The sequence below is a fragment of the Chryseobacterium sp. S90 genome (assembly GCF_047444895.1).
Taxonomy (GTDB): Bacteria; Bacteroidota; Bacteroidia; order Flavobacteriales; family Weeksellaceae; genus Chryseobacterium.
This window is the reverse complement of sequence record NZ_JBLGCX010000008.1, coordinates 57672-115342: the sequence shown is the minus strand read 5'-3', so window position 1 is coordinate 115342 and position 57671 is coordinate 57672. Positions and strand designations below refer to the sequence as shown.

The window sequence follows — 57671 nt, the reverse complement described above, 5'->3', positions numbered from 1 at the left end:
ATGAAGACATAAAGAGTTTATTAAGACTACAAAAACTCCATCAGAACAGTTTGGGCACCAATTTTATTATTTACAAAATCAACAGACAGTATATCATCCGCGGATGTTTAATGAAAGCGAATATCGACTGGAACAAATATGGAGATCTGAGAGCTAAAGTAGACGGCATCCTGAAAAAATACGGAGCCAAAGAACTTGGAACAGATTATTATGCCATTCAAAATAATCAGGTGGCCACTAATGTGGCATTGTTGACTCAGAAAGATATTGCATCTTTAGGTAAACTTACCATAAGAGGAGCTGAAGAATACACGATCTGTCCGCCAACTATGGGAAGAAAGAATCTTACCAATGTGATCATAAAATCTTATAAAGTCAATACAGCTATTGATCCAAGAATCAATGTTAAGCTTAATAATGTATTGGTTAACTACAAATAACCGTTAAAGGCTGTTTTTGTTCTGAAGGCAGCCTTTTTTTAAATCTTTTGTCATGAAAAAAAAGCTTCAGTTATCGGGAATTTTTATTGTTCTTTTGATCGTATTTACAATAGGCATGAAGGGAACATTTGATGGCTACTACGGTTTTTATTATGAAAACAAGAACTATGATAAACCTCTGGCGTATGTGATATCAGAGAATTTTGCCCAATCAAAACCTATCAATATGCTTACTTCTTATACCGGTTTTGATACAGGATATGGTTTTTATGCACCGAATGTTGCCAGTGATTTTGTGATGAGCTTTGAACTGAAAGATAAAAATGGAAATATCTTAGAACAAAAGAATATGCCTTATTTCAAAAGTAAGGAAAGCAGAGTGAGATATACTACCGTCTTCAATATGTTTCTGGATAAAATTTCCGACAAGAACACTTATGACCGCAAATATTATCAATATCTGGACATTATTATCAAACAGATTGCAGCACATGTGATGAAAGAAAATCCAAAAGCATCAAGTGTTACGACAAAACTTTATCTGTACGACTACCCCACCATTGCAGATTTCAAACAGGGAAGAACGAATGAAAATCTTATTCTTATTGATGAATTCAAAAATTAAAGTGATGAAAAAGCTAGATGTACTTTATACCAAAATTGAAAACTTCTTTTTCAAACAGGATAATCAAACGGAATTCTTAAGCTTCTTCCGCGTTGCTATAGGAAGTGTTATCCTTCTACAATTTATCGCAGTGATACCGGATTTTGACAAATTATTTTCAAGCAGCAGTATCATTCCACAGGACATTATGAGTGTTTTCACGCCTGACTGGCTGATTACTTTCTCAAAAATCGTCACCTTTTTACAGGGTTTCGGTATTGAAGAAAGCACAACAATTATGATGACCAAAATATCATTTATTACGTTGTGTATTTTGATTATTACCGGATTTTATTCCAGAGTTTCTGCACTTCTTTTACTTATACTGCAGATTGCATTACTCAAGGGTAGTTCTTTCTTTGCGTATGGTGCAGACTTTTTCACAAGCATGTCTTTATTTTATCTGATACTTTTCCCTTCAGATCAATATTTTTCACTCAGGAATTTTATTTTCAACAGAAAACCACGGGAAATAAATATCACACCTGCCAAAAGGTTATTTCAGATTCACATTTCTATTGCTTATTTCTTTTCAGGACTGGATAAAGCTTTAGGTTTCAACTGGTGGAACGGCGAATCTATCTGGAAAGCCATTCATCTGCCCTATTCCAACAGAGATCTGAATTTTGATTTCAGCTGGCTTATAGAACATTCTTATGTCTTAAGCTTTATTGGGTGGAGTACGATTATCATCGAGATGTGCTATCCGTTTTTCATCTGGTACAAACCGACTCAGAAGATATGGCTTTTCCTAACTGTTTTTATGCATCTGGGAATTGCACTCGTTCTCAATTTATATTACTTTTCAGCCATTATGATCGTATGGAATATCACCAATTTTTATTTTGAGCAAACCGCTAAAAAAGCAGTTTCTTCATCAAAGAAGAAAATATCAACTCAATATATTCCAAAACAGATTGACTTATAAAAAAATAAATCCCGAATTGCTTCGGGATTTATTATTATGTATGGTTGAGTGATTATTTCTTAGGAGCGATATCCATCAGTTTCATAAACTCATCCAGCTTAGGCATAATGATGATTTCCGTTCTTCTGTTTTCACTTCTACCTGAAACGCTCATGTTTGTCGCTTTAGGGTTATACTCAGAACGACCTCCAGCTGTAATTCTTGCAGGATCTACTCCAAACTGAGTCTGAAGAACTTTAGCTACAGAAGTACCTCTTAATGCAGAAAGATCCCAGTTGTCTCTTGGAAGATTTGGAGAATTCAATGGAGCGTTATCCGTATTACCTTCAATCAACACTGAATATTTATCATAATCATTGATTACTTTAGCCACTTTTCCCAACACTTCCTGAGCAGCAGGCAGAATATTGTAATCTCCCGTTTTATACAACATATTATCTGAAAGAGAGATCATTACAACTCCTTTCAATACCTTCACCTGTACATCCTGATCTGATACATTATCCAATGATCTTTTCAGCTTGTTAGATAATGCCAGATTCAAGCTGTCATTCTTAGCATTATTAGAGATCAATTGTTTGATATAAGAATTGGAAGCATTGATTTCTCCTACCAATTTATCAATGTTAGCAGAGCTTTTCCCAGTGTTGGAAAGACATGCATCAAGTGATGATTTTAAAGCATCATGCTGGCTTTTCAGCAAGTTGTTTTCACCGGACAATGCAGAGTTCTGAGACTTCAAATCCTGGATTTCTCTTTGTCTTTCTCCGATATTTTCAATACACTGCTTATAGTTTGTGCTCAAAGCATCATATTGCTTCTTGCTGACACAAGATGTCATTCCCAGCGCCATTGCAGAAACTGCTACAATTTTTAAAATCTTCATAAATAATCATTTTTAGACTACTCAAAGTTAGGAAAATTCAATTGAATTATATCGGTTATCTTTGCATAAAAGAAATTCTCAACATCTATGTTGGAAAAATCAAGCTTTATCAGTCAATTAAAAAATCTTGTTCACGAACCGGAAAATCATACGTATCTTCTGGCAGTAAGCGGAGGTGCAGACTCTATGGTTCTTGCCTCTTTGTTCAAGGATTTAGGGAACAAAATCAAAGGCTCAGAATTCAAATTTCAGGTTGCCCATATCAATTATAAACTCCGTGGTAATGATTCGGATCTGGATCAGAAAACGGTGCAGGATTTTTGTGAGAAAAATCATATAAAATTTCATTTGTATGAAGTTTCGGAAAAAGATCGAAAGCCTGACAATTCTATTCAGCTTTGGGCGAGGGAACTTCGGTATGCTTTTTTTAAAGAAATTCAGGAAAAGGAAAAACTGGAATTTCTGGTTACCGCTCATCATCTGAATGACCAGCTGGAAACTTTTATCATCAATCTTTCCAAAGCTGCGGGCATCAACGGACTAAGTGGAATTCCATCCAATGATAATTATATTCTCAGACCGCTTTTAAATTTTTCGAAAAAAGAAATTTATCAGTTTGCGAAGGAGAACACGATTGAGTTCAGGGAGGATCTGTCGAATAAAAAAAATGATTATCTGAGGAATAAGATTAGAAATGAGATTGTTCCGATGCTGATGGAAACCAACGATCATTTTCTGGAAAACTTCAAAAAAAGTTCTTTGTATCTGAATCAAACTAAAGATTTTGTTCAGAAACAGATTCAGGAGATAGAAAATCGTATTACAATATTTAACCAAAACAATAAAATCTTATCAAAGGAAAAGCTGGATCAGGAAAGCGATTTCGTAAAATTTGAAATTTTAAAAAAATACGGATTCAACCAGGAGGAAGAAATCCCCAAAATTTTTAAAGCCGAAAACAACAGTTCATTTTTTTCAAAAGAATATCAGTTGATTGTCAACCGTGATGAGCTAATTTTTATTGACAAAAGCAACGAAAAAGAAATTGAAGAAGAAATTGTACTGATCAGTCATTTTGATTTTTCCGAAAACCAAATCAACATCAACCTCGTAGATTATATTGAAAGCATTGATGGAATCAATAAGGGGTTTGAATGGGATTTTGATGCTGACAAACTTCATTTCCCACTACGTTTGAGAAAACAAAAAGAGGGTGACGAGTTGTATCCATCCGGTTTTTCCGGGAAAAAGAAAGTTTCTAAGTTTTTTAGGGACGAAAAATTATCTATTTTAGCGAGGCAAAAAATCTGGATACTGACGGACAGTAATGATTCTGTACTTGGGATCATCCCTTTCAGACAGGATAGAAGATATGCAAAGAATGAGAAGACAAAATGGAGTCTCAAAATTTTTAATGAAATGAACAATGAAATTTAGAAATTGGTTTTTATTAATTCTACTATTTTTAGCGACAGGGATTAATGCGCAGATAAAAAATCCCGTAAAGTTTAAATTCACCATCAATGACCTGGGAAACAATCAGTACGAAGCGGTATTGAATGCTACTATGGAAAGCGGATGGCATATTTACTCAAAAGATTTACCGGAAGACACCGGAATTCCTACTGAATATAAGGTTACAGGAAAGAATATTGAACTTATCGGGAAATTTACCGAAGTTGGTAAAAAACACGAAGAGTTTTCTGAAGCTTTTGGTGGAACAATTGTTTTTTACTCCAATTCAGCTGGATTTAAGCAGAAATTTAAATTAAAAGATCCTGCAAAACCTGCGGATGTCACTTCTGAAATTACGTATCAGACCTGTGATGACAGGGTTTGCCTGGCTCCCAATACATTAGAATTCAACCAAAAAGTTACCCCAAAAGGAGCAACGGAAGAAGTTGCAACTGAGGAAACCACAGGCCCTGTAAAAGATTCAGTGAAAATAACGGAGACTGTTACCGAAAACCCTGCAAAAACAGAAGCTACAGTCGCAGAAACGTCAAAACTGGATCCTAAGCAGCTGAAAATTGCAACGATAGATTTCAAAAACCCATTGACAGATTGCGGTACAGCATCTACTAAAGTGGATGAAAATTACTGGACCTATTTATTCCTAGGGTTTATTGGCGGTCTGATCGCTTTGCTTACACCTTGCGTTTTCCCAATGATTCCACTGACTGTTTCATTCTTTACAAAAGGAAGTAAAAACAAGGCGAAAGGAAAAAGAGATGCTCTTATTTATGGTTTTTTCATTCTTCTTATTTTTGTTTTATTAAGTATTCCTTTTCATGTTATTGACGGAATTGCAGGGAATATCTTTAACGAGATTTCTACAAGTGTATGGCTGAACATCGCGTTCTTCATCATATTTATCTTCTTTGCCGGAAGTTTCTTCGGGTATTATGATATCACGTTACCAAGTTCAATCGCTAATAAATCTTCTAAAGCGGAAGAAGCTGGAGGACTTATCGGTATTTTCTTCATGGCATTGACATTGGTTATTGTTTCTTTCTCTTGTACAGGACCTATTTTAGGAAGTTTACTGGGAAGTGCAGTAACCGGTTCTACCAATGTTCCGATGTTATTGACATTCGCATTGGCAGGTTTTGGTCTTGCATGGGCAATCGTTTTCGGATTATTGGCTCTATTCCCGCAAGCATTACAAAGTCTTCCGAAATCCGGAGGATGGATGAATACGGTAAAAGTAGTTTTAGGTTTCGTAGAATTGGCTTTAGCCTTGAAATTCTTATCTAAAGCAGATCTTGTTTCTAAGACATTCTTCTTAAAAAGAGAACTTTTCATCGCCATCTGGATCATCGTTGCATTAGGATTAGCATTATACTTATTAGGATTCATCAGATTCCCGCATGATGATAAAAAACCTAAAATATCCATTACAAGAAAGATATTAGGCGTATTGGGAATTGGTTTTGTAATCTACCTAATTCAGGGTTTAATACCATCTGACCGTCCGAAGCTTCAGTTATTAAGTGGAATTTTACCTCCGCTGAACGTAAGCTACTTCCATGATGAGAAAGACGGAATTTTGGGAATGCATCCGGAACACGACTTCTTTAAAGCAATAGAACTTGCTAAAAAAGAGGAGAAACCAATCCTTATTGACTTCACCGGATACGGTTGTGAAAACTGTAGAAAAATGGAGGAGTTTGTATGGAGCGAACCGGACATTTTACCTATCCTTCAGAATGATGTAGTATTAGCATCTTTGTATGTGGACGACAAAGAAGAGCTTCCAGAGGATCAAAAAACTAAAATTGACCTTGGTGAAGGACAGATCAAAAAGGTAAAAACAATTGGTGACAGATGGAGCTTATTCCAGCAGGTTAACTTTAACAATAACTCACAGCCTCATTACGTTTTGATAACTCCGGATGGAAAAGTAATCAACACGCCCGTTTCAGGATATATGCCCAAAGAGGATTTCAAGAAATTCTTAGAATGCGGGGTTAATTACTATAAAAAGAGTAAATAAACCATTTACATATTATTTTAAAAACTCACACTTTATCGTGTGAGTTTTTTTATTTTGAATTAAATAAACCATAAAACACCAAACGTAGTGTAAAATTAATTATATTTGAATAACTATCACCAATTCAAATAGATATGAGATATTATACATTTACTTTTTTATTTCTTACCTGTTCATTACTCACAGCTCAGACTGCTCCATCCATAGAGTGGCAAAAAGCATTGGGAGGAACCCAAAGCGACACTGCCTATTCTACCCAGCAAACTTCTGATGGGGGTTACATCATGGCCGGAGCTTCATCATCCAACGACGGAGATGTAAACGGAAATCATGGCGAAGGAGATGGATGGGTGGTAAAAATGAATGGCAATGGAAATATAGAATGGCAAAAAGCACTGGGAGGAAGTAATAATGATATAATCCAGTCTATCCGTCAGACTACAGATGGAGGATACATTGCCGCCGGATCTTCCAAGTCCAGTGACGGAGATACTACAGTTAACCATGGAAATTTTGATTTCTGGGTGATAAAACTTGATAGCTCCGGAAATATACAATGGCAGAAATCTTTGGGAGGAAGCGGTTCTGATGAAGCGCAATCTGTTCAGCAGACTAGTGAAGGAGGATATATTGTAGCCGGAATCTCCAGTTCTAACGATGGGGATGTGAGTGGAAATCAGGGAGCACAGGATTATTGGATCGTAAAACTGGATAACACCGGAAATATGCAATGGCAGAAGTCATTGGGAGGAAGTGACAGTGATCAGGCGCTTTCTGTTCAGCAAACTTTTGACGGCGGATATATTATTGCAGGAAATACAGTTTCTACAGACGGACATATTACCATAAGCTATGGAAACTACGATTATTGGGTTGTAAAACTTGATTACTCCGGAAATATGCAATGGCAAAAAACACTGGGTAATTTTGGTGACAATATGGGATATTCTGCACAACAGACTTTCGATGGCGGTTATATTGTGGTGGGTACTTCTTATGATCCTTCTAATATTGAAAATGGTCTTCCTGATTATTGGGTTGTTAAATTAAACAATAGCGGAGTCATCCAGTGGGATAAATATCTGGGCGGAAGTGCTCACGATAACGCCATCACAATACGGCAAACTCCTGAATGGGATTATATCGTTGGTGGCTGGACCTTTTCCAACAACGGACAGGTAACCGGAAATCATGGTTATCTGGATTACTGGATTGTAAAACTGAACAGTAATGGAAACCTGAAATGGGAAAAGACCTTAGGTGGACCAAATGCTGAATACTTTAGCTCTATTGAACCAACCAGTGATAATGGTTATATTGTTTCAGGAAATACGCTTTCTACAAGTGGAGATGTAACGGGAAATCATGGTAGTATTGATGCCTGGATTGTAAAACTAAGCCCGGAACAATTAGGAATCTCAGAAAACCAACCTATAAATAAACCTAATCTCTACCCTAATCCGGCAAAAGATTTCTTTTATGCAGATCACCTTCCAAAAGAAACTATTATCAGCATCACCGATATGTCAGGAAGAAAACTCTTCTCTCAAAAATATAACGAAGAAAAAATTAAGATCAGTACATCAGCATTCACTGAAGGAATTTATATTGTACAGATAAAAAACAAAGAAGAAATTATTGTTTCAAAGAAAATAACAATCAACCGATAAAACTTCTTGAAAATATTACAAAATCAATTCACAAACAATCAATAGATTCATGAATTTATAAAGTTTTTAATAATCGAGGCATATGTTTTGTATGAATTTTACAAAAAAAAATACCGTTTAACATTTAAAAACTTTAATCATGGCAGAAGTAATTGCACAAGAAAAACAGGGCAGCAAGCAAAAGAAAAAAATGATCAGAGTAGATATGACTCCTATGGTAGATCTGGGATTTTTACTCATCACATTCTTTATGTTCACCACCAATTTTACAAAACCTAATGTAATGGATTTAGGGCTACCCGCAAAAGATCCAAACCCTCATCCTATAGATAATCCTGTAATTGGAGATAAAAACCAGATTACATTTATCCTCGGAAAGGACAACCGCGTATTTTATCATCAAAGCAATGCTACAGATCTGAATTCCGCTAATCTTAAAGAAACCGATTTCAGTGGAATAAAAATTTCAAAAATCATTGCAGAAGCTTATAAAAATGCTCCGGCACCTAACAAATTCACAGTGATTGTAAAACCAACGGATGACGCAAATTATAAGAATTTTGTGGATATGCTGGACAACCTTGCGATTTCCAAAAAGGAACGATATGGCGTAACAGATATCAAGCCTTGGGAAACAAAGATTTACAAGGAATTAACTCAATAAAACACAAAGGGCATTTTTAAAATGCTCTTTTTTGTTTATTTTTGAAAGAAGAAATGGATCTGCAGCAGATAACCTGCTGTATTATTTTTAACCTTCTATAATTTTGGAATTATGCTGAACTTTGAAAGAACAGGAAACGGAAAAGAAACGTTGGTACTTCTTCACGGATTTATGGAGAATTTATCCATCTGGAGCGATATGGAACACCATCTTTCCAAAGATTTTTCACTGCTTAAAATTGACCTTCCCGGTCATGGACAGTCAGAAATTCTAGCTGAAGTTCATACCATGGAACTGATGGCTGAGGAAGTAAAAAAAGTTTTAGATCAGCAAAATTTAGAAAAAGTACATCTTCTGGGACATTCCATGGGAGGATATACTGCACTTGCCTTTGCTGAAAAATATCCCAATTCTTTAAAAAGTCTCACATTATTTTTCTCTACTTATTTTCCTGACGATGAAGAGAAAAAACAGCAGCGTATTAAAAGCTATAGAATCATAAAAGATGCATTTGCTCATTATGCGAGAGCCGGAGTTCCTAATTTATTCAATCCGAACGAAAGAGATATTCTGGAAGGAAAAATAGAAACCGCTCTTGAAACTGCACTATCTACCAACAATCTGGGAGCACTTGCCTGTGTGAAAGGCATGGTAGAAAGAACCGACAAAAAACATATCCTGGAAAATCTGGAGGCTAAAATTTTAGTATTGGCAGGGAAGCACGATAATGCTGTAAAAACAGATGTGATGATCAAACACCTTCCGGACAGAACCAATATTAAATCTTATATTCTGGACTGCGGGCACAACGGACATTGGGAAAAACCAGGCATCTGTGCAGAAATTATCAATACGGAACTTCTTCACAACCTTCCTAAAAAACTGGTTTTATAAAATAGATTACCTCACAAATTAAAACCACCCTTAATGAAAAATCCTGTATATTAGTAGAGGATAATTTTGGTAATGGCTTTATTTTCATTCAAAAAAAAGAAACCACCGGCACCACCGGTTATCGGGCTTACACTTTCAGGCGGAGGAATGCGTGGAATTGCGCATATTGCTGTATTGAAAGCGCTGGAAGAATATAATCTGAAACCGCACATTATCTCCGGAACCAGTGCAGGTTCTATCATTGGTGCTTTTTATTCTTTTGGAAAAACACCGGATGAAATGATGGAAATTGTAAGACAGACCTCTTTCTTTTCCCGATCAGCTTTAAAATTATCAAAAAACGGAATTTTCAGCTCCAATTTCATTTTAAAACTGCTTAAAGACTATTTACCGGAAGACAATTTTAATATTTTGGAAATTCCTGTATATGTTGCTGCAACAGAGATGACTCATGGTATTGTCGACTTCTTTTCTGAAGGAGAACTTTTCGGACCGTTGCTGGCCTCTTCCAGCGTTCCTTTTATTCTTCCTCCGGTAAGGATAGGGGAAAAAATCTATGTGGATGGTGGCGTTCTCGACAATCTTCCCATTGAACCTATCATGGATAAATGCAATTTTCTGATTGCCTCCCATGTGAACTCCATCAGCTACGATCAATTAAACAAAATGAGTCTGATGAAAGAATTTGACAGAATCCTTCACTTAGCCATTGCAAAATCCGTGTATTCAAAAGCCAAATACTGTAATATATTTTTAGATCCACCTAAGATGACGAAATACAGCCTTTTCAACAAACGGTATATGGATGAAATGTTTCAGCAGGTGTATGAATATACCTGTCAGGAACTCGAAGAGAAAGGATTTCGTAAAAGTGTCTAGAATTTGAGAACAGAGAATTTACAGATCTTCCCTCTCCTATAATCCTTCCTCTTTTACTTTCTCTTTAAAGTTGGCTATAGTTCCGGATAAAGAGTCTAAAGATTTTCCTCCGGCAGCATTGATGTGTCCTCCACCGCTAAAGTACTTTCTGGAGAATTGGTTTACATCAACATCATCTTTACTTCTGAACGAAATTTTAACAAAATCTTCATACAAATCTTCCATGAAGAATGCAGACATTTTTACACCACCAATACTTAAACCATAGTTTACAAAACCTTCTGTATCTCCTTTCTGGAAACCAAATTCTTTCAATTCGTTTCTTGTAAGGCTTAATACTGCCACTGTTCCATCGTTCACCACTTCTATTCTTCCCAGAACCAAAGCAAGCAAATGCAGACGGGAAACTGTGTTGGTATCCCAGGTATTGGATGTAATCATCGCCGGATCTGCACCATTTTCGATCAAATTGGCAATAATTCTATGTGTAGTCGCGCTGGTAGAACGAAAACGGAAACCACCTGTATCAGTCATAATTCCCGTATAAAGACATTCCGCCATATCCTGATTCACCAGCTTTTCATCATTCATTGCTTCAATGAAATGATAGATCATCTGTGAAGTTGCCGGAATTACGGTATCGGAATAAACAAAGTCAAATTTTTCCGGTTGTTGGTGGTGGTCAATAAGAATTTTTTTTCCCTGAGCTTTCACCAGCCAGTCTCCTAATAATCCAATTCGTGATGGAGAATTAAAATCCAGACAGAAAATAACATCCGCTCCTGCAATCATGTCAGAGGCCAGCTTTCTTTTATATTCTGCAATAATAACTTTTTTAGACTCCGGCATCCATTTCAGAAATTTAGGAAAATCATTAGGCACGATAACTTCCGCATGAATTCCTTTTGCTTTCAGATAATGTTTCAATCCCAGACTTGAACCAATAGCATCTCCATCCGGGTTGTAGTGGGTAAGGATAACTATTTTGCTCTCTTGGGTAAGTAATGTATTGATATCTAAAAGTTCTGCTGGTGTAAACATCTGGTGTTTATTTTCGTTAAAATTAAAGTTTTCAAAGATAGAGCTTTTATATAAATCATTTAAATATTATTTTTGCACAGAGAAATGGTATTCTTATCAGGGGTTTGCCATTGTCCGGTAAAAAAACATTGCATTTAATTTCAAAAAAAAATAATTAAAGTTTGTAACTTATAAAAATTTATATATCTTTGCAACCTGAAAATTAATAGATTAATTACGATTTAAACATATAGTAATGAGTAAAAGAACATTCCAGCCATCAGAAAGAAAAAGAAGAAACAAACACGGTTTCAGAGAAAGAATGTCTACGCCAAATGGAAGAAGAGTTTTGGCTGCGAGAAGAGCTAAAGGCAGAAAGAGTTTAACTGTAAGTGCTGCACGCGCTAAAAGATAATCTTTTTATTATCATATACAAAACATGCTTGAGAAGTTTCTTTTCAGGCATTTTTTGTTGTTAAAATTTACTAAAATTTAGGCTAAATCAACATCTTTTTCTATTTTTAAAAGTTGAAATATTTTTGCTAGAAACAGCCTTTAAAATTAAATTATGCCACATACAAATATCTCCGGAGACAATATTATAAGTTTACAAAACGCAAAGATTGCGCAAAAAAACTTTACTGTACTTTCTGATGTAAATCTTAACATTAAAAAAGGTAGATTCTGCTATCTTATCGGAAAAACAGGTTCCGGAAAAAGCTCCCTTCTGAAAACGCTTTACGGACACATTCCATTGGCATCAGGACACGGAGCTGTTGTAGGATTTGACCTGGCAAAGCTAAAACCTTCTGATATTCCTAACTTAAGAAGAAAATTAGGAATCGTATTCCAGGACTTCCAGTTACTTTCTGACAGAACGGTTGAAAAAAACCTGAAATTTGTTCTTGAAGCAACAGGCTGGAATGATAAAGTAAAAATAGAAGACCGTATCAATGAGGTTTTGGGAAGCGTGAACATGAAAAGCAAAAAGCACAAAATGCCACACGAGCTTTCCGGAGGTGAGCAGCAGCGTATTGCCATCGCAAGAGCCCTTCTTAACCACCCGGATCTTATCTTAGCGGATGAGCCTACGGGAAACCTGGACCCTGAAACTTCTAACGAAATTATGACGCTATTGAAGCAGGTTGCCCTTGAAAATGGTGCTGCAGTAGTAATGGCAACACACGATTACCACATGATTCAAAACTTCCCTGGTGAAGCTATCAGATGCGAAGATGGAAAAGTATCTGTATTGGATACGGCAGAATTGTTTGAGTAAGAATTAAAAAATTGAGAGATTAAGAAATTCAGAAATTACTAACTTCTAAAATCTAATTTCTAACTTCTCTATTTAAAAACATGAAACTCTTTAGTGAGTTCAAGATATTGGTCCGAGTATTGTCTCGGACTTTTTTCTATAATAAAGTAAGATTCATCGATTTCTTTTTCTTGTGATGAAAATTCCAGAATCAGCCTTTTAGCTTTTGAATTATCAATTCCTTTGATATTAATCCTTCTGTTTAAAAACAGATGATTCTCTTTACCTACTGAAACAAAAACGCCTCCTGCTTCAACAGGAATAATTACGGAAAGAATCCCGTTTTCCGATAATAATCGCGCTGCTTTGGTAATTAACTGCCTGAAATTTAATTCTACAGTCTGGCGTGCAATCTTGTCTTTTTCAGATCCCGATTCTTCAAAATAGGGAGGATTGGAAACAATAAGATCAAACCGCTCTTCTGTCTCGAAAGTTTTAAAATCCTGATGTCTGTTTTTCAGCCTTGCATGAAAAGGCGCGTTTTTAAAATTAAGCTTAGTAAGCGCTGCTGCATCTTCATTAATATCCAGTCCTAAAAAATAAGCCTGCGGATTTCTTTGCGCCAGCATTAAGGAGATCAATCCAGTTCCCGTTCCTACTTCCAAAACATTGAACGCATTGCTAACATTTGCTAAAGCACCAATCAAAACTCCGTCTGTTCCTACCCGGAAGACGTCTTTGGACTGTTCTATTTTAAATTGTTTAAATGTAAAAGGTTTCACTATAAATTGGTAGGCAGCGTAATGATGAATGTAGATCCTTTTCCTATTTCAGATTTTACAGAGATTTCTCCTTTATAGTCTTCAATCATCTTTCTTACCATAGATAAGCCCAGCCCCATTCCGCTGCTTTTAGACGTAAAATTCGGCTCAAAGATTCTTTCGTACATACTTTCAGGAATTCCTATTCCGTTATCCTGAACAGAAATAATCACTCTCCTCTGATGCTGCTCCACATCTACGTTAATGATCAGTTTTCTCTCATCGCTTTCGGCCTGTTTTGCATTGGTAACAAGATTCGTTATAATTCTGGAAAGATAAATTCTATCCATATTGATCATAATATTACTCTTATTGGCATGCATAAAGATACTGTCATCATTGAAAACACGGAGAATATCTTCAACCTCTGTATTCAGATTGATCACCTCATTATTTTTTTCAGGAAGTTTCGCAAATTCTGAGAAAGCTGAAGCTACCGTTGCAATCAGGTCTATCTGATCTACAATTGTTTTACTCATCTGTTTTACCCTTTCTCTGATATTCGGATCTTCAGGATCAAATTTTCTTTCAAAATTCTGAATGGTCAGTTTCATCGGAGTCAATGGGTTTTTCACCTCATGAGCCACCTGCTTGGCCATCTCTCTCCAGGCTTCCTCAGACGCCTTGAACCTAAGTCTTTCTTTCTGGTCCTGGATCTGCAGAATCATTCTGTTATAAGCTCTTGCCAAGGCATTAAGCTCATCGTTTTTATAATATCTGATAGGTCGCATTTCATTTTCGAATAATGTAATACGGGTAATCATATCAGAGAACTTCGTAATTGTTTTCGCAAGACTGTTGGAAGTCACCCAGCTGATCCAGATACTGAACAGAATAAGAAATATATCGACTAAAAGAATGTATTTTACATATTGATGAAGAACTCCCAGGTAAGCAGACTCATCATGATATAAAGGAATATAAACAACCCCTATTGGTTTCAGTTCATTGTTTTTCAAAAGAAGGTAAGAAGAGGTAAGCCTGGCATCTTTAGCAGCGTCATACCTTGTCAAATCAACCCTGGCATCTGTTGCCAATATCCTGTTAATGATTTCCATGGGAATTGTTTTCTGCTCAACCAAAGCTTCGTCTTTATTGGAAAGCAGATAATCTCCCTTTAGATCATAAATAATAATATCATGCTGGTTAATATCCCCTATTTCGAAAATTTTATTTCCTAAAACCGTTGGTAAATCTTTAGTTTCAACAAGGGTACGGCTTACGGCATAATCCAGATACCTCATTACAGCAGTAGTCTTCTCCTGCATGTCAATATTACTTTGCTTTAAAGAATTATTCCTTAAAACAAAGTAGGGAACAAGTGAAGTCGCTACAACACTTAAAAAACATACCAGCAGGAAACCGAAAAACACACGATTCCTTAAGCTATATCCTTTATACTTATTAATTGACATTCTACTTTTTAATTAACCTAGCAATATACTTACCAATGATGTCAAATTCCAGGTTTACTTTATCACCAATTTTTAAATGTTTCATATTGGTAAATTCCCATGTATAAGGAATAATGGCTACAGAAAACTGAGCGTCTTCACTTTTTGCAACAGTAAGGCTGATTCCATTTACCGTGATTGATCCCTGCGGTACCGTTACAAAACTTCCGTCATGAGCATATTTCATGGTAATAAAATAGCTTCCGTCTTTGTTTTCAATTCCCACAACTTCACCGGTTTTATCAACATGCCCCTGAACGATATGCCCATCCAGTCTTCCATCCATCTTCATGCATCGCTCCAGATTCACTACGGTACCCAATTCCCATTTTCCAAGGTTGGTTTTTTCCAGAGTTTCGTTGATGGCTGTTACCACATATTGATTATCTTTTATTTCAACAACTGTAAGGCAGCAGCCGTTGTGTGCAAGACTTTGGTCTATTTTTAATTCGTTTGTAAAGGGGCATGTCAAGGTAAAATCTATATTGCTTCCTTTTTCTTCAATCTTCTCAATAACACCAACTGCTTCAATAATTCCTGTGAACATATTATTTTTTGCTAAATTTGTAAATTATAATCTTCAAAGATAATCAAAATGAGCCCAAAAAACCATAAAGTACGAGTAGGAATTTCAATCGGTGATTTCAACGGCATCGGCCCGGAGATCATTATGAAGTCTCTGAAAGACAAAACTATTACGGATTTTTTCACTCCTGTAATTTTTGGTTCGGGAAAATTATTCACTTATCAGAAAAACATTTTTAAGCTGAATCTTAATTTCAACTATATTAATGAGGCTTCACAGGCTCAGGCAGGGAAACTTAATATGCTTAACCTGACGAAGGAAAACGTTAATGTAGAATTGGGAGTTCCTACAGAAGAATCTACCAAAATGGCTATTGATTCTCTGGAAGCAGCAACTGAAGCTTTGATGAAAGGAGAAATTGATGTTTTAGTAACCGCTCCTATCAACAAAGATGAAATGGTGAAAATGGGCTTTAAACATGCCGGACATACAGGATACTTCGAGGAGAAATTCAGTAAAAAAGGATTGATGTTCCTGGTAACAGAGGATCTTAAAGTAGCCGTATCTACACATCATATTCCAATTTCGCAGGTAGCTGAAAATATTTCCAAAGAAAAAATAAAGAAACAGATCAGAGTACTAAACCAAACCCTTATAGAAGATTTCTGTATCCAGAAGCCTAAAATAGCCGTATTAGGATTAAATCCTCATGCCGGAGATGGCGGTGTTATTGGAAATGAAGAAATTGAAATCATCAGCCCGGCAATCAAGGAACTTTCTGACAACGGAACATTGGCATTTGGTCCTTTCCCGGCAGACAGCTTTTTCCAGCCAAGCAAATATAAAAATTTCGATGCGGTTTTAGCAATGTATCATGACCAGGGATTAGCTCCTTTCAAAACATTAGCATATGAAGAAGGTGTAAACTATACAGCAGGACTTCCTTTTATCAGAACCTCTCCGGATCACGGTGTAGCTTATGATATTGCAGGAAAAAATATTGCTGATGAGCAGAGTTTTACAGAAGCAATATTCACAGCTATTAAGATTTTCAAGAACAGAAGTGAATACAGCGAACTCATGAATGACCGCATGCAGCCTAGAAAAATGGTTGTAGACAACGGAATAGATGAGGATCTACCGGAGGAAACTGAAGGATAAATCTTTAAAACAAATTTTAAATTAATTTGTTTCAGATTTTATTTGTTATTATAAAAAAAATGCATATTTTTGCACACTCATTTTATGGACAAGTTAAGAAACTATGACGTAAGCTTTTCCGGACTAAAAAACGGAAAACACGAGTTCAAGTTTGAGATAGATAAAACGTTCTTTCAATTATTTGACACTGAGCAGGAATTTACAAATCCTAGAATAGAAGTGAATGTATCGCTTGATAAACACACTACTTTTCTAGAATTTGAGATTAAAATTAATGGATTGGTTGAGTTGGTTTGTGATATTACAAACGAAGATTTTGACTATCCTATTGAGAATGAAATCAAGATTTTGGTGAATTTCGGGGAAGAATATGATGACAGCAATGAAGATGTCATTACCATTCCTACTGCAGAGCATGCTTTCAATGTAGCACATTTGATATATGAAAATGTAATGCTTTCTATCCCTATGAAAAAGATTTCACCCAATGTAAATGATGAAGATCTTGAAATTCTTGACCAGTTCAGTCCGAAAGATATTGAGGAAGCAGAAGAGGAAGAACATGAAAGTGATCCCAGATGGGATGCTTTAAGAAAGTTAAGAGACAATAATTAAATAGAATAATTTAAATATGATGAGATGATGAATCTCATCGCTCATCAATTAAAAAAGTTATTAGAAAATGGCACATCCAAAGAGAAGACAGTCGTCGACAAGAAGAGATAAGAGAAGAACTCACTACAAAGCTGTAGTTCCTCAATTAGCTAAAGATGCAACAACAGGAGAGCTTCACCTATACCACAGAGCTCACTGGCATGAAGGAAAACTTTACTACAGAGGTAAAGTAGTATTGGAAAAAGAAGTAGCTGCTACTGAAGAAAACTAAGAGTCGCTTTTCATTGAAAAAGCCTCGTTTTAATACAAAAACCGCCCAATTTTGATAAAATTTGGCGGTTTTTTGTTGTTTTTTACGTTTTTTTGGTATCTTTGACCCAAAATCAAATATCAAATTTATGGACATTAAAGACATACAAAATCTTATCAAGTTTGTATCTAAGGCTGAAGTTTCAGAGGTAAAATATAAGACTAAAGATTTCGAAATCACTATTAAAACTCCATTAGCAGGAAGCGATGCTGTATATGCACAGCCAGCAGTATACCACACTGCACCACAAGCGGTAGCTGCTCCAGCACCTGTTGCAACTCCTGCTGCTCCTGCTGCTGAGAAAGCTGAAGCTGCATCTGATGACAGCAAGTATGTAACAATCAAGTCTCCTATGATTGGTACTTTCTATAGAAAACCATCTCCTGATAAAGATGTATTTGTAAATGTAGGTGACGAAGTTTCTGTTGGTAAAGTAGTTTGCGTTATTGAAGCAATGAAGCTATTCAACCAGATTGAATCTGAAATCAGCGGAAAAATCGTTAAAATCTTAGTTGACGATGCTACTCCTGTAGAATATGACCAACCTTTATTCTTAGTAGATCCATCTTAAGGAATTTTAGATTAAAGATTATAAATTTTAGATGAATCTTTTTCATTTAAAATAATTTAAAATTCAAAATTTATAATTTAAAATTTCGGAGAGATGTTCAAAAAAATATTAATAGCCAATCGTGGCGAAATTGCAATGCGTATTTTACGTACTTGTAAAGAAATGGGGATCAAAACCGTTGCGGTATACTCTACTGCTGATAAAGACAGTCTTCACGTAAGATTTGCTGATGAAGCGGTATGTATTGGCCCTGCAATGAGTAAAGACTCTTATCTTAAAATCCCTAACATTATTGCGGCTGCGGAAATTACCAATGCCGACGCCATTCACCCGGGTTATGGATTCTTATCTGAAAATGCTAACTTCTCAAGAATCTGTCAAAAGAACGGCATCAAATTTATCGGTGCTTCTCCAGAACAGATTGAAAAGATGGGAGATAAAGCGAACGCTAAGGCTACCATGAAAGCTGCAGGTGTACCATGTGTACCAGGTTCTGACGGATTGATCGAATCTTACGAGCACGCTGTAAAAGTGGCTGAAGAAACAGGATACCCGGTAATGATCAAAGCTACTGCCGGTGGTGGTGGAAAAGGAATGAGAGCTGTATGGAAAGCTGAAGACCTTAAAGATCACTGGGAATCTGCAATTCAGGAAGCTGTAGCTGCCTTCGGAAATGGAGGTATGTATATGGAAAAACTGATTGAAGAGCCCAGACACATCGAAATTCAGGTTGCCGGTGACCAGTTCGGTAAAGCCTGTCACCTTTCTGAAAGAGACTGTTCTGTACAGAGAAGAAATCAGAAATTAACTGAAGAAACACCTTCTCCTTTCATGACAGATGAACTTCGTGAAAAAATGGGTGACGCTGCTGTAAAAGCTGCTGAATTCATTGGATACGAAGGGGTAGGAACTATCGAATTCCTTGTAGACAAGCACAGAAATTTCTATTTCATGGAAATGAATACAAGAATCCAGGTAGAACACCCTATTACTGAACAGGTAATTGATTATGACCTGATCAGAGAACAAATTCTTCTTGCGGCAGGAACTCCTATTTCAGGAATCAACTATTACCCTAAATTACATTCAATCGAATGTAGAATCAATGCAGAAGATCCCTACGCAGACTTCAGACCGTCTCCGGGAAAAATCACAGGATTAAATATCCCTGGCGGACACGGAATCAGAGTAGACACTCACGTATATTCAGGATACAGTATTCCTTCTAACTATGACTCAATGATTGCTAAGCTTATCACCACGGCTCAAACCCGTGAAGAAGCTATTGCTAAAATGAAACGTGCTCTTGAGGAATTCTATATTGAAGGAGTAAAAACAACAATTCCTTTCCACAGACAACTGATGGATAATGAAGATTATCTTGCAGGGAACTATACTACAAAATTCATGGAAGATTTTGTAATGGATAGAAAATATGATAATCACTAAGATTATTTAAATATAAAACGAAACTGTCTCTTTTTGAGGCAGTTTTTTTTCGTCCATTAGTATCGAATATTTCAGACTACATATCATAAAAATTATTGGCAGCATTCCATCGTTAATGATTAACAAAAAGTTAATAAAGAAGAAGAAAATAAAATTCTGTTATTAGAAAGATATAAAACCTAAAACAAACCGTCAACAAAGAAAATATTTTCTGGTACTGCATTATTACGCCTTAAAATCTACTTCAATTACACCTCCATACGACACTGGGTATTTGTTCAGGCATATCATTAATATTATGTAAATTTGTTGAAAACCAAAATATATGTCAACAGCAGAACAAACAAAAAACTCACAGTATTTTATTGACCTTGAAGACAAACATGGAGCACATAATTATCACCCGCTTCCAGTAGTTCTGGACCGCGGAGAAGGTGTTTTCGTTTGGGATGTAGAAGGCAAAAGGTATTATGATTTTCTTTCAGCATATTCTGCTGTAAATCAGGGACACTCTCACCCTAAAATTGTAGAAGCATTGGTAGAGCAGGCAAAAAAGCTTGCTTTAACATCAAGAGCGTTCTATAACTCTAAATTGGGAGAATACGAACAAAAAATCACGACCCTTTTCGGGTTTGATAAAGTTTTACCCATGAACTCCGGAGCTGAAGCTGTGGAAACTGCAGTAAAACTAGCGAGAAAATGGAGTTATGAAGTAAAAGGAATTTCTGAAAACGCAGCCAAAATAATTGTTTGCGAAAATAATTTCCACGGGAGAACAACAACTATCGTTTCTTTCTCTAATGATCCGGATGCCAACCAGAACTACGGACCTTTTACCCCAGGATTTATCAAAATTCCTTATAATGATATTGCAGCCCTAGAAGAAGTTCTGAGCAGAGAAGCAGATACTATTGCTGCATTCCTTGTTGAGCCTATTCAGGGAGAAGCCGGAGTATATGTTCCGGATGAAAACTTCCTTAAAAATGCTTCTGAACTATGTAAAAAACATAACGTTCTTTTTATTGCTGATGAAGTTCAGACTGGTATTGCAAGAACAGGAAAACTGATTGCATGCCACCACGAAGATGTACAACCGGATATTTTAATTTTAGGGAAAGCCCTTTCCGGAGGAATGTACCCCGTATCAGCAGTTTTAGCTAACGACAGCATTATGAATGTTATCAAGCCGGGGCAGCATGGTTCTACATTCGGAGGAAACCCTATTGCCTGTGCAGTAGCAGTAGCAGCATTGGACGTTGTAGCTGAAGAAAAATTATCTGAAAGAGCTGAAGAACTTGGACAGTTATTCAGAGCTGAAATCAATAAGCTTATCGAAAAGACAGATCTTATTACCAAAGTAAGAGGAAAAGGACTTTTAAATGCTATCCTGATCAATGATACTCCTGAAAGTTCTACTGCCTGGAACCTTTGTTTACAGTTAAAAGAAAACGGATTACTGGCAAAACCTACCCATGGTAATATCATCAGACTGGCGCCGCCATTGGTAATTACTGAAGAGCAATTACTGGATTGTGTGAAGATTATTGAAAAGACTATTCTTGAGTATAAATAAATGGCTCTTTCCCTTGCAATCATTACTTATAATGAAGAAGAGAACATCGTAAGACTTTTAGATTCGTTAACGGATACTGTTGATGAGATTATTATTGTTGACAGCTTTTCGACAGACAGAACCAAAGAGATTTGCACTCAAAAATATCCTCAGGTAAAATTCTCTGAGAAAAAATTTAACGGGTATGGTGAACAAAAAAACCATGCCCTTACTTTATGCTGTCATGAATGGGTTCTGTTTCTGGATGCTGACGAAGTTCCTGACGAAGACATGAAAAGATCCATAACGGAAATTGTGTCTTCAGAAAGAACAGAGTTCAATGTGTATAAAGCAAGATTTAACAATCATCTTGGAGTTCACCTGATCAGATTTGGAGGATGGGGAAATGTATGCCGTGAAAGATTGTTCAGAAAAAAATACGCCAGGTATTCTGATGATAAAGTTCATGAATTTCTGATTACCGATCAGAAAGCCGGTCTTCTGGAAGGAAAACTGAATCATTATACCTACAAAAGCATTCATCATCATGTCTCGAAAATCAATAAATATTCTGATATGATGGCTGAGAAAATGTATGAGAGAGGAAAAAAAATCAATAGATTTAAAATTATTGTAAGTCCTATCTTTGAATTTATCAAAGTATTTATTTTCAAAAGAGGCTTTTTGGATGGATTTCCCGGTTTTTACATTGCCAAAACGATGTCTTATTACACTTTTTTAAAATATATTAAATTGCGTGAAAAAATAAGACTAGTGGAAATAGAAAAGGAAAAAAACAGAATAAAATAGTATGATTCTTTATCTTATTCCTGTTGTATTGGCGGTATTTATCGTTTTATATTTCCGTCTCTATCTATTTGCTTTCCCGCACAACAGACTGGTTATCCTTATGTATCATCAGATTGAAAAGGAAAGCCATGAAGATCTTACGGTAAGTTTAAAAAATCTTGAACAGCAGTTTTCTTACCTGAGCCGTAAAAGATATACTTCGCAGTTTTTTTCAGAACTTACTGCTTCCACGAAAAAAAATATCATCATCACCTTTGATGACGGCTACAGAAATAACCTTGAATATCTGCCGTCTTTACTGAAAAAATATAATCTGAAAGCTACTATTTTTATTCCAACCGGATTTATTGAAAAGGGATATAAAAATTATCCTATGATGACCTTTGATGAAATCAGAAATCTGGATAAAAAATATTTTGAAATTGCCCTTCATAGCCATGCCCATGAAAATCTAAAAAATGCTTCTCTTGATTTTATAGAAAAAGATCTAAAAAAAAATATGGAAATTCTTGATGCCCAAAACATCAGGTATTCAAGAGTTTTAGCATATCCGTATGGAAAATATCCACAAAAAAAAGATGATAAATTAGCATTTTTTTCTATTTTAAAAAAAATAGGAATCGATTTTGCAGTAAGAATTGGAAATAAGGTGAATTATTACCCTACCCGGCATCCATACGAGCTATGTAGAATTGATATAAAAGGCAAAGATTCGATCATAAAATTCAAATTAAAACTTATCTTTGGCAGATTAAAACTATTTTAAAAACAATATTAAAGGAGTATTCACGTACTTCTCTATCAAACAAATCGTTGTGATGAATATAAGTGGTTTGATCATAACATATAATGAAGAAAAAAATATACAGGATGTCCTTGAGTCTTTTGATTTCTGTGATGAAATAGTAGTGATAGACTCATTTAGCACGGACAAAACTGTAGAAATTGCAAAGAAATTCCCTAATGTAAAGGTGGTTCAAAATAAATTTGAAGACTTTACAAAGCAAAGAAATTTGGCTCTGGATTCTGCAAAAAATGACTGGGTGCTGTTTTTAGATGGTGACGAAAGACTTACACCGGCCCTGAAGCAGGAAATTAAAGATGAGCTGAATAAACCCGGGCAAAAAGATGCCTACTATTTTTACAGGAAATTCTTTTTTGCTCAGAAACCGATTCATTTTTCAGGAACACAGTCTGATAAAAATTTCAGGCTTTTCAGAAAATCGAAGGCCAGATACATGGCAGGAAAAAAAGTACACGAAACTCTGGAAGTCAACGGAACCATTGGGATTTTAAAAAATAAATTACTACATTACTCCGTTTCAGATTATGAATCTTATAGAAAAAAAATGATTCATTACGGAGTTTTAAAGGGGAAAGAACTGGCTGCAAAAGGGAAAAAGTACAATGTTTTAATGCAATATCTTAAAACAGCTTTTAAATTCTTTAAGGCCTATATAATGAGACTGGGTATTTTAGACGGAAAAGAAGGGTATCAGTTATCTTACCTGCAATCTTTAAGCGTTTATGAAACCTATGAATCATTAAAAAAAGAGCAAAATTAGTTGAATGAAGATTTGTATCATTAGTTATGATTTTTGGGATTATGATAAGTATATTGTTGAAGCATTATGCAAACGGGGTATTGATGCCCATCATATAAAGATCAGCTCAGTTACTCATTCCAATTTCAATGAAAGAGCTGTAAATGCTTTAAGCAAAACCTTTTTAAACAAAAATCTTAAGACTGAAAAAAGACAGAAATATGTTCTGGATGCCCTGGAAAAATTAGGACATCAGGATCAGATACTGGTGATGAATCCTGATACATTTGATCTTTCAACGCTTAAAAAAATCCGAAAATATACAGACCGTCTGGTTACTTATCTTTATGACAACCTTGAAAGAGTACCTGTAGAAGACAAGCTGTACCTTTTTGACAAAATATTTTCCTTCGATTATATAGATGTTAAAAAGCACGGGTTTGAAAAACTGACGAATTATATTTACCTGCCGCACTGCGCAAAAGAAATTCAGCAGCCTGAAATGGATCTTTTCTATATCACTTCTTATGATAACAGAAGGGTTTCACTGATAAAATTACTGGCTAAAAAACTGATTGAACAGGGACTGAAGTTCCAGATTATGATCATTGGAAAAAAATCATGGAAACATCAGCTGACGAATATTTTCATGACGGTACCTAAAAACCTCTTCCTGATTTTCAGCATCAAAAAGATTCCTCATAACGATCTTCCTAAATATTATAAAAATTCGAAGGTATTGCTTGACCTGATGCGCGAAGGTCAATATGGACTTAGTTTCAGGGTTTTTGAAGCGATGTCTCTGGAGAAGAAAATCATTACTGATAATGAAGCCATTAAAACCTATGATTTTTACAATCCCAATAATATTTTGATTTTAAACAAAAATATTAGTAATCTTGACAAATCTTTTTTTAAAACACCTTACGAAAAAATTCCTGAGGAAATCTACTACAGATATACTTTGGATAGTTGGGTAAATAAAGTTTTTGAACTTGATACTAAAAGCTAGCAAATGGGAATCTTAAAAAAAATAAAAAAACACTTCGAAAGAAAAGAAAAGCTCAAATATCTTCAGTCTAAGGATATAGTCAATATCAATCTGTATGACGATTCCCAAAAAACAATCCTGTTTGCTTCAAGAGATTTCCCTGCCCATGATAAAGAATCCGGGGCCAACAGGCTGAAAGAACTTATATTAATCTACAAAGAATTAGGATACAACTGCATTTTATTTGCTCCTCATATTTTTGAAGACGATTCTTATGTGAAATTTTATCAGCATCACCAAGTTATGGTGTATGTAGAGAACAATAAATATAAGAATATCTATGATTTCCTGTCTGCTTTCAAAAAGATAGATTACGTTTGGTTTAATGGACCTCTTGCCCTGAATCTGTTTTACAAGAAGATGAAAGCAGTTCTACCTTCTACCCGATTCATTTATGATATGGTAGATATTCATTTTTTAAGGTTTAAAAGAGCAATTGAACTGGAACCTACCCGCATTTCTTTAAAGAAAAATTATAAACACTTCTTCCGTTTGGAAACGGTTGTTGCCCCACAGCTGGACTACATTATAGCCATCTCTGATAAAGAGAAAGAAATCATGAGCCAGTACGCAGATAAAAATAAGATCATTACCATATCGAACATTCACTATCCTCAGATTGATATTTCGGAAAGGAAGAACTTTAGTAACAGTAAAGGAATTACGTTCATTGGATCTATCCATGAACCGAATATTGATGCGGTAAAATTCCTGTATGAAAAAATAATGCCCATTGTCTGGAAAACCAATCCTGAGCTGGAAGTAAGCATCATTGGGAATGTTTCTGAAAAACTGGATCTTAAACTATATCCTAAGTTTAAATTTTTAGGATTTGTAGAAAGTATTGAAGAGCATTTCATGAATTCTAAAATTATGGTGGCGCCTTTACGCTTTGGAGCTGGAGTAAAAGGAAAAATCGGGCAAGCTTTTGAATACTTTTTCCCGGTGATCACTACTGATATCGGCGCTGAAGGAATGAAGCTTACAGATAAAAAGAATGTGTTGATTGCCAATGATGAAAATAGTTTTGCAGAAGCCATCATTCAACTGAATAATAATGAAGAGCTTTGGAATACATTAAGCCAAAATTCTGTGGACAGTCTGAGAGCATTTTCACCAGAAGAAGTAAAAGAAAAACTTAAAACACTATAATATATGTCATTAAGCGTAAACTATCACGGTTTTTTTGAGGGAAATTTTGGGATAGCAGAGGCAACAAGGCTTAATGCTGCTGCTATGGAAAGCCAGGGCATTACAGTAAACCGCATCAGCTACTCAAGTGACACTCTTGAAAAGTCTAAAAGTGACGCACAGCCCAATGCATTAATTAATATTTTTCACATTAACAGTAATGTGACCCACGAATTTTTTTCAAAAAACCAGGATATCAATCTTACAGGTCATTACAACATTGTCTATTGGGCCTGGGAATTCCCCGAAGTTTCAGATAAAACAGTTGAGTTTCTGAACATTTTTGATGAATTATGGGTTCCTAGTGATTTCTGTGTCAATATTTTTACAAAATATACTGGGATTCCCGTGATGAGATTCTCCCACCCGATTCAGAAGCTGCCTCCTTCTGATGAATTTAATTTTGAAGAATATAATATTAAGCCCGGAACCAATGTATATATTACAATTTTTGATTCATTAAGTACTACCATCAGAAAAAATCCTGAAGCTACAATTGAGGCCTTTATGAATGTTTTCAAAAATGATCCGGAAAGTGTTCTCATTGTAAAAACACATAATCTTGACAGGAGTAAAGATGCACAGACAGTATTGGAAAAATACGCCGGCATTTCGAATATTGTCATTATAAATGAACATTTTTCAAAAGAAAAGCTTCATTCATTGATTCAGAAGTCTGATGTTCTTATTTCTTTACATGGTTCTGAAGGTTTCGGACTGACTATGGCAGAGGCTATGTCGTACGGAAAAATTGTTGTAGGAACCGGATATTCCGGAAATCTGGACTTTATGAATGTGAACAACAGTTTCCTTGTTCAATATGATTTTATTAAAACTTCAAACACAAAAGGATTGATTGCTGAAGGACTTACTTTAGCAAGGCCAAATTTGGAGGATGCTACCCAAAAGCTTCAGTATATAAAAAATAATTTCAAGTCCTTAACTTCTATTAAACAAAGTGCAGAAGCTCAGATCAGAGATCACTTTTCTCTTGAAGCTATAGGAAAACTGCTTAAGCTGAGACTTTCTTTTATTGACCAGATGGATAAAAAAGAAAATACTTCAGAAAATAGTGTCGGGAACGTTTTTTATCTTGCCGAAATAGACAGATTGAGCGGCAGAGTAAATTACCTGGAAAAAACATTATACAATAAAATACGAAAAAAAGTAAATATCTTTTTAAAGAAAATAAAAGGTAAAAAATAAAAAGAGCGGTGGTTTCGTTTGAATCTACCGCTCTTTTTATTTACTGAAATTATTTTTTCCCTTTCCTATTTCTGAAATACATTTTGATATCATATATCCACTGAATAGGTTTACTCTTTTTATAAATTCTCAGATCTTTTTTCAAAAATATACTGTCCGCATATAATTTTATTAATGCCGATCTGCTTTGTTGAATCTTACCTTCAGAAATCAGTTCTTCGGATCTTTTTCTAATCAATCTCCCTACTCCTTCGAGTGAAAAGTCATTGGTAATTGTTTTACGTGCATTATCTGATGCGGCTTTTACATCATCTCCACCCTGATATATTTTTTTTAGATATTTGGAAGCTTCTTCCAGGGAAGGCTCAGACCAGATGGTATTGGAATCATAATTAAGATCATCTGAACCGTAAGATACTTTCTCAGCATTCACTAAAAAGCTGTTTTCAGCGTTCATAAATTGTAAATTTCCGGAATATCCTGTAGCAATAACAGGCTTTCCAAAATACATGGCCTCTGCCATAGTCAGTCCGAAACCTTCAGATCTGTGGAGAGAAATATAGCTGTCACAGGTACTGATCACATAGTTCAAAGCATTTTTGTCAAAAATCTTTTCTACCACTTTGATCTTCACAGAGTCTCCGATGGCATCTTTTATCTGTTGTTTTTCCAAAGAAAACTTATCAGACTTAGAGGTTTTAATGGTTAAAAAAGCATTGTTTTCTTTTCCATCAAAAGTCTCTCTGAATACATTAATAAGATTGAGTACATTTTTCCTTTGGATAGAGCTATTATAATCGAATATGAATAAAAAATTAAAGAAGTCGGTATTATAAAAATTCAATGCATCAACATCTTCCGTCGGTTTCAGATTAATATCAATGGGATGCGGAATTACTTTTACCGGAGAAGCGATATATTTTTCAATACATTTTTTGCAATATTCTGAAGGAGTCCATACCTCATCGAAAAGATTAATATTCAAAAGATAATCTTCCGGAATAGTTTCTGATTCCCAGGCCATATACAGAATATTGTATTTTCTTTCAAAAAGAGAATAATCAAAATATTCAAAGAAGTTCGACATTTCCGAAACAGATGCTGAAACCTGAACCAAATTGATAGGATGATCCGCTTTATCCGAAAACTTGGTAAAAGTCTGATCATTAGCATCATGATTGGTTCTCACATCATAATTCATCAAATTAATGGGAATACCTGCACTCTGCATTGCTTTACAATTAAGCCTTGTTGCTTCCGCAATACCAAATTCGCCATTAATAAATCCAAAAACGTTAATTCCTAAATCTGCCATTTTAGTTGTGTAATAAATTCAATCTGATTAATCTTCCAAAGTTTCATAAAAATTATTCTGCTTTTGCTGTTTTTCAAAATTCTTTTTATGAATCAATGATAGCTCATATTTTTTTGGAATTTCTGTAAAATTTTTATTTCCATAGAGTACTTCATGTACTTTATTTTTCCAGAAGATTTTTTTATTGTTCTTAATAATCCTTGCCTGATAATCAGGAAAATTAATATAACCTTCATTATTCATATTCCAGCCCATCTGCTTTACATATTCTTCTGTAATTCCTTCTACAATATTGATTCTGGGAACGTAAAATATTTCGACACTTTTTTCTTTTTTAAGATAAGGTTTCAATGTCTTGATGAAATGTTCAGTAGGATATTCATCTGCATCAATCTGAAACAGATATTGACAAGTAGCCTTTTCTATTAATCTGTTCTTAAATGTGGCAAAATCTCCTTCCAGTTTTGCTTCAAGTTTTATAATACTATCATAGTTACCCAGCAATTCTGTCACCTCTTTATTTTTATTGGTAATATCCTGAAGAACGATGACCTCATCATTCTTGTCAATCAAAGGAAGAAGGACATCCAATAATTTTTTCAGTTCATTAGCTTCATCATTGACCGTAATACCATAAGAAACTGTTATAAATTTGCTGGAAATTCGTGAAAGTAGGCTCATAATTTAATTGTAGATTATAGGATAATTGCCGGAAAAATGAGTAAAGTAATTTTCAGCAATGACTTGTTGTACGTAATTCTTATACTTCTTTGTGGGATAAAAACAGTATCCTGATTTTTTGTAATAATATTTCCTGAAAAACTGCGGAAGTTTTTTCTCACCATGTTCTACCTCTTTTCCTTTTTCCGTTCCTTTTATTTTGTATAAAATCTGAACATTGAAAGCGGGTGGTAAGGCTTCAAACCAATTATTAATCTGGGAAAAATAAGCGAATGGTGTTTCTTCAAAACTATTCAGTTCACCTTGATTATGTGCTGAAAAATAATATTCTTTAAAGATATCAGCTACTTTTTCCGGTCTGAAAATAAATACACCACCATTGATACTTCCCTGCAGTAAAGGATTCGCTTCAAAATGGCGGTCAGTAAAATACATCTCGCTGGTCTCTTCCAGTATTCTCGGAATATGCCCCCAGGTTTTGTTAAATTCTTCAGTACCTCTCGGATCAAGGATAGCCCCGAAATATTTATCTTCCGGAAGATAATCAAAAACAGAAGGTGCTTTATCTGAAATAATGATATCAAGGTCTAAGAAAAGAACCATATCATACTCCTTTGTTTCTGAAGGAATCAAAAGCTTCTGAGAAAGAAGCGGACGATGAAAACTATCATCCATAGGTTTATCAATGATCTTTAAATCTGCACCACACTTTTTAGCATAGCTTTCAAACCTAGCTCTGTTTTTATTATACATTTTCCAGTACTTCTCTCCTACGATAAAAAGGCAGATTGCTTTTTTCATTGATCATCTAAATTTTAAGGTACAAAAATACATTTTTAATGGTAAGACTACCGGAAATATCCTTCCAGTGTTTCAATATCAACGAAAATAATGTCCGAATATTTATCTTATCCTTCATTCTATTAAAAAACCGCCTCAAAACTGAGACGGTTCTTTGGTTGTAAAATTTTAATATTTCAATTAATAGGCATAGAATTCAATTCCTTCAGAAACATAACCAGCCGGTCTTGCACTGGATCTTGAATAGTAATGATCTTTACCATTCCAATATCTGTAAATAGGAACTGTATTAGGCTGCTGAGTAGCAAAAGCATTGAACTCAATTCCTTCGTCTACATACCCCTGGTAATATCCCGGAGTTTTTGTATAATAGTGGTCTTTACCATTCCAGTATCTGTAAACAGGAACTGTGTTTGGAGCTTTGTATAAAAATGCATTGAACTCTGTTCCTTCATAAGAATATCCGCTATAGCTTCCCGGAGTTTTTGTATAGTAATGATCTACTCCGTTGTAATATCTGTAAACCGGAATAGTATTGTACTCCATATACACTTTATTATCTATCAGATATTGATCTACATAAGCTTTAAGCTGAGCTTTTTTAGTTGCATCTTTCACTAAATCATAAATAATAACCAATCCGTTGTTTCCAAAATCCACCAAAACTGAATTTGTTGCATTAGAACTATTCTGCCAGTTGGAAATATTGATTTTAGGATTTGTCTGATCAAGATTCAGATCTCCCATAAGTCCTTTTGAAGGATCCCCTCCTCTTGTTTTATAGGCTAATTTTTTAGAGTAGTTCATAGAAGATTCGGAAGTATTCACATCATTGGTAACATCTACATCAAAGATATCTTTCATTCCTACTTTTACTCCAATTCTTGCTGCACGGTCACGGCTCTGGCTTCTTGTTTCAGCCTGGAATAAAACATCCAGTTTTGCTCCCGTATAGATATCAAGTGTTACGTGAGTTCCATAGTCCTGTACAATTTGTTGTGGAGTTTTAGTCTGTAGATCCTGAACGAATTCCGGAGTGAGATAATCTCCCAACATATCTGTAGTGGCATTGAATCTTACTCTTTTTTGTTTAATCGTAAGATTATAGCTTCCGTAGATATATTTCCCTTCAAACTTATTGTTGGTAGTTACTGCAGAGTTGAATCCTACCGACAGTGTTTTCTTGAACAATGGGATACCGGCAGTAACATTCACCTTCGTTGAAACCATTTTAGAATAGGATTCTGCATTTTCACCATACTCTTCAGTGTATTCCTGTGAGAATGTGTTTTCGCTGATTAATCTGTTTGTCTGCTCTACTTTAAAACGGTCAATATCAATCACTTTAAAACCAGCTGCCGTTGCATTGGCATATTCACCGGCAACATTATAACCATGTCCTAAGACATCGTAAATTCCGTCTCCTGCAAATTTGGCCGCTGATAATCGACTATTAGCCTTTGCTGCCGGGCTTTCAGGGGTTACCTCATTATTCAGTTCTTCCGTTGAACATGAACTCATGAAAAGCATCAGTAAACTACAGAAGCAAAATAAAATTTGTTTTTTCATAGTATGAATTAAAAGTTTACGGCAAATATAATATTCAACAGTGAGTGAAAAAAGGAATCATACAATGACATATATCATTATTTAGTGAATTTAATTTTTATTTAAAATACCATTAACAAACAATCAGAATATCACTAATTAGTGATTTAATAGCGAAAATAAATTATAGAAATTAACTTTATTATATTTTTCAACAACATACAAACATCAATCCAATAATTTTTCTTTATGAACTTAATTTCCACAACTCGACTATTCATGAATATCATCCATGAATTAAAATTATGATCCGAAATAGAAGATTAAGAGCTTTAAAACAGTATTTGACGAAAATCTGTAGAAAGTAAATACAAAAATTGGAATCAAAAAAGGAATACCAGGTCATAAATCACCTCTTAAACGCATAATTTTAAGTAAATTTGCAAAAATTAAAATTGAAATGGAGAAAGTAAGAGTACGTTTTGCTCCAAGTCCTACAGGGCCATTACATTTGGGAGGCGTAAGAACCGCATTATATGATTATCTTTTTGCTAAAAATCAAGGGGGAGAATTTGTATTGAGAATAGAAGATACAGATACTGCAAGATATGTAGAAGGTGCTGAAGAATATATTGAAGAAGCTTTGGAATGGTGCGGAATCATCCCGGATGAAAGTCCTAAGAAAGGAGGAAAGTTTGCTCCTTACAGACAATCTGAAAGAAGAGACATCTATGACCGATATACAGAGCAGATCTTAAAAACAGATTATGCTTACATCGCTTTCGATACAGCTGAAGAATTGGATGCCATTCGTGCTCAGTACGAAGCTAAAGGTGATGTTTTCTCATACGATAACAAAACCAGAAACGGTCTTAGAAACAGCCTGACACTTTCTGAGGATGAAGTTGAAGCTTTGTTGCTTAACAAAACACCTTATGTAGTAAGATTCAAAATGCCTGTTGACAGAGTATTGAATCTGGAAGATATCATCCGTGGAAAATTCTCTGTAAATACCAATACTTTAGATGATAAAGTTCTGGTAAAGAATGACGGAATGCCAACCTATCATTTCGCCAATATCATTGATGACCACGAAATGGAAATCTCTCACGTTATCCGTGGAGAAGAATGGCTGCCATCTTTAGGACTTCACACTCTATTATATGAAGCAATGCAGTGGGAAGCACCACAGTTTGCACACCTTTCTTTAATTTTAAAACCTGAAGGAAAAGGAAAACTAAGTAAAAGAGATGGGGATAAATTCGGATTTCCGGTATTCCCGCTTGATTTCAAAGATCCGGCAACGGGTATAGTTTCCAAAGGATACAGAGAAAACGGTTATCTTCCTGATGCTTTCATCAACATGGTTGCATTATTAGGCTGGTCTCCGGCAGACGATAAAGAAATCCTTCCTTTAGACGAAATGATCAAGGAATTTGACCTTCATAAAGTACATAAAGCGGGGGCAAGATTCAGTAAAGAAAAATCAGAGTGGTTCAACCATCAGTATATTCAGATGAAGTCTGACGAAGAGCTTCTTCAGATATTGAAAAACACAGCTATTGATTTTGCAGGTGCTTCTGATGAAAAACTGTTGAAGGTAATTCACCTGATGAAAGAAAGAGCAACTTTCCCGAAAGATATTTATGAAAACGGAAAATTCTTCTTTGAAGCTCCAACTTCTTATGATGAGAAAGCTTCGAAAAAAGCATGGAACGATGAAACATCTGCAATTTTAGCAGAATTAGTCACTGCTTTTGGTTCTACAGACTTTACTGCAGAGACATTGAAGAAGACCATGCATGATTTTGCGGAAAGCAAAGGGCTGGGTATGGGTAAAGTAATGATGCCGTTACGTTTATCTTTAGTAGGAGAATTGAAAGGACCAGACGTTCCGGACATTCTGGAAACCCTTGGTAAAGAGGAAAGTACCTCCAGAATAAACAATGCTATAAATAATTTTAAATAGAATAACCATAATTTTTCATACATTTGAAAGATTTAATTTACTTCAAGAAATGGAATATTTAAGTTTCGAACTTCCTATCAAAGAATTGATGGATCAATACCAGACGTGTTCTTTAGTAGGAGAAGAAAGTGGTGTTGATGTAAAATTAGCATGCAGCCAGATTGAGGATAAGATTTTAGAAAAGAAAAAAGAAATCTATGGAAATCTTACACCTTGGCAAAGAGTACAACTGTCCCGTCACCCGGATCGTCCTTATACATTGGATTATATCAATGGGATGGCAGACAAAGGCAGTTTCTTAGAACTTCATGGAGACAGAAATTTCGCTGATGATCCGGCAATGATTGGAGGATTGATTACCCTTGATGGTCAAAAAGTAATGATCATAGGTACTCAAAAAGGAAGAACAACTAAAGAAAGACAATACAGAAGATTTGGAATGCCAAATCCTGAGGGATACAGAAAAGCTTTAAGACTAATGAAGCTTGCTGAAAAATTCAATATTCCCGTGGTAACTTTAGTAGATACACCGGGAGCTTATCCAGGATTGGAAGCTGAAGAAAGAGGACAGGGAGAAGCTATTGCAAGAAATATTTTTGAAATGGTGCAGCTGAAAACGCCTATCTTCACTTACATCATCGGAGAAGGTGCCAGTGGTGGAGCATTAGGAATAGGTGTTGGAAATAAAGTATATATGTTGGAAAATACATGGTATACTGTAATTGCACCGGAAAGCTGTTCTTCTATCTTATGGAGAAACTGGGATCACAAGGAAGATGCAGCCAATGCATTGAACCTTACTCCAGCAGATGCTTTAAGAGAAAAGTTCATCGACGGCATCATTGAAGAACCACTTGGTGGGGCTCAGTATGATCAGGAGACAACCTATTTAAACCTGAAAAATTCAATTTTACAGAATATCAAAGCTTTCTCCAAATTTACAGGACAGGAGCTTGAAACCCAGAGACAGGATAAATTCATTGCGATGGGTCAGTTTAAAGGATAAAAAATAAAAAGGTTAAGAATTTCTTCTTAACCTTTTTTCTTTAGCTTTCTTCTATCTGTTTTATTCGGCAACATTCAGTGCAATTTCAATATCCTGTGTAATCTTCTTCGGGGCAGAATATTTTGCATCACATACCATTGTTGTCATTATATATTCCCCTTTATCTACCAGAATAAAGTTTTCTCCTTTTGCTGGGACACTCAGATTATAATATTTTTTACCACTTATCTTAACAATAAGATTACAGGAAGATCTGTTTTTAATATTGATATATGCTTCATTTTTGTTAATATCATTATTAAAAAGGTGTGTAAGCATTGCTGCTGTTCTTTTATTTTCTTCACTTGGCCCTGCTTTAGAAGTCCCGGCACTTTTTGCAGAACCTACCGATGCAAAAGTGGTTGTTCTCCTTTCTTCTCTTAAGGCTTCAATAGCCGCTGCAGTGTTATTGGAAACAGGCTTTCCGTTCGCCGTATACGTTTTATTTGCAGCAATAGTTTTACCGCTGTTTAACTCATTATTCTTAACGATATTTTCAATTTTATCTTTACTGATCGGCCTAATCGTAGGTTTTGCTTCAGGAGAATTACCTGCCATGATAATATCAATCAGTTTTCTTTTAAAATAATCTGTTTTAGCATGTCCCGGATTCTGTTTCAAAAAGCCGGCAATGACTCTGGCTTCTTTTGAAATCTCAGCTTCCTGCTCTGTATAGATAATTACAGTTTCTTTTTCAACAACAGCTTTAGATTTTGTTTTCTTCTTTTTTTGGGAAAAACCAAGTGAGAAAATGCATATAAATAGAAGGAATAAGATTTTTTTCATTAATCAAATCTTTAAAATAGTATTAAATATATTAATAACGTGAAAAGTCATTTTTTAGTTTATCATTAAAATCATTATCTTTGCACTGCTCTAAATTTAAGCTAAAAATTAATACTAATCTTAAATAAAAAAAATAATAGATATTATGTCTTATACACCAGCTGCTGCAGACGTAGCAAAATTGAGAAACCAAACAGGTGCAGGTATGATGGACTGCAAAAAAGCTCTAGTTGAAGCTGAAGGAGACTTCGAAAAAGCGGTAGATATCCTTAGAAAAAAAGGACAAAAAGTTGCTGCTAACAGAGCTGACAGAGAATCTGCTGAAGGTGCAGTAATCGCAAGAGTAAACGAAGACAACACTTTAGGTGTAGTAATCTCTCTAAACTGTGAAACTGACTTCGTTGCTAAAAATGAAGCTTTCATCGAGCTAGCTTACGAATTAGCTGAAATGGCTATCTTCGCTGCTACTAAAGAAGAACTTTTAGCTACTGATTTCCACGGAATGACTGTTGCTGAGAAATTAGTAGAGCAAACAGGAGTTATCGGTGAGAAAATCGAAATCGGATCTTTCGAAAGAATCCAGGGAGATTTCTTAGGAGCTTACATCCACGCTGGAAACAAGATCGCTGCAATCTCTTCTCTTTCTGCTAAAGTAGACGGAGCTGACGAAGCTGCTAAAGCTGTTTCTATGCAGGTTGCTGCTATGAACCCAATCGCTTTGGACGAAACAAGAGTTTCTCAAGAGACTATTGATAAAGAATTAGAGATCGAAAGACACAAACTTACTGAAGAAGGTAAGCCTGCAAACATTATTGATAATATCCTTAAAGGTAAAATGCAGAGATTCTACAAAGACAACACTTTGGTACACCAGGACTTCATTAAAGACGGAAGTATCTCAGTTGCTGACTATGTAAAATCTGTAAATGCAGATCTAAAAGTAACAGGATTTGTAAGAGTAAGCCTATAAGCTCATCTTCAAAAAAAATATTGAATCCCGGTGAATTTCACCGGGATTTTTTTATACTTCTGTACTCTCAATCATACAGAATATTACTATTAAAATTAATGGCAGGCAAAAGCATTCTCTCATAGATTTTTTATGACTTGGAAAATCAACCAAAATAAGTCTTACAAAAGGGATATATCAATATATTATCTGATAGAGTGATCAGAAACCCAATTACCAGTTTGACACTCAGGACAGCTTTTATTTAGAAATCGATAATATTTTTTTAACATTTATTTACATTTTATTAAAAGTATTTCATTTTTTATTTTAATTTTGTAGAAATCCTAATTCCATACACATGAAAAGATTTCTACTCAGTCTGGTATTAATTTTTTTTACAATTAATACACTCTTTGCACAAAGGGATAGTGAGCACTGGATTGCTCCTTACTTTGACAGTGTCGGAGGATATAACAATATGATATACCTTTCCACTGATTCAACCACTCCTTTTGATGTAACCATTTACAATAACAATGCTGTAGTTACTACAGTTACCATCAGTAAAGGTAGCCCACAAACCTACAAGGTTGCCAACAATCTTATTTCTACAGGTACCACTACTGAAGCATTCAATGTGGGTAATAAAGGACTTTATTTAAAAGCAGCAAAACCTTTCTACTGCAGCTTAAGACTTGCCCAAAGTGTTCACGGGGAAGTAATCACCAGTAAAGGAAGAGCAGGAATTGGAAAAACATTTTTCGTTGCTGCCGCTCCCAATACCAACACCAGCAGTATTCAGAACTTTACAGCAGGGGTGCTTGCCACTGAAGATAATACCAATGTAACAGTATCATGGAACCCTACTGCCGGAGTAGTTTTCATCAATGGAAGCCCTACCGGAAATACTCAAACTTTTACATTACAGAAAGGACAGTCTTTCATTCTTGCAGGATCGGGATCCCAGTCTGGAAACAAGACGGGGTTTATTGGTGCAAAAATCGTTTCTGATAAGCCAGTAACGCTTACCAACGGAAGCTGTAATGCTAACTTTTCCGCCAGTACAACGGGAAGTGACCCGGTTCTGGATCAATCTGTACCGGTTGACAGACTTGGAAATACTTTTGCAATGGTAAAAACAAGATCTACTGCTCCAAATTTAAATATGGAGGGCGGGCTTATTGTTGCTACTGAAGATAATACTGAAGTGTTTTTAAATGGAGGAGGAACTTCCGTTGCTACACTTGCAGCAGGAGAATGGTATAGAATTAACGAAACCAGCTATGTGGCTCAAGGTACTTCAGGACATTCAAACATGTTCATTTCGACTACTAAAAATGTATACTTATATCAATTTATTGGAATATTATCAAGTGATGCAACCAATGGATTCAACTATATCCCACCATTAAACTGTTTCCTTCCAAGAAAAATTGATGAAATCGGGAAGATTAACGAAATGCCTCTTGGATCAGGAGGAGCCAGTACAACACCTGGCGACCTTGTGGTTAAATTAAATATTTTAACAGAAACAGGAGCAACTGTAATGGTAAATGATACCCCAGTTGCAGCGACAGACGGACCATATCCAGTAACGGGAAATACTAACTGGGTAACATATGGAATCACCGGAGTAAGCGGAAATATTAAAATTACTTCTACAAAAGCTGTAACAGCTGGTATCAACGGAGGATTCAGTTCTGCAGGATACGGAGGTTACTTTGCAGGGTTCTCATCAATCCCTGTAATTGCGAAAAAAACAGGAGAATGTGTACCGGGAATCATTCTTGAACTGGATGACGGATATGAAACATACCAGTGGTACCGCGACGGAGTTGTAATACCGGGTGCTACTTCTTATACATATACTCCTACACAATCAGGAAACTATACTGTAAAAGTAACAATGGGAACATGTCCTCCTGTGACAACTCCTATCTATAAAGTACAAACTTGTTTAAAAGAAACAACTCAAGCACTTAATGCTTGTTCTACTAAAATTATTACCCCTACGTTTACTTCGTCTACACAGACAGTGGTAGCAACTACAGTAGTAATTTTAACTCCCCCTACAAAAGGAACAGCAGTGGTTAATCCAAACGGAACAATCACTTATACTCCAAATCCTGGATATTTAGGACCCGATAAAATAGTTTATAAATTCTGTGGAAACTCAGTTGAGTTTACAGATTGTGAGCAGGTAACCCTAAACCTTACTGTAGTACCATTCATTGTAACGGATACTTCTATTAAGGCATGTTGGTATGATGTAGATCCTTATGCTTATTTTGATCTTACAAAAGCTAAAGTAACAGATTATAATGCCGTTACTAAAAAATACTACCGTACACTGAATGACCTTACTGCAGGTATCAACGAAATCACTACGCCAGATAACTTCCCTTCAACAGGAGGATTTGTATACGTGAAAGTAACTACTGCTGAAGGATGTACGGCAAATGCAAAAATTGAATTGATTGTACTTCCAATCAAAAAATCTCCGATATTGGTAGATCAGTATATCTGTATGGATGCTAAAACCAATCTTGACGCAGGTTCAGGATACGACTCTTACCAATGGAGCACAGGTGCTACCACTTCAGGTATCAGAGATATAGGTGTTGGAGAATATACTGTAATACTTGGAAAGAACGGATGTTTCCTTACTCAGACAGTAAAAGTTAAAAAAGTTGAAGATCCGGTAATCCAAACAATTGAGATCAACAACAATACAGCAACAGTAATTGTAAGCGGGGGTAAAGCACCTTTCAAATATGCGGTTGACGGAACTGCTAACTGGCAGGATTCGAATGTCTTCACAGGTTTAAGCAGAGGACAACATACATTCTATGTAAAAGATTTCTACAACTGTACTCCTACTTCCGTAGAAATTACAATCCCTAATCTATTGAATGCCATTACACCTAATGGAGATAACGTAAATGATTACATAGATTACAGCGAACTTGCTTACAAAGAAAACCTAAGTTTTGTAGTATATGACAGATATGGAAATATGATATTTACCGGAAATAAATTCAACAACTACAGATGGGATGGAAAACACTTTGATAAGAAACTTGGAACAGGAACATACTGGTATCATATCAACTGGAATGAATCCAACAAAGAAAAGACTCCAATAAAATACACAGGTTGGATTCTTGTTAAAAACAGAGAGTAATAATTAGTTAAAACCATATTGGTAAGCCACGATTTCATAATCGTGGCTTTTTTATTAATAATGCCCCTTGCATCTACGGTAATGATCTTCTACTGAATAGTATAAAGATTTCGCTATCAGACTATAACAAATCATCTCTTCAGCATTTTCAATGAAGAGATAAAGAAATTGATGAAAAATATACAACTAATTGAGTTTTTATAATTAATTTTTCAATCAAAATAACATATAACAAACCTACACGCAATAAAATAAACAATTAATTAAACAATTACTATAAATCAAGCATTTATTATAATATATTTGCAATAAACCAATCACTAAAAAACACACATATTGACCTAATTAAGCTCCCTCCGTTACTTACTGCAATTTTATCTGCCCACGAAAGAAAATTATTTATAAAAAAACACTGAAAATATGTTAAAAACATTATTATTTAAAAAACTGCAGACAATGGCTGCACTCCACCAAAAAACGTTTATTTTCCTACTCACCATACTCACCCTGAATACGGCCTATGCTCAAAGAGATACAGATCACTGGTTTGCCCCAATGATGAAAAGAAATACAAATGCAACAGAACAGCAGGGATTATATTTTTCAACAGATTCTGTGACTCCTTTTCCCATAGAGATCTATAGCAACAATACCTTGATAGGAACAGTCACAGTCAGCAAGGGTAATCCACAGGTATTTAATGTTCCTTTTCAAAACATGATGACGACTTCTGAGGCAGATTTATTTAAACCTGTCAAAATGGGATTGTATACAAAAGGAACCAAACCTTATTTCGTAACGTTTAGATTTTCGTCGGTAAATCATGCAGAAATATTAACATCTAAGGGTAAGGCAGGAATAGGAAAAATCTTCTATGTTGCAACGGCTCCTATAACAGATGCGAACCCTAATGGTATAAATTTCACTACAGGAATACAAGCTACAGAAGACAATACCACTATTACAGTCTCCGGATATTCGCCCAATGTAATATTTGCTAATAATATGACAGGTACCACAAATCCTACCATGACTTTTACTCTTAATAAGGGACAATCATACATCATAGAAGGTGATGGGACTTTAGCTCAGAACCGTAAAGGTTTTATCGGTGCAAAAATTACCGCAGACAAACCGGTTTCTGTTACCAATGGTAATTTCAACGGACAATTTACTCTTACTCCCAATTCTTTTTTGGGTTTCGGAACGGATATTATTATGGATCAATCTGTTCCGGTGGATAGACTTGGCAATGAATTCGTGCTAGTAAAAGGAAATGCCAATATCAGTGAACGAATGGAGGATGCGCTGATCATCGCAACAGAAGATAACACACAGGTATTTATCAACAATGCCACCACTCCTGCAGTAACCCTTGATGAGGGACAAAGTTACAGAGTTAATGAGGTATCAAATACAAACTACATTAACCAGGGTAACAACCATTATAATATGTACATCAGAACGACTAAAAATGTTTATGTATATCAGCTGCTGGCAGGTGTTGCCAATGATATTCAGGCTGCAACAGGCGGATTCAATTATATTCCTCCCCTCAATTGTTTCTTACCCAGAAAAATTGATGAAATCGGAATGATTAATATCCTTCCTCCTTCTACCAATACTGTGAAACTAAATATTCTAACAGAAACCGGGGCTACTATTATGGTTAACGGGAATCCCCCAGCTGCTGCCCAGGGTCCCTATCCGGTAAGCGGAACCAGTAACTGGGTTTCTTATTCGATTCCTAATATTACAGGAAATGTAACAGTGACTTCCAATAAAGCAGTAACCGCAGGAATTGCCGGCGGAAGCGGTGCTGTAGGATATGGCGGATATTTTGCCGGCTTTTCTTCCATTCCCGTTATTGCCAAGCAGGCAGGTGATTGTATTCCCGGAATCATACTAGAAGTAGATGACAGTTTTGATACTTATCAATGGTATAAAGAAAACGTTCCTGTTCCCGGAGCCAATACCAATACCTACACTCCCACCCAATCAGGAAATTATTCAGTAAGAATTACTATAGGATCATGCCCTCCTGTTGAAACTCCGGTATACAAAGTATACACCTGTCTTACTAACACAACAGTAAATGAAACTATGTGTGATGGAGTGAAACAGATTATTCCTACGTTTACCAATTCTACACAAACCGTAGTTCCGGCAACAGTAAAAATCATTACCCCTCCTACAAATGGCACAGCAATAATTGACCCAACTACCGGATTTATAAGCTATTCCCCCAACTCTAATTATCAGGGACCAGAAACTATTGTTTATCAATTTTGCGGAAATAATCCTGATTTTACAGATTGTGAAAAAGTAACTTTGAATATAACAGTATCTGAAAAGCCTAAAGTAAATGATACCTCCATAAGAACCTGCTTCCTTGAATCCAATATTGCAACAGGCTTATTTAATCTTACCAATGTGAATGTAACAACAGCTACAAACATCACTAAAAAGTATTATCCTTCCCTTGCAGATGCTCATGCAGGAACCAATGAAATTTTGACGCCGGTCAATTACATTGCTCCCAATGGAGTCGTTTATGTAAAGGTTATTAACGGAAATGGCTGTTATAATATTGCAATAATAACTCTGATTGTAATACCTCCCGTAAAGTCTGATATTCTCTCAGATAAAACCATCTGTATGGAAAGTAAAACCACTCTTGATGCAGGTCCGGGTTTTAAAAGCTATGAATGGAGCACTGGAGCTACAACTCAGACCATTAAAGATGTTGGAGTGGGAACTTATTGGGTTAAACTTAAAACCGGAGAGTGTACTGTCACACAAACAGTGAAAGTTTATTCTTCAGAAAATCCGGTTATTTCAAATATTGATATCTCAAATAATACCATAACATTAAATGTGACCGGAGGTACACCTCCTTATAAATATTCTATTGACAATATTAGCTGGCAGGATTCTAATGTATTCACCAATGTTGCAAGAGGAAATGCAAGTGTATATGTAAAGGATGATAATAATTGTGATCCTGTAAAAGTAGATATTACCATTCCTAATCTGATCAATGTGATTACTCCTAACGAAGACGGGATTAATGATGTTATAGATTATTCTTCACTGGCAGTGAAAAATAATCTTGTAATTAATATTTTTGACCGCTATGGAAATAAGATCTTTCAAGCAGATAAGACGAACGGATACAAATGGAACGGAACATTTGATGGAGGAAAGAGAGCTCCTACCGCAACATATTGGTATCAGATTTCATGGAGTGAGCCTAATAATAAACAGACCATAGTGAAATTCACAGGCTGGATCCTGGTAAAAAACAGAGAATAATAATGGATAAGTAAAATTTTCAAAACCACGATAACGAAATCGTGGTTTTTTATTACATTTTCAATCATTTAATACTTTTTATTGTTAAATTTGTGATAAATACTACTACTGAATGAAGAAAATTCTATCTTTTTTATTTATATTTTATATTTTCACCTCTGCTTTTGCCCAATTGGACCGAGAGCATTGGTTTGCTCCGATGGTAGACAGGACTGGTGCACCCAATCCTTATCAGAAACTGTATTTATCCACCAGCAGAACAACTCCTTTTCCTGTAAATATTTACAACAATAATGTTCTGATCGGAACAGTGAATATCAGTAAAAATAATCCACAAAAATTTGATGTATTAAGGAATTATATAATTACCACACAACAGACGGATTTATTTACCCCTACAACCAAAGGATTATATCTTAAAGCAGAATTCCCTTTTTATGCCAATTTAAGGTTTTCGGTATTCAATCATGCGGAAATCATTACTTCCAAAGGAATTCCTTCCACGGGAAAATCGTTTTATGCAGCCTCCGCTCCTATCACTGTGAGCAACAATATTCTGAACTTCATGACCAGTGTACTGGCAACTGAAGATAACACAACCGTAACCATCTCCGGATACACCCCTACGGTTCAATTTTCTAACGGAACTACCGGAGCGACCAATCCGACAATGACTTTCACTTTAAATAAAGGACAGTCTTATATCATTGACGGAATCGGGGATATAGCAGGAAACTCTGATGGTTTCATCGGCTCCAAAATTATTTCAGACAAGCCCATCAATGTCACTAATGGAAATTTTAACGGACAGTACGCAGGAAATTTCCCTTCCAGTTCTGATATTTTAATGGACCAGGCAGTTCCTGTCAATAGACTTGGAAATGAATTTGCCCTAGTAAAAGGTAACGGACCGATAGGTGCCAATATGGAAGGTGCTGTTGTTATTGCCACTGAAGACAATACTCAGATCTTTGTTAATAATGAAATACCTCCTGTAGCAACCATTAATGCCGGGAAATATTTCGTTATTCCTGATTCAAAATATATCCTTCAGGGAAACGGACATTATAATTTATATTTAAAAACATCAAAAAATGCTTATGTCTACCAGATTTTAGCCGGAGATTCAAATTCGGGGAATGAAACGGCTACCGGAGGATTCAATTTCATTCCAGCTTTGAACTGTTACTTACCCAAACAGATTAATGAATTGGGACTTATCAATGAAAACTTTGTTCATTCCAATGGTAATCCCGGAGGTATTCTGAACATCCCGACAAAACTAAATCTTATAACTGAAAGAGGAGCTATTATTACAGTAAACGGAGCTAATCCTCCTGCAATAACAGGTCCTTACAATATGACAGGAACCACCAACTGGGTTACTTATGGAATTCCCAATGTAACGGGTACTATTACAGTGGTTTCAAATAAGGCTATTATGGCTGGCATCACTGCCGGAAGTGATGCCGTAGGATACGGAGGTTTTTTCGCTGGTTTTCCTACGCAGCCCGTTATTTTACAATCAGGTGTTGGCTGTATTCCTGGTATTGTTCTCACTGTGGATCCACTGATATATGACTCTTATCAATGGTACAGAAACGGAACGCTTGTTCCGGGAGCTACGGCCTCTTCGATAACCCCTACACTACCCGGATATTATACATGTTCTGTAACAATGGGAAGCTGCGCACCTTTAGTTACTGAAAAGTTTAAAGTTCTGAATTGTACAAAACTTACCAATGCTTCTTACAATGTTTGTACTTCACAGACCATAACACCTACTTTCAGCAGCTCATCACAAACTCCTGTTCCCGGTACAGTAGCAATTACAACAGCACCTTCTTTGGGTACTGCAGTGATAAATCCTGTTACAGGAATCATTACTTATACTGTAAATACTCCCGGTACCTCAGGAACAGATACATTCACTTATACATTCTGCGGAAATGATCCGGACTTCCCGGATTGTGAAACGATAACAGTTACCATCAACATTCAGGCTCTTACGGTAATGAACACCACGTTATCTGCCTGTGATATAAACGGACAGGGAACATTCAATTTGACAACTGCCAATATCACCAACAATTCCCCTGTTACGATCACTTATTACCCTACTCTTACAGATGCTCAGAATGAAAATGCCGCAGCACTGATCACCAATACAACATCATATACAGCACCCAATGCAACTATCATATACGCTGTTGTCAAAAACAATATTGGATGTAAAAGTATTGCACAGATTACGTTATCTCTTTTCAATAAAGCGATTGTTCTGGATAACTACAATGGTATTTTCTGTGATGATAATCTGGATGGAACAGTTACTCTCATCCTTTCCAATATCACTCCTATTGTCCTTAATAATCCTAATTATTTTACCAATGTAAGATATTATGCAAATCTGGCAGATGCTAATGCAGGAAACAACAATACTCTTCCTAACAGCTGGAGCTATACAGCAACAACTACAATTTACATCAGAGTAGATTCTCCTGACGGCTGTGCCTCTGTGATCAAACCTTTACAGTTCAGTATCGGGGCTAAAATAACATTGATTACCAAAACCGTTACGGAAAGTGTTTGTGATGATGATCTGGACGGAATAAAAAGCGTGAACTTAGCTCAGTTTATTCCTCAGTTTACATTAGATCCCAATGTTACTTTCACTTTTCATGCAACCTTAGCGGATGCTCAGAATAATGTAAATATTGTTTCATCACCGGTTAATATTACAACATCCCAAACATATTATATCCGTTTCGAAAAAAATGGAGTATGCCCGGAAGTAGGCACTCTTAAAATCAACATTAAAATTCCTAAAAAATCGGATGTATTACAAGATAAAGCTATTTGCCCTAAAACAACTACCACACTGGATGCAGGACCCGGTTTTGAAAGGTATTTGTGGAGCACCGGAGCTACCACTCCTTCCATCACCAATGTAGCTCCTGGAAGTTATTGGGTAGAACTCACTTTCAATGGCTGTGTTTACAAACAGTATGTAAATGTTACCGAACTGCCGCTTCCTATGATTACATCTATTGAAATTGATGGAACAACGGTAAAAGTCGGAGTAAGTGGTGGTACACCTCCTTATGAATATTCTTTGGATGGTGTGGTGTGGCAGAGTTCCAATATTTTCTACAACGTACCAAGAGGTGCACACAATGTATTTGTAAGGGACTCTAAAATGTGTGAAGAAGTCAAAAAACCATTTGCCATTATTAACCTGATCAACACGATTACTCCGAATGGAGATGGCTATAACGAAGGAATAGACTATTCTGCTTTAATGGCCAATGATAATCTTGTATTCAGGGTCTTTGACCGATATGGCGCAGAAGTATTCAGAGGAACTCCGGAAAACAGATATACCTGGGACGGAAGAATAGGTGGAAGATATGTGCCTACAGCAACCTACTGGTATTTCATCACCTGGACAGAATACGGTTCATCCCTCACTGTAAAATACTCGAGCTGGCTGCTTGTAAAACATAGATAAAAAAGAAGCCGGAAGAAGGCACCGCTGAAAATTCAGTATTCTTTCTTCCGGCTTCTTTACTTATTTTAAGGGAATTATAAATTTCTAACAGTCCTTAACAGTTTAATGTTAAAGTTTAATATAACTTTAACCACTATTCTTTATCTAACTAGGGAAAATTGCTTTATTTCTATGTAATTTTGCGCATTATATGAAGAAACTGTTTACTCTACTGCTATTGGTTTTTCTGGCAAAAATTAATGCTCAAATATATTCCGGGGAGGTATTTCTGAGAGACAACTCTATTTTATATCTCAATCAGGTATATGTCACAAACCTGAACACCCAGAAAACCGTTCTTACGGACTATAATGGTAATTTTAATATCCCTGCCAATACCGGAGATGTAATCCGGTTTACCTCTATTGTTACTGAAAGAAAAGATATTAAGCTAACTCCTCAATCCATGGTACAAAAAAATCTGGTTGAGCTTAAAATTGCTTACTATGAGATTCAGGAAATTGTACTCAGCAGGTTCAAACCTACCGGAAACCTTCGGTATGATGTCAATTCTTTAAGAAAAGAAGATAAGGCATATGCACTTAAGAAAGTAATCGGGCTTCCTGAACCAAAAGGTGACGGAACTCCTCCTGAACTTCCTGTTGCCGGATTACGAGATGGCGGTCTTACCTTCAGTCTTGAAAGTATCTATGATATCCTTTCCGGGGAGAGAAAGAAAAAACAGCGTTATCAGGCCTACGAAAGAATGAACAGTTCTGTTGCACAGATCAAAAACTATCTGGGGAAAGATTATTTTACAAGGTTTAAAATTCCTGAGAATTTAATTGATAACTTCCTTCAATTCGTTTATACTTCTGAAAATATTCAGGCTTATGTATTAGCCGGAAACTTTGAAGCCGTAAAAGTTCCTATTGAAAAATATCTGCCAATCTATCAGAAGAGACTTAGAAGTTCACATCTTCAGGAAGTTGTAAGCAATAATTAGAGAAATAATTCCAATATAGATAAAATAATCCATGTCCTTTCACATGGATTATTTTTTTTGAAATAAACATAAATCCCGTGGAATCTCCCTTCCACACTGTATCCAATGCAGATTATTCAACTTTTATTGCATATCATTCTTCAATATTCAAAAATATGTTTAATTTTATCTCACAAACAAGTGTTTAAAATAAAAACACTGGTATTTCGTTATCCAAATAAAAACTAACCGACCCAAAACGCAAATTAAGAGAGAAGCACCTATTTTTTAAACTTAATATTAATTAATGAAACAAGTACTTTTACTTCTTTGCTGTATGTTTTTCTTTACTATGTCTGCTCAAAAAAAAGGGAAAGACTATAGTAATATTCTGAAAAGTAATAATATCTACGAGATCAATGCTTTCTTAAGAGATGCCCATCCTGATGATCCCCGGAGGTCTGTTCTGAAACCAAGGGTAATGGAAATGATGAAAGAATACATCAAAAATGCTCATCCTGCCGATCAGAAAGTAAAAGACATGCAGGAAATGCTTGCCATGCTGAGGAGAAGACCTTCCACAAAGATCACTTTTGATGAAATGAATGCTATCATCAAACAGAAACAGATAGCAAAATATAAGGCGGAACTGGCAGCAAAACAGCCTACTACCGTTTATACACCAAGTACTGCCCAAAATACATTTGTTGTAAATGCTGCAGCCAATATGGCAATTCCCAATGCAGAAGCTGAAGAATTTAATATGCTTATGGCAGTTTCTCCCATAGAACACAAAAATAAAACTGTAAAAATCCTCAACTCTTTATTTGATAATGACCCAAATGCTAAAGAATGCATTGTTCTGATTCAAAATAAATCTGACTGTAATATCATTGTAAGAATGGAGGGTGTAGGAACTACCAAATACAGACTTGCTGTTCCGGCCCAGGGAGAAGGCTCCATTGTTATAGAAAAGGGCCAGTATCTTTTCACCAGTTTGGTTTGCGGAGCACAATATGCCTCACAAAAGACAATACAAAGACCTATTATGGTGGCTTTAGGAAGTCAATAGCCTCAATCATAAACGGATTATCTCTCTGTCTTTTACCTCCAAAAGGCAGAGATTCTCCATAAATTTTCACTATTTTTGCACTCATTTTATAACTCAATGGGCAAGAATAAATTAGCAAGATTTGCAGAAAACAAAATATTACCAAATGTAATCCAACCTACAAGGGAGGATGCCTTACAAGGTTTCGAACTGAAAGGAAAATGGAGAGAAAGTTTCTTTAAAAATGACAATCCGATTGTATTGGAATTAGGTTGTGGAAAAGGAGAATATTCTGTAGGACTGGCAAAAACATTTCCTGAAAAAAACTTTATCGGAATTGATATTAAGGGGGCAAGATTTTGGTTTGGTGCTAAAGAAGCGGTAGATAACAACATGACTAATGTCGCTTTTCTGAGATCACAGATCGAACTTGTTGATCACTTTTTTGCTGAAAATGAAGTAAATGAAATCTGGATTACGTTCCCGGATCCACAAATCAAATACAGAAGAACAAAACACAGATTGACCCATCCTGATTTCTTAAACCGATATAAAAAGTTTCTGAAACCTGGCGGTATTATTCATTTAAAAACCGATTCAGAGTTTTTACATGGGTATACACTGGGGTATTTGCAGGGAGCCGGCTATGAAATTATTAGCGCTCATCATGATATCTACGGAGCGCCGGAATATAATCCTGATACCGAACACCTTAGAGATATCAAAACCTATTATGAAGAACTTTTCTCAGCAAAAGGAAAAACAATTACTTACATTAAATTCCGGATAAGCTGATGAAATAAAAATAACAATTGATGAAAAAAAAACTTTTAACTGTTTTCTTTTTATTCTTCACATTTCTGTTCCCCAACTTGATATCCGCTCAGAAGAAAGGCAGTAATGACATCCTGAAAAGCGTTGATATTAAAGAAATTGAAGAGTATATTAAGAATACCCATCCGGATGATCCGAAAAAAAGCGTGCTGAAACCTAAGCTTATCGCTTTAAAAAACGCAGAATGGACTAAAGGAGCCCGTACCGCCAAGCCTATGGAAGCAAGGCCTATTATCTCCGATATTCCTAAAAGCATCATGAGAAACCCTCATTCAGATGATGCTGAGGAGTTTAAAAAACTCATTGCTGAAACTTCTGCTGAGCATAAAGAAAAAACAGTGAAACTTCTGAATGCAATGTTCAATGAAGATATTACGCGAAAGGAAGCGATACTCTTATTCAAAAATAATTCAGATTGCAATATTGTACTGAGGGTTGAAGGAAAAGATTATTACAACCTTGCTGTTCCTGCTCACGGAGAAAACTTTATTGTGATCAATAAGGGCTCATATACGCTCAGCAGTAATATCTGCGATATGAAATACATCTCCCGGAAAGACATTAAAAAAAGTATATTTGTAACGATTGATAATTCGAGACTCCCTGAAATTGAAGCAAAACCTGCCAAAAAGGAACCTTCTAAAGTAAAGAAGTCTTCGAAAAAAAGAAAAACCAAAAAGTAAACTAGTATGAAAAAACTATTAGTTTTTGCCGGGATCTCAGTAGTCCTTGCCAGCTGTAATGTAAATTATGGCAGCTATCCGGGAAGAACCTCCTACCCATCCTCGACCATCAATTCAGGTAACAGAGCCAATACGGAAAGAGAATATAGTGAACTTATAAAGACCTATAAACCGGAAACAGCGGAAGTTCTTAACGATCTTTTGAATAATGATGACCCTGCTAATCCCAGAACATCTATTTCCGTAGAAAACAAATCTCCGTGCAATATGGTTCTTACCGTAAGCGGAAACGGGTTCTTTAAAAAGATTCCTATAGGGGCAGGAAAGATAGGCTACACAATGGTTCCTAAAAATCAGAATTACAGATTATCCGGTATGCTTTGTAATTCATCTTACCAGTCTACAAAGTTTATAACCACTTCCTATTCTATAAAACTTTCACAATAATATAAAAGCTCCATCACTTTAGATGGAGCTTCTTTTTGCATTATATTCTATCATTTAATTTTTTATAAACTTATAAGTTCCTTTTCCATCAATAGAAAAAACATAAGTACCTTTTGGCAGCACAGATACATTTACTTTATTATTTGATACATTCCCTTCCTGTATCAGCTGACCGGCCATATTATTAATTTTATATTGCAGTTTATTCACTTCCAGTTTTGAAGACGAGATTATATTCAGCTCATGGCTTACCGGGTTAGGATATATACTGAAAATCGGTATACTTTTAGCTTCATTTACAGACAAAGTGTTATTAACACATTCTCCTCCGGTTGTAACACCTACGGCGCACCATGCTGCCTTTACTGCTAAAACCTCTGGAGAGTTTGCCCCATACAATATACCTGCTTCCTGGATTGTAAAATCCCGTACATCCGCATAAACAGACTGTGATTGCACATAGCTTGCCTGTGTAGAATACACAAGATCTGCTGCTTTCTTTATACCTATTCCGGAAACATTATAAGAATAGCCATTATCATTAGTCCCTGATCCCCCTTCTGTCAATAAATAATACCAGTGATTTAACACTCCGGAATTAGTATGAACACCACATTTATCATTCGTGCTATCAGGTGCTGCACACCCCGTAGTGGTGGCATCTTTCCAATATTGTCCCAAATAAGTATCAGGTTGGTTAAATAATTTAGGATTAACAAAAGACCTTACTCCATCCGGTTGAGACAGTACAAAATCTTCACCCATGACCCATCTTTGCTTTTCTGGTGCCATTTTAGCTTCCACTGTTGCTCCCCAAATATCTGCAAATCCCTCATCTAAGGCTCCGGACTCTCTTTCATATACAAGATTTCCAAATGCCGTATCCACACCATGACCAAATTCATGAGCATCAACATCAAGTCCTGTTACAATATCAAAATTCAATGATGCGTTAGGCTGACCACCATTACCAATGAACATATAACCTCCGGAAAAGCTAGGATTTAAAGTAGCTAAACTTACCCACGCAGCATTATAAGGTGTACCGCTAATAGTCGGATGAATGAAAGATCTTACCTGTGAATTCTGATTATCAAATCCGTTTCTGTTATATTCGGTCTTAAAAAAATCATAGACTTTGGAAAATGCCCAATGTGTTTCCAGAGCTCCATCATCTTTCGTTGCCGCATACTCAGCACTTGTCCAATTGTTATCTGTGTCTATGTATTTTGTAGCTGATGATTCTGCCAAGTCAGGCCCCAAAAACAAGGTCGCAAAAAGAAGATTAGTAGCTTCACCTCCTGTATAATTTAAAGTTTTAACAAATCTGGAGCTATCATTCAATTCATAGCCATTTGCAGCTTGTAATGTTTCTATTTGTCGGGAACCACTATATCTTGTCTGGGCTGTACCTTGCGTAAAAAAAGGTATAAGAGCTCTGGATGAAGAAATTTCCTGCTTTTTATTTAATTCTGCCAGATTACTAATATAGTCTGTTTGTTCTTTATTTAATACTGTGGTTTTTGTTTGATGTGTCTTAAGAATCCCTTCTTTTTTCAGAATATCTCCTGTAACTGCATCCATATAGACTTTTTCAACATCACCAGGCTTTATTGAGACAAGACTAAATACATAAGCAAACCGATCTGCCGAACCTGAAATATCTTTAGCCAGAACAACCAAAGTATTATAAGGGGTTTTATCTTTAAACTCATCAGGTAATTGGTAGCTGTTTCCTAATTGAGCCAATCCAATTTTGTAAATTTCATCAGGACTTTTAATTGATGACTTTCCGGATGGAATGTCTATTGGGCTAAAATCCCCGTTCATAGAAGTAATAAATCCATTTTTTGAATGAATTGTATAAGATTTATGAGCTACTTCTACTTCGTTGAAATATTGTTTATAGAAATCATGCTGCCCTCCCCAAAGATCAGTTTCAGATTTTATTTTCTTCAGAGTGTTGATTGTTCCATCCAGTTTTGTAATTTCCTTAAGCAAACTTTCAGTATTTTCTAAAGGAATTTTAGATTCTGGTTTAAATGAAATAAACCTAATCATTCCTGAACCATTAACTCTCTTTGTATCAACATACTCGGATTTAAGATAATGCTGAGCAATACATAATGAACTTAGTGTCAATGCAACACTTAAAAATAATTGTTTTTTCATATTTTCATTTTTTAGTCTTCAAAAATGAAAAACCCATCACAAAAAAACAATCTTAACGGCACAAAAATCAAATAAATGCCACAAATACCATTAAATAAATAAAAAATGATAAAAAAATTAAATATAAATACAGAAAACAATTGAATAATATTTAGTGTTCTTCAATTATATAGAACATAACTTTTTATTTTTTAACCACTTATACATTCAAATAATTCCATATATTTAGAAATACATAATTGCGGTATCCGAAAAGCATATAGAGTAGGAAAAAACTAAAACTAAAACTAAAACCATGAAAAATTTAAAAAAAGTCTCAAGAAATGAGCTAAGAACCATCAAAGGAGGATACAGAAGCTGTATAGACGGCTGTAGCATGGAGCTCGGAGAAATGTGTTGCAGCGGTGTATGCAGAATTGGAGTAATTATTCCTAGTACCGACCCTAATCTGCCTGACCTTATGGTATGCCCTAAAAAACCTTAGTATGAACAATAAAAAAACGCTGGACCAAAATCCAGCGTTTTTCCTATATTAAAGAAAATCTTTAATTATTCTGCATCGAAGTCAGCATCTTTATCAGCAGATACTACTTCTCCTTCTTCTTTAGATTTTTCTTTATCAGCTTTTCTTTGAGACTGACCTTCTTTGATAGATTCTGAAACAATGCTCAAGATCATATCGATAGATTTAGAAGCATCATCGTTTCCTGGGATAACGAAGTCAACTTTTCTAGGGTCAGAGTTTGTATCAACAATACCGAAAACTGGAATACCTAATTTCTTAGCTTCAGTTACAGCGATGTGTTCTCTCAAGATATCTACAACAAAGATTGCAGAAGGAAGACGAACCATGTCAGAGATAGAACCTAAGTTCTTTTCTAAGTTAGCTCTTTGTCTGTCAACTTGTAATCTTTCTTTTTTAGATAAAGTTTCGAACGTACCGTCTTTTTTCATTTTGTCGATAGCATTCATCTTCTTTACAGCCTTTCTGATAGTAACGAAGTTCGTTAACATACCTCCTGGCCATCTTTCTGTAATATAAGGCATATTAAGTTCAGAAGCGTGTTTTGCAACAACTTCTTTCGCTTGCTTCTTAGTAGCTACGAAAAGAACTTTTTTACCTGCAGAAGTTAATTTTTCTAAAGCGCTGCAAGCTTCATCTAATTTAACTGCTGTTTTATGTAAGTCTACAATGTGAATACCGTTTTTCTCCATAAAAATGTATGGAGCCATATTTGGGTTCCACTTTCTAGTCATGTGACCGAAGTGTACGCCAGCCTCTAAAAGGTCTTTTACATTTGCTTTTGCCATGTTTTCTGTTTTTGTTAGTTTACTTTCCGTCTTTTAAACAATCAACAACTTCTTTAGATGGGAGAAGCGTTTGGATGCTAAACGTAACGGGCAATTTTTTTGTTTAGATAAATAGATTTTAGATAAAAGACAACAGACCGAAAAAATTCTGAAATCTGAAATCTTGAATCTGAAGTCTGAAAATTAACGTTTTGAGAATTGGAATCTCTTTCTTGCTTTTTTCTGACCTGGCTTCTTTCTTTCCACCATTCTTGCGTCTCTTGTAAGTAAACCAGCTGGTTTCAATGCTAATCTGAATTCAGCGTTGATTTCGCATAAAGCTCTTGAAATACCTAATCTGATAGCTTCTGCCTGACCTGTATTACCACCACCGAATACGTTTACGGTAACGTCATACTGACCAACAGTCTCAGAAAGGATAAACGGTTGGTTTAATTTGTAAACCATCACGTCTGTAGAGAAATATTCTTTAGCATCTTTACCGTTTACTGTAATAACACCAGAACCTGGTCTTACATAAACTCTTGCTACAGAAGTTTTTCTTCTTCCGATTTTGTGAACTATAGACATAATTAATTATTTAAATTCGTTAACATTAATTGTTTTAGGCTGTTGAGCTTCATGTTTGTGCTCAGTTCCTTCATATAAATAAAGGTTCTTAAGGATAGCAGCTCCTAATCTGTTTTTAGGTAACATACCTTTTACAGACTTCTCTAATACCTTTAAAGAATCTTTCTTTTGAAGTTCAGCCGCAGTCATAGACTTCTGTCCACCAGGGTATCCTGTATGCCAGATATAAGTCTTATCAGCCCACTTGTTTCCGGAAAGTGTAATTTTCCCAGCATTCAAAACGATCACGTTATCACCACAATCTACGTGAGGTGTAAAGTTCGTTTTGTGCTTACCTCTCAAAATCTTTGCAACCGTAGAAGCTAATCTACCTAACGGCTGTCCTTCAGCGTCTACCACAACCCATTCTTTATTCGCAGTAGCTTTGTTCGCTGAAACAGTTTTGTAACTTAATGTATTCACACGTTTTAGTTAAAGATTAAACATAATTTACCCCTAAAAGGGTGTGCAAAGGTACAAATTATTTTTGTAACCCAAAAACATATTTTATTTTATCTATATAATCAGGTCTACACACCCCTATATCAATAGATTTTAACACTATTAAAATTTTGGCATGCATCTTGTAAATTGTTGTGCCGATGAAAAAAAACGCTTAGAAGATTCTAAAAACACAAATGATACAGCAAAGAGTTCATTCCCTCAACTCTTTCTTTTATTAAATTTACTTTAAAGATTTCCGTAAAACGCATTAATATAATTACAGTTTCATTGAAATAATTATATTTGCGTTAATCATATTCCATAATTCATGAGCCACGGAAAACTAAGAGATGATAAAACCTGCCTGAACTGCGGACATCAGGTTGATGAAAGGTTTTGCCCCCACTGCGGACAAGAAAACATTGAAAGCAGACAACCTTTTCATTTTCTCTTTACTCATTTTATTGAGGATTTCACCCATTATGACGGACAGTTCTGGAAAACCATGCAATATCTGTTTACCCGCCCGGGGACCCTTACCAAAGAATATCTGGCAGGTAAAAGACAACTGTATGTTGCTCCTGTAAAGCTGTATATATTCATAAGCTTCATTACATTCTTTCTACCTAACATCTTACCTCACGCGAAAGAGGAAGCAGAAAGACCCAGCCATAATAAAGTAGAAACAAAGTCAAAAAAACAGAAAGAACTCCCCAAAGACATTGTAAAAGATTTGCAAAAAGAAGGAGTTTTATCTCATGAAGCTGCAGCGGCTACTCAGAAAGCGCTGGATACTCTAAAAGCTGCAGATACTTTAAAGATAAAAGATGTTGAAGCAAAAAAGGAACTCTTTGACCGTACATTTGATACTAAAGAAGCATCTCTTATGAATGCTAATACTCTGAAACAGTACGATTCTATTCTTGCAAAAGACAAAACAGGGATTTATACATTAATGAGACCAATTGCCAAGAAAGGATTTGCTTTAAAAGACGAAGGATACAGTAAACATCAGATTTGGGAAAAATATAAGGAAAACTTTATTCATACAATTCCCAAAGCATTATTTGTATATCTTCCCATATTCGCATTCTTTTTATGGCTGTTTCACAACAAAAAGAAATGGTGGTACTTTGATCACGGTATATTTACCCTTCACTACTTCTCTTTCCTTTTATTAGGAATATTGATATTTATAGTGGGAGAAAAGATAGTAAGCTATCTGCCGGACAGTAATTGGCTTACCCTGTTATATGTCTTAGCTTGTTTAGGACTATCTGCCTATATGACGATCTATTTCTTTGTTGCCCACCACAGAGTATATGAAACAAAAAAAAGAACGAGTATACTAAAAGGATTGCTACTATTTATTATCAACTATATCGGATTACTCCTGATGTTTATGGTATTGATGTACCTAAGCTTTATTATGCTTCACTAATTTCTAAGGGATTTATTTCCTCTGAAGCTTGCAAATAAATAATAGGCAACGAAAACGGTAGAAAATTTCAGGATAGACGGAATTGCCAATTCAAGATTAAAAATTAAAGTTCCTGCCAGAACAAGAATTCCCATCCCTACAAATGACAGTCCTAATTTCTTAGGCAGTGAAAAATTGGGTGTATCCAGGTAATAAGCAAGCCCCCAGGCAGAACCAAAGGCAACAGCATAATAAATATCAAGTCCGATATTCTCTGAACTTAAAAAGAAATAATTGATCAGGAAGCTTATTACGGTTCCTAATCCGAAGTACATCAAAGCTTTTTGCATGTCTGTAAAAAATATTCTGCAAAAGTAGAGAATTTAATTTGAGAATGTAAAGATGAGTGTCCTGGAAAACGAAGTCACTGCAACTTGTTTTAACTCTGTGGGTTCACAACTTTCCGGGTATCCAATCCAAAAAGGGGATATATAATTAAATAAATCCAATTAATCAATTGACAATCAAAAGAATAAAATCAAACACCCGGTTCTTTTTTTATTGTTATATTTGAAAACTTAGAAACTTTCTAGAATTTTTATGGAAACCCAAAAATATACTCCAACCAACAAGGTAAGAATCGTAACTGCTGCCTCATTATTTGATGGGCATGATGCTGCGATCAATATTATGCGTCGTGTTATTCAGGGAACAGGATGCGAAGTGATCCATTTAGGACACGATAAATCAGCAGAGGAAGTTGTAAATACAGCAATCCAGGAAGATGCCAATGCTATTGCATTAACTTCATATCAGGGAGGTCACACAGAATATTTCAAATATATCTATGACCTTTTGAGAGAAAAAAATTCACCCCAGATCAAAATTTTTGGCGGCGGTGGCGGTGTAATTCTTCCAGAAGAGATCAAGGACCTGATGTCTTATGGAATCGATAGAATTTATTCTCCGGATGACGGCCGTGAACTTGGACTTCAGGGAATGATTGACGATCTTGTACACAGATCAGATTTTGCAACAGGTAAAGATGTAACTGCAAAAGACCTGGATGCCATCAGCTTTGAAAACTCAACAAGTATCGCCAGCATTATCTCTGCTGTTGAAAACTTCTCAGAAGAAAAACCTGAGCTTGTAAAAGCGATTGACGAAAAGTCTAAAGATTTAACCATTCCAATTATTGGTATTACAGGTACCGGAGGAGCTGGTAAATCTTCTTTAACAGATGAATTGGTAAGACGTTTCTTACGTTCAAATACTGATAAAAAAATCGCCATTATCTCTATTGACCCTTCCAAAAAGAAAACCGGAGGAGCTTTATTAGGAGACAGAATCCGTATGAACGCGATCAACGATCCTAGAGTTTATATGCGTTCTATGGCCACCAGAGAAAATAACGTTTCCGTTTCTCCGTTCATTCATTCTGCATTGAATGTGTTGAAGCTGGCTCATCCTGATGTCATCATCCTTGAAACTTCAGGGATCGGACAGTCTGGTTCGGAAGTATCAGATTTTGCCGATGTTTCTATGTATGTAATGACTCCTGAATATGGA

Annotated in this window: 52 protein-coding genes (2 of these 52 cut by a window edge); 37 read left to right on the top strand and 15 right to left on the bottom strand. The window is 35.7% G+C overall.

From position 1 onward, the window contains the following. The 3 genes in view from ACLMCG_RS19370 to ACLMCG_RS19360 are tightly spaced (at most 52 nt apart) and all read left to right on the top strand, a layout consistent with a single transcriptional unit that may run on beyond the window. A protein-coding gene (locus tag ACLMCG_RS19370; RefSeq protein ID WP_413960839.1) for a hypothetical protein crosses the window boundary here: on the top strand, positions 1-440 show its 3' portion. It extends 154 nt beyond the left edge of the window; the window shows 440 of its 594 coding nt (coding positions 155-594); its start codon lies beyond the left edge, outside the window; it ends in the stop codon at positions 438-440. A 52-nt stretch (positions 441-492) separates the two neighbouring features. Continuing rightward, a complete protein-coding gene (locus ACLMCG_RS19365) occupies positions 493-1065 on the top strand; it encodes a hypothetical protein (RefSeq protein ID WP_413960840.1) in 573 nt (190 codons plus the stop codon). A gap of 4 nt (positions 1066-1069) precedes the next feature. Beyond that, on the top strand, positions 1070-2032 hold the full coding sequence (locus ACLMCG_RS19360; protein WP_413960841.1) for a hypothetical protein: 963 nt from the start codon (positions 1070-1072) through the stop codon (positions 2030-2032). A 52-nt stretch (positions 2033-2084) separates the two neighbouring features. Here ACLMCG_RS19360 and ACLMCG_RS19355 read toward each other — a convergent pair whose 3' ends face one another. Next, positions 2085-2918: an OmpA family protein gene (locus tag ACLMCG_RS19355; RefSeq protein ID WP_413960842.1), complete on the bottom strand. Its 834-nt coding sequence runs from the start codon at positions 2916-2918 to the stop codon at positions 2085-2087. Positions 2919-3005: 87 nt separating this feature from the next. Between ACLMCG_RS19355 and tilS the strand changes: the two genes are divergently transcribed. From tilS to ACLMCG_RS19325, 6 genes are all read left to right on the top strand, one after another. Beyond that, on the top strand, positions 3006-4355 hold the full coding sequence (gene tilS / locus ACLMCG_RS19350; RefSeq protein ID WP_413960843.1) for a tRNA lysidine(34) synthetase TilS: 1350 nt from the start codon (positions 3006-3008) through the stop codon (positions 4353-4355). Next, entirely contained in the window at positions 4345-6414 is a 2070-nt protein-coding gene (locus tag ACLMCG_RS19345) for a cytochrome c biogenesis protein CcdA (RefSeq protein WP_413960844.1), read from the top strand. Before tilS ends, ACLMCG_RS19345 begins: the two co-directional genes overlap by 11 nt. A gap of 134 nt (positions 6415-6548) precedes the next feature. Next, positions 6549-8084 carry a T9SS type A sorting domain-containing protein gene (locus ACLMCG_RS19340; RefSeq protein WP_413960845.1) on the top strand — a complete coding sequence of 512 codons (1536 nt, stop codon included), beginning with the start codon at positions 6549-6551 and terminating at the stop codon, positions 8082-8084. A gap of 139 nt (positions 8085-8223) precedes the next feature. After that, on the top strand, positions 8224-8748 hold the full coding sequence (locus ACLMCG_RS19335; RefSeq protein ID WP_223601513.1) for a biopolymer transporter ExbD: 525 nt from the start codon (positions 8224-8226) through the stop codon (positions 8746-8748). Positions 8749-8859: 111 nt separating this feature from the next. Further along, on the top strand, positions 8860-9642 hold the full coding sequence (locus tag ACLMCG_RS19330) for an alpha/beta fold hydrolase (protein WP_413960846.1): 783 nt from the start codon (positions 8860-8862) through the stop codon (positions 9640-9642). A gap of 72 nt (positions 9643-9714) precedes the next feature. Next, positions 9715-10521 carry a patatin-like phospholipase family protein gene (locus ACLMCG_RS19325; protein WP_223601515.1) on the top strand — a complete coding sequence of 269 codons (807 nt, stop codon included), beginning with the start codon at positions 9715-9717 and terminating at the stop codon, positions 10519-10521. A 36-nt stretch (positions 10522-10557) separates the two neighbouring features. Here the strand turns inward: ACLMCG_RS19325 and ACLMCG_RS19320 are convergent, their stop codons facing one another. Next, the gene (locus ACLMCG_RS19320) at positions 10558-11562 is read right to left on the bottom strand and encodes a DHH family phosphoesterase (RefSeq protein WP_223601516.1); all 1005 of its coding nucleotides are present in this window, start codon (positions 11560-11562) and stop codon (positions 10558-10560) included. 235 nt (positions 11563-11797) lie between these two features. Between ACLMCG_RS19320 and rpmH the strand changes: the two genes are divergently transcribed. Together rpmH and ACLMCG_RS19310 are read left to right on the top strand one after the other, a co-directional pair. Next, on the top strand, positions 11798-11956 hold the full coding sequence (rpmH, locus tag ACLMCG_RS19315; protein ID WP_039365072.1) for a 50S ribosomal protein L34: 159 nt from the start codon (positions 11798-11800) through the stop codon (positions 11954-11956). Between the two features lie 153 nt (positions 11957-12109). Then, positions 12110-12820: a cell division ATP-binding protein FtsE gene (locus ACLMCG_RS19310; protein WP_047373550.1), complete on the top strand. Its 711-nt coding sequence runs from the start codon at positions 12110-12112 to the stop codon at positions 12818-12820. 68 nt (positions 12821-12888) lie between these two features. On the opposite strand, the gene ACLMCG_RS19305 is transcribed toward ACLMCG_RS19310, so the two are convergent. Genes ACLMCG_RS19305 through ACLMCG_RS19295 form a run of 3 tightly spaced genes read right to left on the bottom strand, consistent with a single transcriptional unit; the run spans position 12889 to position 15621 of the window. Further along, positions 12889-13581, bottom strand: coding sequence for a tRNA1(Val) (adenine(37)-N6)-methyltransferase (locus tag ACLMCG_RS19305; RefSeq protein ID WP_413960847.1), 693 nt, complete (start codon positions 13579-13581; stop codon positions 12889-12891). Next, positions 13581-15035 (bottom strand): sensor histidine kinase, encoded by a 1455-nt coding sequence (locus ACLMCG_RS19300; protein ID WP_223601518.1) that lies wholly within the window; start codon positions 15033-15035, stop codon positions 13581-13583. The genes ACLMCG_RS19305 and ACLMCG_RS19300 overlap by 1 nt, the downstream gene beginning before the upstream one ends. A 1-nt stretch (position 15036) precedes the next feature. Then, the gene (locus ACLMCG_RS19295) at positions 15037-15621 is read right to left on the bottom strand and encodes a riboflavin synthase (protein WP_223601519.1); all 585 of its coding nucleotides are present in this window, start codon (positions 15619-15621) and stop codon (positions 15037-15039) included. Positions 15622-15669: 48 nt separating this feature from the next. On the opposite strand from ACLMCG_RS19295, the gene pdxA reads away from it, so the two are divergent. The 12 genes from pdxA to ACLMCG_RS19235 all read left to right on the top strand — a co-directional run bounded on the left by pdxA (position 15670) and on the right by ACLMCG_RS19235 (position 27060). After that, positions 15670-16761, top strand: a complete 1092-nt coding sequence (gene pdxA / locus ACLMCG_RS19290; RefSeq protein ID WP_223601520.1) for a 4-hydroxythreonine-4-phosphate dehydrogenase PdxA — start codon at positions 15670-15672, stop codon at positions 16759-16761. Positions 16762-16845: 84 nt separating this feature from the next. Further along, a complete protein-coding gene (locus tag ACLMCG_RS19285; RefSeq protein ID WP_223601521.1) occupies positions 16846-17376 on the top strand; it encodes a YceD family protein in 531 nt (176 codons plus the stop codon). A 67-nt stretch (positions 17377-17443) separates the two neighbouring features. Beyond that, entirely contained in the window at positions 17444-17647 is a 204-nt protein-coding gene (rpmF, locus tag ACLMCG_RS19280; protein ID WP_002976251.1) for a 50S ribosomal protein L32, read from the top strand. 127 nt (positions 17648-17774) lie between these two features. Further along, positions 17775-18257: an acetyl-CoA carboxylase biotin carboxyl carrier protein gene (accB, locus tag ACLMCG_RS19275; protein ID WP_047385964.1), complete on the top strand. Its 483-nt coding sequence runs from the start codon at positions 17775-17777 to the stop codon at positions 18255-18257. 93 nt (positions 18258-18350) lie between these two features. Beyond that, entirely contained in the window at positions 18351-19706 is a 1356-nt protein-coding gene (accC, locus tag ACLMCG_RS19270) for an acetyl-CoA carboxylase biotin carboxylase subunit (protein WP_230037441.1), read from the top strand. A 325-nt stretch (positions 19707-20031) separates the two neighbouring features. Next, the gene (gene rocD / locus ACLMCG_RS19265; protein WP_413960848.1) at positions 20032-21279 is read left to right on the top strand and encodes an ornithine--oxo-acid transaminase; all 1248 of its coding nucleotides are present in this window, start codon (positions 20032-20034) and stop codon (positions 21277-21279) included. Continuing rightward, positions 21280-22068 carry a glycosyltransferase family 2 protein gene (locus tag ACLMCG_RS19260; RefSeq protein WP_223601523.1) on the top strand — a complete coding sequence of 263 codons (789 nt, stop codon included), beginning with the start codon at positions 21280-21282 and terminating at the stop codon, positions 22066-22068. Between the two features lies 1 nt (position 22069). After that, entirely contained in the window at positions 22070-22834 is a 765-nt protein-coding gene (locus ACLMCG_RS19255) for a polysaccharide deacetylase family protein (RefSeq protein WP_413960849.1), read from the top strand. A 52-nt stretch (positions 22835-22886) separates the two neighbouring features. Next, positions 22887-23633 carry a glycosyltransferase family 2 protein gene (locus ACLMCG_RS19250; protein ID WP_413960899.1) on the top strand — a complete coding sequence of 249 codons (747 nt, stop codon included), beginning with the start codon at positions 22887-22889 and terminating at the stop codon, positions 23631-23633. 4 nt (positions 23634-23637) lie between these two features. Then, the gene (locus ACLMCG_RS19245; protein ID WP_413960850.1) at positions 23638-24624 is read left to right on the top strand and encodes a hypothetical protein; all 987 of its coding nucleotides are present in this window, start codon (positions 23638-23640) and stop codon (positions 24622-24624) included. A gap of 3 nt (positions 24625-24627) precedes the next feature. After that, on the top strand, positions 24628-25815 hold the full coding sequence (locus tag ACLMCG_RS19240; protein ID WP_413960851.1) for a glycosyltransferase family 4 protein: 1188 nt from the start codon (positions 24628-24630) through the stop codon (positions 25813-25815). A 3-nt stretch (positions 25816-25818) separates the two neighbouring features. Then, a complete protein-coding gene (locus ACLMCG_RS19235; RefSeq protein WP_413960852.1) occupies positions 25819-27060 on the top strand; it encodes a glycosyltransferase in 1242 nt (413 codons plus the stop codon). A 49-nt stretch (positions 27061-27109) separates the two neighbouring features. Here the strand turns inward: ACLMCG_RS19235 and ACLMCG_RS19230 are convergent, their stop codons facing one another. From ACLMCG_RS19230 to ACLMCG_RS19215, 4 genes are all read right to left on the bottom strand, one after another. Continuing rightward, positions 27110-28375 carry a glycosyltransferase gene (locus ACLMCG_RS19230; protein WP_413960853.1) on the bottom strand — a complete coding sequence of 422 codons (1266 nt, stop codon included), beginning with the start codon at positions 28373-28375 and terminating at the stop codon, positions 27110-27112. 27 nt (positions 28376-28402) lie between these two features. Next, on the bottom strand, positions 28403-29056 hold the full coding sequence (locus ACLMCG_RS19225; protein ID WP_413960854.1) for a glycosyltransferase: 654 nt from the start codon (positions 29054-29056) through the stop codon (positions 28403-28405). A 3-nt stretch (positions 29057-29059) separates the two neighbouring features. Continuing rightward, positions 29060-29857: a hypothetical protein gene (locus ACLMCG_RS19220; protein ID WP_413960855.1), complete on the bottom strand. Its 798-nt coding sequence runs from the start codon at positions 29855-29857 to the stop codon at positions 29060-29062. Positions 29858-30037: 180 nt separating this feature from the next. After that, positions 30038-31426 carry an MAC/perforin domain-containing protein gene (locus ACLMCG_RS19215; RefSeq protein ID WP_413960856.1) on the bottom strand — a complete coding sequence of 463 codons (1389 nt, stop codon included), beginning with the start codon at positions 31424-31426 and terminating at the stop codon, positions 30038-30040. Between the two features lie 439 nt (positions 31427-31865). On the opposite strand from ACLMCG_RS19215, the gene gltX reads away from it, so the two are divergent. After that, positions 31866-33374: a glutamate--tRNA ligase gene (gene gltX, locus ACLMCG_RS19210; protein WP_413960857.1), complete on the top strand. Its 1509-nt coding sequence runs from the start codon at positions 31866-31868 to the stop codon at positions 33372-33374. 49 nt (positions 33375-33423) lie between these two features. Further along, entirely contained in the window at positions 33424-34380 is a 957-nt protein-coding gene (locus ACLMCG_RS19205; RefSeq protein WP_047385949.1) for an acetyl-CoA carboxylase carboxyltransferase subunit alpha, read from the top strand. A 60-nt stretch (positions 34381-34440) separates the two neighbouring features. Here the strand turns inward: ACLMCG_RS19205 and ACLMCG_RS19200 are convergent, their stop codons facing one another. After that, on the bottom strand, positions 34441-35205 hold the full coding sequence (locus tag ACLMCG_RS19200; protein WP_413960858.1) for a DUF6759 domain-containing protein: 765 nt from the start codon (positions 35203-35205) through the stop codon (positions 34441-34443). Positions 35206-35350: 145 nt separating this feature from the next. Here ACLMCG_RS19200 and tsf point away from each other — a divergent pair, with 145 nt between their 5' ends. The 9 genes from tsf (at position 35351) to ACLMCG_RS19155 (ending at position 50146) form a co-directional block, all read left to right on the top strand. Beyond that, entirely contained in the window at positions 35351-36175 is an 825-nt protein-coding gene (tsf, locus tag ACLMCG_RS19195; protein WP_047385945.1) for a translation elongation factor Ts, read from the top strand. Between the two features lie 340 nt (positions 36176-36515). Next, on the top strand, positions 36516-39341 hold the full coding sequence (locus ACLMCG_RS19190) for a gliding motility-associated C-terminal domain-containing protein (RefSeq protein WP_413960859.1): 2826 nt from the start codon (positions 36516-36518) through the stop codon (positions 39339-39341). A 420-nt stretch (positions 39342-39761) separates the two neighbouring features. Then, positions 39762-42656, top strand: coding sequence for a T9SS type B sorting domain-containing protein (locus tag ACLMCG_RS19185; protein WP_413960860.1), 2895 nt, complete (start codon positions 39762-39764; stop codon positions 42654-42656). Positions 42657-42768: 112 nt separating this feature from the next. After that, positions 42769-46167: a T9SS type B sorting domain-containing protein gene (locus tag ACLMCG_RS19180; RefSeq protein WP_413960861.1), complete on the top strand. Its 3399-nt coding sequence runs from the start codon at positions 42769-42771 to the stop codon at positions 46165-46167. Positions 46168-46357: 190 nt separating this feature from the next. Further along, positions 46358-47152: a hypothetical protein gene (locus tag ACLMCG_RS19175; protein ID WP_223601536.1), complete on the top strand. Its 795-nt coding sequence runs from the start codon at positions 46358-46360 to the stop codon at positions 47150-47152. Between the two features lie 286 nt (positions 47153-47438). Next, the gene (locus tag ACLMCG_RS19170; protein WP_413960862.1) at positions 47439-48203 is read left to right on the top strand and encodes a DUF6759 domain-containing protein; all 765 of its coding nucleotides are present in this window, start codon (positions 47439-47441) and stop codon (positions 48201-48203) included. Between the two features lie 96 nt (positions 48204-48299). Then, positions 48300-48977 (top strand): tRNA (guanosine(46)-N7)-methyltransferase TrmB, encoded by a 678-nt coding sequence (gene trmB / locus ACLMCG_RS19165; RefSeq protein ID WP_413960863.1) that lies wholly within the window; start codon positions 48300-48302, stop codon positions 48975-48977. Between the two features lie 20 nt (positions 48978-48997). After that, positions 48998-49699 (top strand): DUF6759 domain-containing protein, encoded by a 702-nt coding sequence (locus ACLMCG_RS19160; protein WP_223601539.1) that lies wholly within the window; start codon positions 48998-49000, stop codon positions 49697-49699. A 6-nt stretch (positions 49700-49705) separates the two neighbouring features. Beyond that, positions 49706-50146, top strand: a complete 441-nt coding sequence (locus ACLMCG_RS19155; RefSeq protein ID WP_413960864.1) for a DUF6759 domain-containing protein — start codon at positions 49706-49708, stop codon at positions 50144-50146. Between the two features lie 54 nt (positions 50147-50200). Here the strand turns inward: ACLMCG_RS19155 and ACLMCG_RS19150 are convergent, their stop codons facing one another. Further along, positions 50201-52318 (bottom strand): M4 family metallopeptidase, encoded by a 2118-nt coding sequence (locus ACLMCG_RS19150; RefSeq protein ID WP_413960865.1) that lies wholly within the window; start codon positions 52316-52318, stop codon positions 50201-50203. 295 nt (positions 52319-52613) lie between these two features. Here ACLMCG_RS19150 and ACLMCG_RS19145 point away from each other — a divergent pair, with 295 nt between their 5' ends. Beyond that, positions 52614-52802 (top strand): bacteriocin-like protein, encoded by a 189-nt coding sequence (locus ACLMCG_RS19145; protein WP_223601542.1) that lies wholly within the window; start codon positions 52614-52616, stop codon positions 52800-52802. Between the two features lie 65 nt (positions 52803-52867). On the opposite strand, the gene rpsB is transcribed toward ACLMCG_RS19145, so the two are convergent. The 3 genes from rpsB to rplM form a co-directional block, all read right to left on the bottom strand. After that, complete coding sequence (gene rpsB / locus ACLMCG_RS19140) at positions 52868-53629, bottom strand: 30S ribosomal protein S2 (protein ID WP_047373581.1); 762 nt, start codon at positions 53627-53629, stop codon at positions 52868-52870. Positions 53630-53812: 183 nt separating this feature from the next. Beyond that, entirely contained in the window at positions 53813-54199 is a 387-nt protein-coding gene (rpsI, locus tag ACLMCG_RS19135) for a 30S ribosomal protein S9 (protein WP_047385930.1), read from the bottom strand. A 6-nt stretch (positions 54200-54205) separates the two neighbouring features. Further along, positions 54206-54661 (bottom strand): 50S ribosomal protein L13, encoded by a 456-nt coding sequence (rplM, locus tag ACLMCG_RS19130; protein WP_027375420.1) that lies wholly within the window; start codon positions 54659-54661, stop codon positions 54206-54208. Positions 54662-55010: 349 nt separating this feature from the next. Between rplM and ACLMCG_RS19125 the strand changes: the two genes are divergently transcribed. Further along, positions 55011-56123 (top strand): DUF3667 domain-containing protein, encoded by a 1113-nt coding sequence (locus tag ACLMCG_RS19125; protein WP_223601543.1) that lies wholly within the window; start codon positions 55011-55013, stop codon positions 56121-56123. On the opposite strand, the gene ACLMCG_RS19120 is transcribed toward ACLMCG_RS19125, so the two are convergent. Beyond that, positions 56120-56452, bottom strand: coding sequence for a hypothetical protein (locus ACLMCG_RS19120; protein ID WP_047424972.1), 333 nt, complete (start codon positions 56450-56452; stop codon positions 56120-56122). The genes ACLMCG_RS19125 and ACLMCG_RS19120 overlap by 4 nt on opposite strands. Positions 56453-56702: 250 nt before the next feature. Here ACLMCG_RS19120 and ACLMCG_RS19115 point away from each other — a divergent pair, with 250 nt between their 5' ends. Further along, positions 56703-57671: the 5' end (the start) of a methylmalonyl-CoA mutase family protein gene (locus ACLMCG_RS19115; protein ID WP_413960866.1), read on the top strand. 2379 nt of this gene lie beyond the right edge of the window; the window shows 969 of its 3348 coding nt (coding positions 1-969); the start codon lies at positions 56703-56705; its stop codon lies beyond the right edge, outside the window.

Excerpts from the sequence above, each read along its gene's own strand:
- ACLMCG_RS19365 (WP_413960840.1), top strand. The coding sequence starts at position 493 with ATGAAAAAAAAGCTTCAGTTATCGGGAATTTTTATTGTTCTTTTGATC.
- ACLMCG_RS19360 (WP_413960841.1), top strand. The coding sequence starts at position 1,070 with ATGAAAAAGCTAGATGTACTTTATACCAAAATTGAAAACTTCTTTTTC.
- ACLMCG_RS19355 (WP_413960842.1), bottom strand. The coding sequence starts at position 2,918 with ATGAAGATTTTAAAAATTGTAGCAGTTTCTGCAATGGCGCTGGGAATG.
- tilS (WP_413960843.1), top strand. The coding sequence starts at position 3,006 with ATGTTGGAAAAATCAAGCTTTATCAGTCAATTAAAAAATCTTGTTCAC.
- ACLMCG_RS19345 (WP_413960844.1), top strand. The coding sequence starts at position 4,345 with ATGAAATTTAGAAATTGGTTTTTATTAATTCTACTATTTTTAGCGACA.
- ACLMCG_RS19340 (WP_413960845.1), top strand. The coding sequence starts at position 6,549 with ATGAGATATTATACATTTACTTTTTTATTTCTTACCTGTTCATTACTC.
- ACLMCG_RS19335 (WP_223601513.1), top strand. The coding sequence starts at position 8,224 with ATGGCAGAAGTAATTGCACAAGAAAAACAGGGCAGCAAGCAAAAGAAA.
- ACLMCG_RS19330 (WP_413960846.1), top strand. The coding sequence starts at position 8,860 with ATGCTGAACTTTGAAAGAACAGGAAACGGAAAAGAAACGTTGGTACTT.
- ACLMCG_RS19325 (WP_223601515.1), top strand. The coding sequence starts at position 9,715 with ATGGCTTTATTTTCATTCAAAAAAAAGAAACCACCGGCACCACCGGTT.
- ACLMCG_RS19320 (WP_223601516.1), bottom strand. The coding sequence starts at position 11,562 with ATGTTTACACCAGCAGAACTTTTAGATATCAATACATTACTTACCCAA.
- rpmH (WP_039365072.1), top strand. The coding sequence starts at position 11,798 with ATGAGTAAAAGAACATTCCAGCCATCAGAAAGAAAAAGAAGAAACAAA.
- ACLMCG_RS19310 (WP_047373550.1), top strand. The coding sequence starts at position 12,110 with ATGCCACATACAAATATCTCCGGAGACAATATTATAAGTTTACAAAAC.
- ACLMCG_RS19300 (WP_223601518.1), bottom strand. The coding sequence starts at position 15,035 with ATGTCAATTAATAAGTATAAAGGATATAGCTTAAGGAATCGTGTGTTT.
- ACLMCG_RS19295 (WP_223601519.1), bottom strand. The coding sequence starts at position 15,621 with ATGTTCACAGGAATTATTGAAGCAGTTGGTGTTATTGAGAAGATTGAA.
- pdxA (WP_223601520.1), top strand. The coding sequence starts at position 15,670 with ATGAGCCCAAAAAACCATAAAGTACGAGTAGGAATTTCAATCGGTGAT.
- ACLMCG_RS19285 (WP_223601521.1), top strand. The coding sequence starts at position 16,846 with ATGGACAAGTTAAGAAACTATGACGTAAGCTTTTCCGGACTAAAAAAC.
- rpmF (WP_002976251.1), top strand. The coding sequence starts at position 17,444 with ATGGCACATCCAAAGAGAAGACAGTCGTCGACAAGAAGAGATAAGAGA.
- accB (WP_047385964.1), top strand. The coding sequence starts at position 17,775 with ATGGACATTAAAGACATACAAAATCTTATCAAGTTTGTATCTAAGGCT.
- accC (WP_230037441.1), top strand. The coding sequence starts at position 18,351 with ATGTTCAAAAAAATATTAATAGCCAATCGTGGCGAAATTGCAATGCGT.
- rocD (WP_413960848.1), top strand. The coding sequence starts at position 20,032 with ATGTCAACAGCAGAACAAACAAAAAACTCACAGTATTTTATTGACCTT.
- ACLMCG_RS19260 (WP_223601523.1), top strand. The coding sequence starts at position 21,280 with ATGGCTCTTTCCCTTGCAATCATTACTTATAATGAAGAAGAGAACATC.
- ACLMCG_RS19255 (WP_413960849.1), top strand. The coding sequence starts at position 22,070 with ATGATTCTTTATCTTATTCCTGTTGTATTGGCGGTATTTATCGTTTTA.
- ACLMCG_RS19250 (WP_413960899.1), top strand. The coding sequence starts at position 22,887 with ATGAATATAAGTGGTTTGATCATAACATATAATGAAGAAAAAAATATA.
- ACLMCG_RS19245 (WP_413960850.1), top strand. The coding sequence starts at position 23,638 with ATGAAGATTTGTATCATTAGTTATGATTTTTGGGATTATGATAAGTAT.
- ACLMCG_RS19240 (WP_413960851.1), top strand. The coding sequence starts at position 24,628 with ATGGGAATCTTAAAAAAAATAAAAAAACACTTCGAAAGAAAAGAAAAG.
- ACLMCG_RS19235 (WP_413960852.1), top strand. The coding sequence starts at position 25,819 with ATGTCATTAAGCGTAAACTATCACGGTTTTTTTGAGGGAAATTTTGGG.
- ACLMCG_RS19230 (WP_413960853.1), bottom strand. The coding sequence starts at position 28,375 with ATGGCAGATTTAGGAATTAACGTTTTTGGATTTATTAATGGCGAATTT.
- ACLMCG_RS19225 (WP_413960854.1), bottom strand. The coding sequence starts at position 29,056 with ATGAGCCTACTTTCACGAATTTCCAGCAAATTTATAACAGTTTCTTAT.
- ACLMCG_RS19220 (WP_413960855.1), bottom strand. The coding sequence starts at position 29,857 with ATGAAAAAAGCAATCTGCCTTTTTATCGTAGGAGAGAAGTACTGGAAA.
- ACLMCG_RS19215 (WP_413960856.1), bottom strand. The coding sequence starts at position 31,426 with ATGAAAAAACAAATTTTATTTTGCTTCTGTAGTTTACTGATGCTTTTC.
- gltX (WP_413960857.1), top strand. The coding sequence starts at position 31,866 with ATGGAGAAAGTAAGAGTACGTTTTGCTCCAAGTCCTACAGGGCCATTA.
- ACLMCG_RS19205 (WP_047385949.1), top strand. The coding sequence starts at position 33,424 with ATGGAATATTTAAGTTTCGAACTTCCTATCAAAGAATTGATGGATCAA.
- ACLMCG_RS19200 (WP_413960858.1), bottom strand. The coding sequence starts at position 35,205 with ATGAAAAAAATCTTATTCCTTCTATTTATATGCATTTTCTCACTTGGT.
- tsf (WP_047385945.1), top strand. The coding sequence starts at position 35,351 with ATGTCTTATACACCAGCTGCTGCAGACGTAGCAAAATTGAGAAACCAA.
- ACLMCG_RS19190 (WP_413960859.1), top strand. The coding sequence starts at position 36,516 with ATGAAAAGATTTCTACTCAGTCTGGTATTAATTTTTTTTACAATTAAT.
- ACLMCG_RS19185 (WP_413960860.1), top strand. The coding sequence starts at position 39,762 with ATGTTAAAAACATTATTATTTAAAAAACTGCAGACAATGGCTGCACTC.
- ACLMCG_RS19180 (WP_413960861.1), top strand. The coding sequence starts at position 42,769 with ATGAAGAAAATTCTATCTTTTTTATTTATATTTTATATTTTCACCTCT.
- ACLMCG_RS19175 (WP_223601536.1), top strand. The coding sequence starts at position 46,358 with ATGAAGAAACTGTTTACTCTACTGCTATTGGTTTTTCTGGCAAAAATT.
- ACLMCG_RS19170 (WP_413960862.1), top strand. The coding sequence starts at position 47,439 with ATGAAACAAGTACTTTTACTTCTTTGCTGTATGTTTTTCTTTACTATG.
- trmB (WP_413960863.1), top strand. The coding sequence starts at position 48,300 with ATGGGCAAGAATAAATTAGCAAGATTTGCAGAAAACAAAATATTACCA.
- ACLMCG_RS19160 (WP_223601539.1), top strand. The coding sequence starts at position 48,998 with ATGAAAAAAAAACTTTTAACTGTTTTCTTTTTATTCTTCACATTTCTG.
- ACLMCG_RS19155 (WP_413960864.1), top strand. The coding sequence starts at position 49,706 with ATGAAAAAACTATTAGTTTTTGCCGGGATCTCAGTAGTCCTTGCCAGC.
- ACLMCG_RS19150 (WP_413960865.1), bottom strand. The coding sequence starts at position 52,318 with ATGAAAAAACAATTATTTTTAAGTGTTGCATTGACACTAAGTTCATTA.
- ACLMCG_RS19145 (WP_223601542.1), top strand. The coding sequence starts at position 52,614 with ATGAAAAATTTAAAAAAAGTCTCAAGAAATGAGCTAAGAACCATCAAA.
- rpsB (WP_047373581.1), bottom strand. The coding sequence starts at position 53,629 with ATGGCAAAAGCAAATGTAAAAGACCTTTTAGAGGCTGGCGTACACTTC.
- rpsI (WP_047385930.1), bottom strand. The coding sequence starts at position 54,199 with ATGTCTATAGTTCACAAAATCGGAAGAAGAAAAACTTCTGTAGCAAGA.
- ACLMCG_RS19125 (WP_223601543.1), top strand. The coding sequence starts at position 55,011 with ATGAGCCACGGAAAACTAAGAGATGATAAAACCTGCCTGAACTGCGGA.
- ACLMCG_RS19120 (WP_047424972.1), bottom strand. The coding sequence starts at position 56,452 with ATGCAAAAAGCTTTGATGTACTTCGGATTAGGAACCGTAATAAGCTTC.